Origin of the sequence: Lentzea sp. NPDC092896 (genome assembly GCF_044754905.1) — a bacterium.
Lineage (GTDB): Bacteria > Actinomycetota > Actinomycetes > Mycobacteriales > Pseudonocardiaceae > Lentzea.
Map to the genome: position 1 here is coordinate 453,561 of NZ_JBIVPX010000006.1, position 55,291 is coordinate 508,851.

Annotated in this window: 57 protein-coding genes, 1 tRNA gene and 1 other RNA gene (2 of these 59 only partly in view); 36 read left to right on the top strand and 23 right to left on the bottom strand. The window is 69.9% G+C overall.

Annotated features, from left to right (window positions below; genetic code table 11):
• Positions 1–154: the final stretch of a WXG100 family type VII secretion target gene (locus ACIQF0_RS30030; RefSeq protein WP_401034765.1), read on the top strand. The gene continues 155 nt to the left of window position 1, outside the view; 154 of the gene's 309 nt are visible here — the last part of the coding sequence; its start codon lies beyond the left edge, outside the window; it ends in the stop codon at positions 152–154.
• Positions 155–157: 3 nt separating this feature from the next.
• On the top strand, positions 158–1,321 hold the full coding sequence (locus ACIQF0_RS30035) for a hypothetical protein (protein ID WP_401034768.1): 1,164 nt from the start codon (positions 158–160) through the stop codon (positions 1,319–1,321).
• Here the strand turns inward: ACIQF0_RS30035 and ACIQF0_RS30040 are convergent, their stop codons facing one another.
• Genes ACIQF0_RS30040 through ACIQF0_RS30050 form a run of 3 tightly spaced genes read right to left on the bottom strand, consistent with a single transcriptional unit; the run spans position 1,322 to position 4,904 of the window.
• On the bottom strand, positions 1,322–2,932 hold the full coding sequence (locus ACIQF0_RS30040; protein ID WP_401034771.1) for a hypothetical protein: 1,611 nt from the start codon (positions 2,930–2,932) through the stop codon (positions 1,322–1,324). It abuts the gene before it with no gap.
• Positions 2,933–2,937: 5 nt separating this feature from the next.
• Complete coding sequence (locus ACIQF0_RS30045) at positions 2,938–3,702, bottom strand: NmrA family NAD(P)-binding protein (protein WP_401034774.1); 765 nt, start codon at positions 3,700–3,702, stop codon at positions 2,938–2,940.
• The gene (locus tag ACIQF0_RS30050; RefSeq protein ID WP_401034777.1) at positions 3,699–4,904 is read right to left on the bottom strand and encodes an FAD-dependent monooxygenase; all 1,206 of its coding nucleotides are present in this window, start codon (positions 4,902–4,904) and stop codon (positions 3,699–3,701) included. Before ACIQF0_RS30050 ends, ACIQF0_RS30045 begins: the two co-directional genes overlap by 4 nt.
• A 56-nt stretch (positions 4,905–4,960) precedes the next feature.
• On the opposite strand from ACIQF0_RS30050, the gene ACIQF0_RS30055 reads away from it, so the two are divergent.
• Positions 4,961–5,428 (top strand): MarR family winged helix-turn-helix transcriptional regulator, encoded by a 468-nt coding sequence (locus ACIQF0_RS30055; protein ID WP_401034780.1) that lies wholly within the window; start codon positions 4,961–4,963, stop codon positions 5,426–5,428.
• Here the strand turns inward: ACIQF0_RS30055 and ACIQF0_RS30060 are convergent.
• Entirely contained in the window at positions 5,417–6,427 is a 1,011-nt protein-coding gene (locus ACIQF0_RS30060; RefSeq protein WP_401034922.1) for a DUF2399 domain-containing protein, read from the bottom strand. The genes ACIQF0_RS30055 and ACIQF0_RS30060 overlap by 12 nt on opposite strands.
• 41 nt (positions 6,428–6,468) lie before the next feature.
• On the opposite strand from ACIQF0_RS30060, the gene ACIQF0_RS30065 reads away from it, so the two are divergent.
• Genes ACIQF0_RS30065 through ACIQF0_RS30080 form a run of 4 tightly spaced genes read left to right on the top strand, consistent with a single transcriptional unit; the run spans position 6,469 to position 8,779 of the window.
• Complete coding sequence (locus ACIQF0_RS30065; protein ID WP_401034782.1) at positions 6,469–6,903, top strand: hypothetical protein; 435 nt, start codon at positions 6,469–6,471, stop codon at positions 6,901–6,903.
• The gene (locus ACIQF0_RS30070; protein WP_401034925.1) at positions 6,831–7,379 is read left to right on the top strand and encodes a SitI3 family protein; all 549 of its coding nucleotides are present in this window, start codon (positions 6,831–6,833) and stop codon (positions 7,377–7,379) included. Before ACIQF0_RS30065 ends, ACIQF0_RS30070 begins: the two co-directional genes overlap by 73 nt.
• A gap of 51 nt (positions 7,380–7,430) precedes the next feature.
• Positions 7,431–8,042 carry a TetR/AcrR family transcriptional regulator gene (locus tag ACIQF0_RS30075; protein WP_401034785.1) on the top strand — a complete coding sequence of 204 codons (612 nt, stop codon included), beginning with the start codon at positions 7,431–7,433 and terminating at the stop codon, positions 8,040–8,042.
• Positions 8,039–8,779: a maleylpyruvate isomerase family mycothiol-dependent enzyme gene (locus ACIQF0_RS30080; protein WP_401034788.1), complete on the top strand. Its 741-nt coding sequence runs from the start codon at positions 8,039–8,041 to the stop codon at positions 8,777–8,779. The genes ACIQF0_RS30075 and ACIQF0_RS30080 overlap by 4 nt, the downstream gene beginning before the upstream one ends.
• Here ACIQF0_RS30080 and ACIQF0_RS30085 read toward each other — a convergent pair.
• The 3 genes from ACIQF0_RS30085 to ACIQF0_RS30095 are packed head-to-tail and all read right to left on the bottom strand — an operon-like array spanning position 8,776 to position 15,466.
• Positions 8,776–12,804: a TIGR02680 family protein gene (locus tag ACIQF0_RS30085; protein ID WP_401034790.1), complete on the bottom strand. Its 4,029-nt coding sequence runs from the start codon at positions 12,802–12,804 to the stop codon at positions 8,776–8,778. The two genes, ACIQF0_RS30080 and ACIQF0_RS30085, sit on opposite strands and share 4 nt — an antisense overlap.
• The gene (locus ACIQF0_RS30090) at positions 12,801–13,997 is read right to left on the bottom strand and encodes a TIGR02678 family protein (RefSeq protein WP_401034793.1); all 1,197 of its coding nucleotides are present in this window, start codon (positions 13,995–13,997) and stop codon (positions 12,801–12,803) included. Before ACIQF0_RS30090 ends, ACIQF0_RS30085 begins: the two co-directional genes overlap by 4 nt.
• Positions 13,994–15,466, bottom strand: coding sequence for a DUF2397 domain-containing protein (locus tag ACIQF0_RS30095; protein WP_401034795.1), 1,473 nt, complete (start codon positions 15,464–15,466; stop codon positions 13,994–13,996). Before ACIQF0_RS30095 ends, ACIQF0_RS30090 begins: the two co-directional genes overlap by 4 nt.
• Positions 15,467–15,538: 72 nt before the next feature.
• Here ACIQF0_RS30095 and ACIQF0_RS30100 point away from each other — a divergent pair, with 72 nt between their 5' ends.
• Positions 15,539–16,471: a cobalamin biosynthesis protein gene (locus ACIQF0_RS30100; protein ID WP_401034798.1), complete on the top strand. Its 933-nt coding sequence runs from the start codon at positions 15,539–15,541 to the stop codon at positions 16,469–16,471.
• Here ACIQF0_RS30100 and ACIQF0_RS30105 read toward each other — a convergent pair.
• Genes ACIQF0_RS30105 through ACIQF0_RS30120 form a run of 4 tightly spaced genes read right to left on the bottom strand, consistent with a single transcriptional unit; the run spans position 16,379 to position 18,918 of the window.
• Positions 16,379–17,197: an SURF1 family protein gene (locus ACIQF0_RS30105; RefSeq protein WP_401034801.1), complete on the bottom strand. Its 819-nt coding sequence runs from the start codon at positions 17,195–17,197 to the stop codon at positions 16,379–16,381. The two genes, ACIQF0_RS30100 and ACIQF0_RS30105, sit on opposite strands and share 93 nt — an antisense overlap.
• A gap of 4 nt (positions 17,198–17,201) precedes the next feature.
• Positions 17,202–17,750 carry a DUF1349 domain-containing protein gene (locus tag ACIQF0_RS30110; RefSeq protein WP_401034804.1) on the bottom strand — a complete coding sequence of 183 codons (549 nt, stop codon included), beginning with the start codon at positions 17,748–17,750 and terminating at the stop codon, positions 17,202–17,204.
• A gap of 5 nt (positions 17,751–17,755) precedes the next feature.
• Complete coding sequence (locus ACIQF0_RS30115) at positions 17,756–18,487, bottom strand: fructosamine kinase family protein (protein WP_401034807.1); 732 nt, start codon at positions 18,485–18,487, stop codon at positions 17,756–17,758.
• Positions 18,466–18,918, bottom strand: coding sequence for a low molecular weight protein-tyrosine-phosphatase (locus ACIQF0_RS30120; protein ID WP_401034809.1), 453 nt, complete (start codon positions 18,916–18,918; stop codon positions 18,466–18,468). Before ACIQF0_RS30120 ends, ACIQF0_RS30115 begins: the two co-directional genes overlap by 22 nt.
• 84 nt (positions 18,919–19,002) lie before the next feature.
• Here ACIQF0_RS30120 and ACIQF0_RS30125 point away from each other — a divergent pair, with 84 nt between their 5' ends.
• Genes ACIQF0_RS30125 through ACIQF0_RS30140 form a run of 4 tightly spaced genes read left to right on the top strand, consistent with a single transcriptional unit; the run spans position 19,003 to position 21,800 of the window.
• Positions 19,003–19,209, top strand: a complete 207-nt coding sequence (locus ACIQF0_RS30125; protein ID WP_030472678.1) for a hypothetical protein — start codon at positions 19,003–19,005, stop codon at positions 19,207–19,209.
• Between the two features lie 37 nt (positions 19,210–19,246).
• A complete protein-coding gene (gene cobC, locus ACIQF0_RS30130) occupies positions 19,247–20,242 on the top strand; it encodes an Rv2231c family pyridoxal phosphate-dependent protein CobC (protein ID WP_401034813.1) in 996 nt (331 codons plus the stop codon).
• Positions 20,239–21,066, top strand: a complete 828-nt coding sequence (locus ACIQF0_RS30135; RefSeq protein WP_401034815.1) for a Nif3-like dinuclear metal center hexameric protein — start codon at positions 20,239–20,241, stop codon at positions 21,064–21,066. Before cobC ends, ACIQF0_RS30135 begins: the two co-directional genes overlap by 4 nt.
• Positions 21,063–21,800 carry a C4-type zinc ribbon domain-containing protein gene (locus tag ACIQF0_RS30140; protein WP_360037390.1) on the top strand — a complete coding sequence of 246 codons (738 nt, stop codon included), beginning with the start codon at positions 21,063–21,065 and terminating at the stop codon, positions 21,798–21,800. The genes ACIQF0_RS30135 and ACIQF0_RS30140 overlap by 4 nt, the downstream gene beginning before the upstream one ends.
• 57 nt (positions 21,801–21,857) lie before the next feature.
• Here the strand turns inward: ACIQF0_RS30140 and ACIQF0_RS30145 are convergent, their stop codons facing one another.
• Positions 21,858–22,409, bottom strand: coding sequence for a hypothetical protein (locus ACIQF0_RS30145; protein ID WP_401034818.1), 552 nt, complete (start codon positions 22,407–22,409; stop codon positions 21,858–21,860).
• A gap of 102 nt (positions 22,410–22,511) precedes the next feature.
• On the opposite strand from ACIQF0_RS30145, the gene ACIQF0_RS30150 reads away from it, so the two are divergent.
• Positions 22,512–23,090, top strand: a complete 579-nt coding sequence (locus ACIQF0_RS30150) for a TetR/AcrR family transcriptional regulator (protein WP_401034821.1) — start codon at positions 22,512–22,514, stop codon at positions 23,088–23,090.
• Here the strand turns inward: ACIQF0_RS30150 and ACIQF0_RS30155 are convergent.
• Both ACIQF0_RS30155 and ACIQF0_RS30160 read right to left on the bottom strand, forming a co-directional pair.
• On the bottom strand, positions 23,081–23,917 hold the full coding sequence (locus tag ACIQF0_RS30155) for an aminoglycoside phosphotransferase family protein (protein WP_401034824.1): 837 nt from the start codon (positions 23,915–23,917) through the stop codon (positions 23,081–23,083). The genes ACIQF0_RS30150 and ACIQF0_RS30155 overlap by 10 nt on opposite strands.
• Before the next feature lie 9 nt (positions 23,918–23,926).
• On the bottom strand, positions 23,927–24,451 hold the full coding sequence (locus tag ACIQF0_RS30160; protein ID WP_401034825.1) for a DUF6790 family protein: 525 nt from the start codon (positions 24,449–24,451) through the stop codon (positions 23,927–23,929).
• 56 nt (positions 24,452–24,507) lie between these two features.
• Here ACIQF0_RS30160 and ACIQF0_RS30165 point away from each other — a divergent pair, with 56 nt between their 5' ends.
• A complete protein-coding gene (locus ACIQF0_RS30165) occupies positions 24,508–24,939 on the top strand; it encodes a MarR family winged helix-turn-helix transcriptional regulator (RefSeq protein ID WP_401034828.1) in 432 nt (143 codons plus the stop codon).
• 67 nt (positions 24,940–25,006) lie between these two features.
• Here the strand turns inward: ACIQF0_RS30165 and ACIQF0_RS30170 are convergent.
• A tRNA-Leu gene (locus tag ACIQF0_RS30170) sits at positions 25,007–25,089 on the bottom strand.
• 65 nt (positions 25,090–25,154) lie between these two features.
• On the opposite strand from ACIQF0_RS30170, the gene ACIQF0_RS30175 reads away from it, so the two are divergent.
• Positions 25,155–26,219 (top strand): bifunctional RNase H/acid phosphatase, encoded by a 1,065-nt coding sequence (locus ACIQF0_RS30175; protein ID WP_401034927.1) that lies wholly within the window; start codon positions 25,155–25,157, stop codon positions 26,217–26,219.
• Positions 26,220–26,271: 52 nt separating this feature from the next.
• Here the strand turns inward: ACIQF0_RS30175 and ACIQF0_RS30180 are convergent, their stop codons facing one another.
• On the bottom strand, positions 26,272–26,793 hold the full coding sequence (locus ACIQF0_RS30180; RefSeq protein WP_401034829.1) for an NAD(P)H-dependent oxidoreductase: 522 nt from the start codon (positions 26,791–26,793) through the stop codon (positions 26,272–26,274).
• Between the two features lie 175 nt (positions 26,794–26,968).
• On the opposite strand from ACIQF0_RS30180, the gene rnpB reads away from it, so the two are divergent.
• From rnpB to ACIQF0_RS30195, 3 genes are all read left to right on the top strand, one after another.
• Positions 26,969–27,360: RNase P RNA component class A (rnpB, locus tag ACIQF0_RS30185), an RNA gene on the top strand.
• Between the two features lie 17 nt (positions 27,361–27,377).
• Positions 27,378–28,502, top strand: coding sequence for a threonine synthase (locus tag ACIQF0_RS30190; protein WP_401034831.1), 1,125 nt, complete (start codon positions 27,378–27,380; stop codon positions 28,500–28,502).
• Positions 28,503–28,657: 155 nt separating this feature from the next.
• The gene (locus tag ACIQF0_RS30195; RefSeq protein ID WP_401034832.1) at positions 28,658–30,244 is read left to right on the top strand and encodes a DUF6345 domain-containing protein; all 1,587 of its coding nucleotides are present in this window, start codon (positions 28,658–28,660) and stop codon (positions 30,242–30,244) included.
• Positions 30,245–30,290: 46 nt separating this feature from the next.
• Here the strand turns inward: ACIQF0_RS30195 and ACIQF0_RS30200 are convergent, their stop codons facing one another.
• On the bottom strand, positions 30,291–30,554 hold the full coding sequence (locus ACIQF0_RS30200; protein WP_245822284.1) for a hypothetical protein: 264 nt from the start codon (positions 30,552–30,554) through the stop codon (positions 30,291–30,293).
• A 425-nt stretch (positions 30,555–30,979) separates the two neighbouring features.
• On the opposite strand from ACIQF0_RS30200, the gene ACIQF0_RS30205 reads away from it, so the two are divergent.
• The 12 genes from ACIQF0_RS30205 (at position 30,980) to ACIQF0_RS30260 (ending at position 42,171) form a co-directional block, all read left to right on the top strand.
• Entirely contained in the window at positions 30,980–31,258 is a 279-nt protein-coding gene (locus tag ACIQF0_RS30205) for a hypothetical protein (protein WP_176960163.1), read from the top strand.
• Between the two features lie 3 nt (positions 31,259–31,261).
• Positions 31,262–31,738, top strand: coding sequence for a hypothetical protein (locus ACIQF0_RS30210; protein ID WP_319980082.1), 477 nt, complete (start codon positions 31,262–31,264; stop codon positions 31,736–31,738).
• A gap of 19 nt (positions 31,739–31,757) precedes the next feature.
• A complete protein-coding gene (locus tag ACIQF0_RS30215; RefSeq protein ID WP_401034930.1) occupies positions 31,758–34,574 on the top strand; it encodes an ATP-binding protein in 2,817 nt (938 codons plus the stop codon).
• Positions 34,571–36,442 (top strand): hypothetical protein, encoded by a 1,872-nt coding sequence (locus ACIQF0_RS30220; RefSeq protein WP_401034835.1) that lies wholly within the window; start codon positions 34,571–34,573, stop codon positions 36,440–36,442. The genes ACIQF0_RS30215 and ACIQF0_RS30220 overlap by 4 nt, the downstream gene beginning before the upstream one ends.
• An 11-nt stretch (positions 36,443–36,453) precedes the next feature.
• Positions 36,454–37,056, top strand: coding sequence for a hypothetical protein (locus ACIQF0_RS30225; RefSeq protein WP_360037357.1), 603 nt, complete (start codon positions 36,454–36,456; stop codon positions 37,054–37,056).
• Between the two features lie 3 nt (positions 37,057–37,059).
• Positions 37,060–38,064: a C40 family peptidase gene (locus ACIQF0_RS30230; RefSeq protein WP_401034838.1), complete on the top strand. Its 1,005-nt coding sequence runs from the start codon at positions 37,060–37,062 to the stop codon at positions 38,062–38,064.
• An 18-nt stretch (positions 38,065–38,082) separates the two neighbouring features.
• Entirely contained in the window at positions 38,083–38,556 is a 474-nt protein-coding gene (locus tag ACIQF0_RS30235) for a hypothetical protein (RefSeq protein WP_093602180.1), read from the top strand.
• Positions 38,553–38,747 (top strand): hypothetical protein, encoded by a 195-nt coding sequence (locus tag ACIQF0_RS30240; protein WP_030481005.1) that lies wholly within the window; start codon positions 38,553–38,555, stop codon positions 38,745–38,747. The genes ACIQF0_RS30235 and ACIQF0_RS30240 overlap by 4 nt, the downstream gene beginning before the upstream one ends.
• 70 nt (positions 38,748–38,817) lie before the next feature.
• The gene (locus ACIQF0_RS30245) at positions 38,818–40,212 is read left to right on the top strand and encodes an RNB domain-containing ribonuclease (protein ID WP_401034932.1); all 1,395 of its coding nucleotides are present in this window, start codon (positions 38,818–38,820) and stop codon (positions 40,210–40,212) included.
• 56 nt (positions 40,213–40,268) lie between these two features.
• Positions 40,269–40,934, top strand: coding sequence for an NADPH-dependent F420 reductase (gene npdG, locus ACIQF0_RS30250; protein ID WP_401034842.1), 666 nt, complete (start codon positions 40,269–40,271; stop codon positions 40,932–40,934).
• Positions 40,934–41,695, top strand: a complete 762-nt coding sequence (locus ACIQF0_RS30255) for a helical backbone metal receptor (protein WP_401034845.1) — start codon at positions 40,934–40,936, stop codon at positions 41,693–41,695. The genes npdG and ACIQF0_RS30255 overlap by 1 nt, the downstream gene beginning before the upstream one ends.
• A gap of 50 nt (positions 41,696–41,745) precedes the next feature.
• Positions 41,746–42,171: a ricin-type beta-trefoil lectin domain protein gene (locus tag ACIQF0_RS30260; RefSeq protein WP_360037339.1), complete on the top strand. Its 426-nt coding sequence runs from the start codon at positions 41,746–41,748 to the stop codon at positions 42,169–42,171.
• Here the strand turns inward: ACIQF0_RS30260 and pip are convergent.
• Positions 42,168–43,109: a prolyl aminopeptidase gene (pip, locus tag ACIQF0_RS30265; RefSeq protein ID WP_401034849.1), complete on the bottom strand. Its 942-nt coding sequence runs from the start codon at positions 43,107–43,109 to the stop codon at positions 42,168–42,170. The genes ACIQF0_RS30260 and pip overlap by 4 nt on opposite strands.
• Before the next feature lie 18 nt (positions 43,110–43,127).
• Between pip and ACIQF0_RS30270 the strand changes: the two genes are divergently transcribed.
• Positions 43,128–43,985, top strand: a complete 858-nt coding sequence (locus tag ACIQF0_RS30270) for a glutathione S-transferase family protein (protein WP_401034852.1) — start codon at positions 43,128–43,130, stop codon at positions 43,983–43,985.
• Positions 43,986–43,996: 11 nt separating this feature from the next.
• On the opposite strand, the gene panB is transcribed toward ACIQF0_RS30270, so the two are convergent.
• Complete coding sequence (gene panB / locus ACIQF0_RS30275) at positions 43,997–44,851, bottom strand: 3-methyl-2-oxobutanoate hydroxymethyltransferase (protein ID WP_360037330.1); 855 nt, start codon at positions 44,849–44,851, stop codon at positions 43,997–43,999.
• 125 nt (positions 44,852–44,976) lie between these two features.
• On the opposite strand from panB, the gene ACIQF0_RS30280 reads away from it, so the two are divergent.
• Positions 44,977–45,339: a VOC family protein gene (locus tag ACIQF0_RS30280; protein ID WP_360037327.1), complete on the top strand. Its 363-nt coding sequence runs from the start codon at positions 44,977–44,979 to the stop codon at positions 45,337–45,339.
• On the opposite strand, the gene ACIQF0_RS30285 is transcribed toward ACIQF0_RS30280, so the two are convergent.
• Positions 45,317–46,156, bottom strand: a complete 840-nt coding sequence (locus tag ACIQF0_RS30285; protein ID WP_401034857.1) for an alpha/beta fold hydrolase — start codon at positions 46,154–46,156, stop codon at positions 45,317–45,319. The genes ACIQF0_RS30280 and ACIQF0_RS30285 overlap by 23 nt on opposite strands.
• On the opposite strand from ACIQF0_RS30285, the gene lysX reads away from it, so the two are divergent.
• Both lysX and ACIQF0_RS30295 read left to right on the top strand, forming a co-directional pair.
• The gene (gene lysX / locus ACIQF0_RS30290) at positions 46,118–49,420 is read left to right on the top strand and encodes a bifunctional lysylphosphatidylglycerol synthetase/lysine--tRNA ligase LysX (protein WP_401034860.1); all 3,303 of its coding nucleotides are present in this window, start codon (positions 46,118–46,120) and stop codon (positions 49,418–49,420) included. The two genes, ACIQF0_RS30285 and lysX, sit on opposite strands and share 39 nt — an antisense overlap.
• Before the next feature lie 25 nt (positions 49,421–49,445).
• On the top strand, positions 49,446–49,814 hold the full coding sequence (locus tag ACIQF0_RS30295) for a VOC family protein (RefSeq protein WP_330270815.1): 369 nt from the start codon (positions 49,446–49,448) through the stop codon (positions 49,812–49,814).
• Here the strand turns inward: ACIQF0_RS30295 and ACIQF0_RS30300 are convergent.
• Together ACIQF0_RS30300 and ACIQF0_RS30305 are read right to left on the bottom strand one after the other, a co-directional pair.
• Positions 49,808–50,458: a response regulator transcription factor gene (locus tag ACIQF0_RS30300; protein WP_360037315.1), complete on the bottom strand. Its 651-nt coding sequence runs from the start codon at positions 50,456–50,458 to the stop codon at positions 49,808–49,810. The genes ACIQF0_RS30295 and ACIQF0_RS30300 overlap by 7 nt on opposite strands.
• Positions 50,459–50,460: 2 nt before the next feature.
• Entirely contained in the window at positions 50,461–51,651 is a 1,191-nt protein-coding gene (locus tag ACIQF0_RS30305) for a sensor histidine kinase (protein ID WP_401034865.1), read from the bottom strand.
• Between the two features lie 67 nt (positions 51,652–51,718).
• Between ACIQF0_RS30305 and ACIQF0_RS30310 the strand changes: the two genes are divergently transcribed.
• Entirely contained in the window at positions 51,719–52,288 is a 570-nt protein-coding gene (locus tag ACIQF0_RS30310; protein ID WP_401034868.1) for a hypothetical protein, read from the top strand.
• Here the strand turns inward: ACIQF0_RS30310 and ACIQF0_RS30315 are convergent.
• Entirely contained in the window at positions 52,285–53,997 is a 1,713-nt protein-coding gene (locus ACIQF0_RS30315; RefSeq protein ID WP_401034871.1) for an NAD+ synthase, read from the bottom strand. The two genes, ACIQF0_RS30310 and ACIQF0_RS30315, sit on opposite strands and share 4 nt — an antisense overlap.
• A 29-nt stretch (positions 53,998–54,026) precedes the next feature.
• Between ACIQF0_RS30315 and ACIQF0_RS30320 the strand changes: the two genes are divergently transcribed.
• Positions 54,027–55,291 carry the 5' portion of an alpha/beta hydrolase gene (locus tag ACIQF0_RS30320; RefSeq protein WP_401034873.1) on the top strand. It continues 298 nt past the right edge of the window, so only the first 1,265 of its 1,563 coding nucleotides appear in the window; its start codon is at positions 54,027–54,029; the stop codon falls past the right edge of the window.

A 55,291-nucleotide genomic window follows, 5' to 3' on the forward strand; every position in this document is an offset into this window, starting at 1 on the left:
CGCCAAGTCCTACCTCCCCATCGCCGAGCAGGCCCGCCAGGCGTTCCCGGCGCTCACCGAGGGCATCCACTCGATCCGCGACGGCCTCGACGCCTCCGCCGACACCTGGGAAGCCGTCGAACAGGCCAACCGCAAGTCGCTCGGGGGTAAGTGAGCCATGGGCATCGAGATTCCCGAAGCCGTCCAGTGGCTCACGCCGATCGTGGTCGGCGCGAAGTGGCCCGAGGGTGACGAGGACAAGCTGTGGCTGATGCGGGACGCCTGGACGGCCGCCGCGAAGGCGGTCGAAGAGGTGCTCGGCGACGGCGACAACGCGTCGAAGGCCGCGCTGGGCTGCATGAGCGGGCAGACCGCGGAGAAGTTCGAGGAGTACTGGAAGAAGTACACCGAGGGCGACGCGTACCTGGTCAACCTGCAGCAGATCTGCACCGACCTCGCGGCGGGCTGTGACAAAGCCGCGCTGGGCATCGAGTACACGAAGCTCAGCATCATCGCCGCCCTGATCATCCTGGCGATCCAGATCGCCGCGATGATCGCCTCGGCCGTGGCGACGCTCGGAACCTCGACCGCGGGCATTCCGATCGCGCAGGCCGCGACCCAGATCACCGTCAAGGTGATCTTCCAGGAACTGGTCAAGCAGATCGCCATCAACGTGCTGATCAACGTCGGCGTCGACCTGGCCATCCAGGGCGGCCAGGCCGTCTTCGGCGAGCGGAAGTCGTGGGACGCCGGCAAGACGCTCGACGCCGGCATCGCGGGTGTCGCCGCCGGTATCGCGTCCGGTGCGGTCGGCTCCGTCAGCAAGGGACTCGGCACCACGACCAGCAACTTCGTCGAGGCTGCCGGGCGTGGTGCGGTGGAAGGCGCCATCTCGGGCGCGGCCGGCAACATCCTGACCAACGTCGCGCACGGCAAGGTCAGTCCAGATGACTTCCTCAGCGCGGCGGTGTCCGGAGCTACTTCGGGCGCTGTCGGCGGTGCGGTCGGCGGGATGAAGGGTCGTCACGACGGCCTGGACAACACCTGGGCGACCGGGACGTCGTCGAACCGCGAGGTCACCGCAGGGTCGAACACCCAGGGCCACACCTTCACGACGCCGGACGGGTCGACCGTGCGCGCCGCGGATCCCCGGAACCCGTACACGCCGGGGTGGAGGTCCGATCGGGCGGGCTACTGGACCACGGTCCCCGGCGAGATCGGGCCGAACAACGTCAACGACCCGCACGACAGCGACTACCAGGTCAAGTCCTCGGCGAACCCGCCGCGGATGGTCGGGCACCTCGACCTGCCGGACCCGCCGCCCCCACCGCCGAAGAAGTAGCTACCGCCAGGGTTGCCAGCCGGGGATCGGGGCGTGATCCGCACGGGTCTCGCCCCAGTCCGGGCTGCCCGGCGGCAGCATGTTGTGCTCGGCAAGCCGCATCCGCCCGCGCACCCGCCACCAGTCGCCCAGCAGTCCCGCGGTCAGCAGCCCCGTGATCAGGCTGCCGACCCAGACCACGGAGCCGATGCTGAGGAAGATCCACGCGAAGCTGCCGGTGATGGACGCGATGAACAGCCGCCACCCGATGCCGACGGTCAGGTAGTTTCCCTGACTCGTCCCGGTCGTCCGCCGCACGGCCCACCGATGCAGCTCGCGCCATTCCTCGACCGATGTGCTGCTCGGCCGCACCTCCCGAGATCCCTGCCGTGACCTGATCAGCTCGGCCAGCTCTCCGGCCTGCTCCAGGGGAAGCAGCCACTGCTGAGGACGGGCGACGAGCCGCACCATCGACCCTCCGCCGAGGCGCAGCGGCACCCCTCCGGGCACCCGCCACATCTCGTCCGGTGCTGTGCCCGGTTGCACCAAGGTGACGTCGGCCAGCCACATCGCCTGCGGGTAGACCCCGCCGTCGTGCGCCAGGTCCAGCTTGTGCACCAGGCGATCCCGCTGCACGTACAGCCGGGTGCCGTTGCGCAGCCGTACCTCCACCTCGACGCTGCGACCGAGATTCGCTCCCAGCCGGAACATCCGTGCGCCGAGGTGACCCAGCAGCGGGCACAGCACCAGCAGCACGGGGATCCAGACGAAGCCGCCCCGGCCGATCAACCAGAACACGCTGATCGGCACCGCGAGGAACGCCACCCGCCCCCAGACCCGAGGCACGTTCCGGTTCAGCACCCACACCACGCCCGCGACACCCGCGAACGCCATCGCCGGCCACGTCTCGCCGGGCGTCAGGAACAGCACGACCACCGGCAGCACAACGATTCCGGCCAGCGCGAGCGCCGCACCGGCCAGCCGACGCACCGCGAGCGACGGTCCGATGAGCGCCACGGGAGGTCCCTGCACCGGAGTGGTCCGCAGGCCGGGAACAGGGGGAGCCTCGCCGACCTCGTTGGTCTCGGAGACGACGGTGGCGCTGGAGTGGACCTCTGCCAGGCCCGAAACCTTGGACCGCACCAGGGAGACGAACTTCTGCGGCTCCTCGACCGGCAGCACCTGTTCGCCCCTCGTGGTGCGCACCACCACGACCTCGCCGGGGGGCACGGGCAGGCCGCGGCCGTCGGTCAGCGTGATCCACGGCCGCTCGCCGGGCACCGCGGCTCTGGTGCTGATGCCGAGGAGGTCGTTGAACGCGTAGGACACCTTCGTCGGTCCGGACGAGTCCAGCCGTCCGCCGCCGGACACCGCCTTGATCTCCAGGCCCGCGTCGGTGACCTCGACCGCGTCGGTGTACCAGCTGGGCCGCGGATCGACCCGGAACTCGAACAACACCTTGCCCGGCGCGCGCTTCGACACCAGGTGCGTCAGGTACGTCGCGACGAACGGGACGCCGACGATGATCGGCATGTTGATCAAGGGGTTCTTGCTGCCCATGACGATCACGAACGTGATCGAGGCGACGGCCGACACGCCCAGCGCGACGAATGGCCAGTGGTGCGGCTTCATGGGCCTCATCTTGGCAGCTGAGGTGTCCTCGCGCGGGCGAGCCAGGCCGCGTAGGAGTGCCAGCCGACCTCGGGGAACTCGGCGTGCAGCGCGGGCACGTCCAGGTCGAGGCCGATCTCGGTGAAGTGGCGGAACATCGCGGCGAGGTCGGTGGAGTACTTCTCCGCCCTGGCCATCGGGACCTCGACGAACTCGGTGCCCCGCAGCGCTGCCATCTCCGGGCCCGTGAGGTGGTCGCTCGCGATGTCGATGCGACGGTTGTGGAAGCGGCCCGGTTGTTCGAACGCCAGCGCGGCCATCGCGGCGATGTCCTCCGGTGCGACTACGTGCAGTTTCAGCCAGGCGGGGATCGGCAGGGCGACGGGGCCGTCCGCGCCCATGAACGCGGCCGGGCCCAGGACCGTCCAGTGTGGATGGTGGGCGGCCAGGTGGCGTTCGATCTCCGCTTTCGTGTCGAAGTGCGGGATGCCGGTGCCGCGGTCGGCGTTGGTGGCCGAGGTGAAGACGACGTGCGGAACGTGCTTCGCGGCGTCGGCGGCGGCTTTGCCTTGCGCCACTTCGGCCGGGCCGCTCAACGGGGTCATCAGGAAGACACCGTCGGAGCCCGCGAACGCCGCGTGCAACGAGTCCGGGTCGTCGAAGTCGCCGCGGACGTCGTTGGGGCGGCTGGGTTTGCGGGTCATGCGGCGCACTTCGTGGCCGCGTTCGGTCAGCAGGCGGGCCACCGCGCCGCCCTGGGTGCCGGTGGCTCCGGTGACGGTGATCCTCATCGGGGGCCGATCCAGGAGATGTGGCCGTCCGGGCGGACGGTGGCTTCCAGTCCGTCCAGCACGGTGGTGGTTCCCTTGCCCGCGGACAGGTCCAGGCCCGGGACGAACGTGCCTGCCAGCGGGTGGTCGCAACCGGTCTCGTAGCGGATGCCGGTGCCCTGGACCATCGCGGAGATCCGGGCTTTGACCTCCGGCAGGTCGAGCAGGTCGCTGACGAGCGAGTGGAGTTCGCGCGACCGCGGGTCCGGACGGGTCAGGGCGACCTGGGCCAGGGTGTTGCGCAGGACGCTGTCGGCGACCGGGTGGCGTTCGGCGGTGTAGGTGTCGATCAGGGCCGAGTCGCCGGTGGCGAGTTTCCAGCCCAGGTTGAAGGCGTCCTGCAGGCCCAGGTTGAGGCCCTGCCCCCCGAACGGCGAGTGGACGTGCGCGGCGTCGCCTGCCAGCAGGACGTTGCCGCGGCGGTAGGTCGTGGCCTGGCGGGTGTTGTCGGTCCAGACGGTGGCGGTGTGGACGTGCCTGATCCGGACGTCGTGGCCGCTCACCCGGCGCAGCGCGGCTTCCAGGGTGTCGCGGGTGACCTCGCGGGTCGCCGGTGGGCCGTCGTACTCGATGAGCATGATCCGGCCCTCGAGCGGGCCGGACGCGTACACGCCGGTCGCTGTGCGGTGCCAGCCGTTCGGCAGGTCGCCGTCGAGGTCGACGATCGCTTGGTGGCCGGTCAGGGTCGGGCCGGTGCCGGGGAAGTCGAAGCCGGCGAGCCCGCGGACGGTGCTGCGGCCGCCGTCGCAGCCGATCACGTACTCCGAACCGAGGTCCAGGCCGGTCACCTCGACGCCGCGGTGGATCTGCACGCCCAGGTCGAGGGCCCTGGCTTCGAGGACGCGCTCCAACGCTTGCTGGGACAGCATCACGAGCGGCAGACCGTCCAGTTTGAACAGTCCGGCGAAGTGGCCGGTGGAGCGGCGGACGGGCCACGCGAGACGGGTGGCCTCCTCGGCGCTCGCGGCGTCGATCGCGGGACCGAAGCCGCGCATGGCGAGCATCTCGCAGGTGCGGCCGCTGATCATCCCGGCCTTGATGGTGCCGGACTGAGCGGTCAGGCGTTCCAGCACGGTGGTGCGGACGCCCTGCAGGGCCAGTTCGCACGCCAGCAGGAGGCCGACCGGGCCGGCGCCGACGACGGTGACGTCTGAAGCTTTCATGCTCAACATTTGAGCGTGAAAACGTAACGTCGTCAAACTTGTTTTAGACTGACGTGGTGACAGAGCCGATCTACTCGTGGCTGTACGTGCAGCAGGGCGTGGACGCCGTGAAGGCCGCGATCGGGCGGCGCATGGAGGCCGAGGCCGCGTGTTCGCTGCTGGAGCACGTGGCGCTCTACCAGCTGCACCACAACGGCGGGCGGCTGCAGATGTCCGAGCTTGTCGAGCTGCTGGACGTCAGCCCGTCCGGGGTCACGCGGCTGATCGAACGGCTGGTCAAGCGCGGCTGGGTGGTCAGGGAACAGCCCGCGGACAACCGTCGGCTCGTCATCGCCGTGCTCACGCCCGAAGGCGAGGAGGCCTGCGTGGGAACGACGGCGCGGGTGTACCGGGAGACGCTGGCCGAGGAGTTCACCGAGCTGCTGAGCGAGCGCGACCTCGCCGACCTGCGCCGGATCGGCCGCAAGCTGATGGAAGGCCACGGGCGCTGGGACGTGAAGCGGTTCGCGCCCTCAGAGGAGTGACGGCAGGACGTGCTCCTCGGTGACCATCAGGCCCGTGGTGGCCATGGTCTCGGCGAGGTCGGGGTCCCAGCTCGCGGTCTCCGGCCTGCTGTTCAACGTCGGCAGCTCCACGCCGCGCGCGATCAGCGTGGCGACGGCCTCGCGGTAGTCGGCCGCCGACATCCGCCACGCGGTTCCGCCGGTCCAGGCGAGAACCTCGTTGGCGGCTCGGATGCCGTCGGGCGTGAAGTCGTTGTGGCACCGGACGATCTTGCCGTCGAGGTGGTGCCTGGCCTGCGGGGTCAGGCCGTCCGGGAGCACCATCAACGGGCCGGGCACACCGGATTCGAGCAGCCGCGCGGAGCGCACGACCGTGATCTCCTGCGCTGCCACCGAGTCGTTGAGCGTCAGGTAGCCCTGCGAGGTGAGAACGGGGTTGCTGTAGGCATCAGGGAGAACCCCGGAGCGTTCCCAGTCGGTACCGGCCAGCGCCAGCGCCTTCCGCACGATGCGGGCGAGCGGGCGGCCGTCGTCGAGATCGTTGCCCGCCAAGGCGAACCGAGTCGTCCATTGACGAGGCTCTGGGCGCAGTCGCGCGAGGATCGCCGCGGCCTGGTTCGCGATCATCGGCAACGCGGGCTGCGGGATCTTGCCGTACCTGCGGACGTGCTCGATCCACTCGGCGGCCCAGGAAGCCTGCAGCAACCCGTGCTCCCGCAACGCGAACTTCAGCACCGCGTCCGCGGTCGAGGACTCCTGAGACGTCGACAGGCCGATCGGCTTGCCGTGCACGGATTCCAGCACTTCGGGCAACGAGCTGCCGTGCGCGCGAACGTGCTCGTCCAGGCGTGCCAACGAGATCTGGCGGCGGGCCGGATGTGCGACCGGCTTGCGCAACAGCTCGCCCAGCACAGCCGCGGTGGCGGCGTCCTCCACGCGGAAGCTGAACGCGGAGCGGCCGCCGCCTTCCATCGTCTCGCGGGCGAGGCGCCAGAACTCGGCGAGCTCGGGCTGGTCCATGTTCACGGCACCACCCTAGTTTCCTGATTCGGCGAGCGCCGATGCCGGTTGTCGGTACCGCCGGTGAGGGGATCGCCGGCGCGGTCGAGATGGCGGGAATGCTCGTCGGCGTGGCGTTGACGGTGGTCGGCGCGCCGCTGGTCGCGGCCCAGGCGGTGATGGCGGCCGCGAAGTGGGCGGCCCGCATCGTCCAGATCATCAAGCGGTTGCTGAGGGCGTTCGAGAAGCTCAAGCCGTTGCCCGACTATCGCATCGAGGGCCAGATCTTCGACAACGTCGCTCCGACCACGAACAACCCGCGCAACGTCGCCGACCGGATCCTGCGCAAGGTGGAGGCGGGGCAGACCGAACGGGTCGTGGTCAAACTCGCTGACAGCGGTGTCAGCCCTGACGCGCTGCGCGACTGGCCGATCGAACGGCTGAAGGAAGCCATCGTGATCGACAAGAATGGCAACGTGCTCCACATCTACCCGTAGGCGAGGAAGAACAGACGGCCCTCTCGTACAGCCTCGACATCGCGACCACGCTGCCGCCGGAGCAGGTCGCGCGCCGGCTGCCCGCGTTGCCGGGCGACCCGGAGGTCACGCCGGGGCAGCTGCTGGAGGGCGTGGCGGTCGGCGAGGGCACGTGGGTGCGGGTCGGCCGGACCGAGCCCCGTCCGTGGAACGTCGTGGAGTCCGACCTCGGGTTCGCGCCGACGGTCTGGGTCGCGTTCCGGCTGGACAAGGAGAACGACACCGCCCGGCAGCTCGACGACGTGGTCCGGCGGACGGTCGCGCTGCTCGACGAGGTTCCCGGAGACGCGGTGCTGCACTTCGACTACGAGGTCGTGTGGCTGCTCCGCCGCGACGGCGAGCTGAGTCTGAACGAGCGCGACGACATCTGGACACCGACGCGGCTCGCGGCGGTGGGGAATCGCCCCCACCGCCGCGGCACACCGAAGTTCGCCTAGGGGCGAGGCAAGTCTTGACAGGGGGAGTCCCGAAGCGGACTCTTCCTAACCATGAGCGTTCCGCCTAATCGTGATAGGCAAGCCGAACGGCGTGAGGCAACTCGGCGGGAGATCGTCGACGCCGCGTGGGAGATCGCGCGCCGCGACGGGCTGGCCGCCGTCACGTTGCGGGAGGTGGCGGCCATGATCGGGATGCGGTCACCGTCGCTGTACTCGCACTTCGACTCGAAGAACGCGATCTACGACGCGATGTTCGGGCAGGCCTGGACGCTCTACCTCGCCGAGATGCGCGAGCGCCCGCTGCCCGCGCAGCCGCGGGAGGCGGTGCTCGCGATCGCCGAGCACTTCTTCGCGTTCTCACTCGCCGACCCCGCCCGCTACCAGCTGCTCAACCAGCACGCCATCCCCGGCTTCACGCCGTCGGAGGCCGCCTACGCGCCCTCCGTCGAGGTCATCGGCCTGCTGCAGGACAGCCTGCGCGGGGTCGGCGTCACCGAGTCCGCCGACGCCGACCTGTTCCTGGCCCTGTGCGGCGGCCTGCTCGACCGGCAACTCGCGAACGAGCCCGGTGGCGACCGCTGGCTGAAGCAGCTGCCCCGCGTGATCGACATGTTCGCCGACGAAGTCGGCCTGCCCGGACCGTCCCTGAGGAGCTCACGATGACCGCCGCGCTCACCGCCAGACCCCGCACGTCCGCGCTCGGCCACGACACCGCGATGCGGCTGGCCGCCACCGAGTACGAACGGATCGTCGCCCTGCTGGAAGGGCTCGCGCCGCAGGACTGGGCCAAGCCCACCGACTGCCCCGCCTGGGACGTCCGGGCGATGGCGGCACACCTGCTCGGGATGGCCGAGATGTCCGCGTCGATCCGCGAGAGCATGCGGCAGGTCAAGGCGGCTCAGGCGCGCGGCGGGGTGTTCATCGACGAGCTGACGGACCTGCAGGTGGCCGAACGGGCGGGGATGGCTCCCGCCGCCATCGTCGCCCGCTACGCCGAGGTGGCCCCGAAGGCGGTGAAGGCACGGCGGCGCATGCCGTGGTTCGTGCGCAGGCAGAAGATGCCGGCCGCACAGGTGGTCAACGCCCGCGAGGAGACGTGGACGCTCGGGTTCCTGTCCGACGTGATCATGACCCGTGACCCGTGGATGCACCGGACGGACTTCGCGCGGGCCACGGGCGCGCCCCTGGTGCTGACGGCCGAGCACGACGGCGTGCTGGTCGCCGACGTGGTCAGCGAGTGGTTCGAGAGGCTGGGCCGCCCGGTCGCGCTGCGCCTGACCGGGCCCGCGGGCGGCACCTGGGGGCAGGGCGGTCCGGAACTGGAGTTCGACGCGGTCGAGTTCTGCCGCGCGCTCTCCGGTCGCGGGACCGCCCCGCTGGACACCGAAGTGCCCTTCTAGGGGTCGATCCGGTCCAGCGCCGCGCCGTCCCACGTGGTCTGCGTGCACGCGACGCCCCGGCCGTTCTTGGGCCGCAGCACGTCGAAGATGTGCATGCGCGGGATCTTGTCCGACACGCCCCAGCCGCTCGGCCAGGTGATCACCCAGTCCATGTCGAGGTCGACCAGCAGGCCCAGCATGCGCGCGATGGTCGGGTCGTCGAGGCGTTCGAAGGCCTCGTCCAGCAGGACCAGGCGCAGCGGGTCGAACTCGTCGCTGACGGCGTCGTAGAAGCTCGCCGCGGCCGCGAACAGCGTCACGTACGAGATCAGCCGGGTCTCGCCGGACGAGAGCTGGCGCAGCCGCCGTTCACGCGGGCCGCCGTCCGGGCCCGTGTCCGCGACGGTCACCGTGAACTGGTGCCAGGTGCGGTAGTCGAGGGCGCGCGACAGGATCTCGGCGTAACCGCCGGTGTGTGCGTCCCGCTCGTTCTCGATGCGCTCGGTGAAGACGCGGCGCAGCGTGGCGTCCTGCTCGGGCGTGCGTTCGCCGAACGGCAGCCGCACGAGCGCAAGCGCTTGCCGCGTCGAGTCGTCGAGGGCGCTGGACGACTTCCACGCGAGCTTGACGTGCACGCCCTGGCTGGAACGGGCCTGGCCGAGCACCTCGTTCATGCGCTTGGTGAGGCTCTCGGCGACGGAGATCTGGCCGCGCAGCCACTCGGCCAGGTCGCGGATCAGGTAGTCGGCGAAGACGCTCTGGTACTGCTCGTCCAGGAACCCGCGCTGCTCGGCCAGCTTCGTCGTCACCTGGCGGGCGGCGACGGCGACGGGCTTCGCGCCTTCCTCGCCGGTCACCGTCACGGTCAGCAGGCCCGCGTGCTGCTCGGCGGCGATGTCGTGGCTGCCGGCGAGCGCGGTCTGCAACGCCTGCAGCTTGGCGATCACGGTCGCCTCGGTGCCGCCGCGACGGTCGGGTGTCTCGGCGATGGCCTGGCGCACCTGGGCTTCCTCGGGAGCCTCCGGGAACGCCGCCGCCAGCAGACCGGGGGCGCGGACGGTCGCCTGGAAGTTCGCGGAGGCGCGCTCCAGGGCTTCCGAGGCGTCGGTGACCTGCGTGGAGTTGCTCTCCAGCAACGCTTCCAGCTTCGCGGCCTGCTCACGCGCGGTCGTGATGCTCTCGCGCACGCCCTTGAGGTCCTCGCGCATCTTCTTGCGCGACTTCTCCAGCGACGTGAGCTGCTCGCTGATCTCCTTGGCCTCGCCGCCGACCGCGTCGGTCAGCTCGGCCAGCGTCCCGGCCTGGGTCGCGTAGTCGACGCACCGGCTGTCGGCGTCGGCCTCCGCGGTCTGCCGGTCGGCGACGGACTCGTGGTAGCGGTGCGAGGCGTCGGTGAGGTCGGAGATCGTGCCCTGGCACCGCCTTCGCACGGCGTCGCCGAGCAGGTCGGCGGTGCGCTGGGCCTCTCCGGCGGCCGCCTGGGCCTGCCGGAGCGCCTCGGTGTCGGACGACAGGTCGGCGTCGCCCGCTTGCCGGGTCAGCTCGCCGCGTGCCGCCTCGAGCCGGGAGTTGGCGTTCTCCAGGGCTTCCCGCAGTTCGAACGTGCGCTGCTGGGACCGGGCCGCGGACTCCTCGGCGGCCTGGACGCGGCTGTGCTTCGCGATCAGCTCACCGTCGGCGGGGAACGCCGCGAGGTGCGCCTCCCAGGTGGCGACGTGCTCGTGGGCGCGCGCCAGCTCGTCCTCCGCGGTGCCGAGCTGGGTGCGCAGATCGGCGAGTTCCTCTTCCAGGGCCACGATTCGGCGACCGCGGGCGGCTTCCCGCGCGCCCGCGCCGATGAACTCGGCCTCCGGCTTGGTCCAGCGGCCGGTCAGCACGCCCGTGCGCCAGTCGCCGGTGGTCGTCATGTCGTCCAGCGACACCGCTTTGAGCAGGTCCGTGACGAACGACTCCGGCACCGGCGACCCTTCGACCGCCGGCACGAGGTAGTCGGTCAGGGAACGGCCGTCGGCGGCGGGCCTCGGCACGGCCAGGACGTCGTTCAGCTCGGCGTCGGCCGGGGTCACCCAGGCGTCCAGCAGCCCGCTCGCCTGCAGCGCCGCCTCCAGCCCCGCCCGTTCCTCGTCGGTGAGCGACGGCACGAAGTCGACCAGCCGGTAGAAGGGCGCGCCGACGGCGGAATCGCGGTCCGCCGACGTGTACTGGCCCGGCATCGGCACGCGCTCGTTGCCCGAACGCAGCCCGATGAGCTCCTCGTCCAGAGTGTCGAGGCGAGCCCGCAGGTCGGTGCGCTGCTGGGTGAACGCGTGCGCGGCGTCGCGAGCCGTCTGCACGAGAGGTCCGGCCCATTCGCGCGCGGTGGTGCTCAGCGTCTTCGCGGCGGCGGGGTCGGCGGTCTGGGGCAGCCTCAGGGCCTCGGCCGGGCGTTCGTCGAGCAACGGGCCGCTCGACGTCCACACCTCGACCTGCTCCAGCCAGGCCTGCACGACCTCGGCCAGCTCCTGCATCTCCTGGTTGCGCAACGAGGTCGACTCGGTCGCGCCGAGCTGCGCGTCGCGGGCCTTCTGCCGCAACGACTCCACCTCGCGCTGCTGCGCGTCCAGCGCCAGTGCCTGCTCGTGCAACGCCAGCGCGAGCGCACCCCGTTGGCGGGCAAGGGAAGCGATGCCCGAGGTCTGGTCGACCACCGACGTCAGCGCGGCCAGCACGTCCTCGGTCGCGGCGGCCGGTGGAACCCGGCGTTCGATCGGCAGCGGACCGGCCTCGGGATCCGGCTTGGCGCGCACCGAAGCCGTGGTCACGGTGGCCTCGGCTGCTGGGACCTGCGGCACGTCCGGCGCGAGGCCCGAGTCCATCCCGGCCAGCCGCAGGTTCTCCCGCAACGGGTCGCTCAACGCGTCGGCGGCCTGGAGATCTTCCGCGAGACGCTTCAGCAGCCGCAGCACGTTGTCGACGGACGCGTCCTCCTGAGCGCGCTGGCGGTGCGCCGTTTCGAGGGCGGCGACGGCGGAGGACCGCATCTGCGCCACCAGGTTCTCGCGCGTCTTGAGGTCCTGCAGGTCGCGGAACGCCGGCAGCTCCTTCAACGCCGCGATGGTCTCCTCCGCCTGCTGCTCACCGGTCTCCATGTCGACCAGGGCCTGCTCGGACGCCGTGCGCTCCATCCGCGTGAGGTCCAGCTCCTGCGTGAGCTTCGCCTGCTCGCGCCGCAGCTTGCCCACCGACTTCTCGGCGCCCTCCAGCCGTTCGGACGCGCTGCGCAGCCCGCCGAACGCGTAGTCGCTGTAGGTCTTGAGGAACGTGCCGAGCGCACTGTCCGCAGAGGACAGTCGGACGATGTTCTCGCGGATCGACTCCAGGTCGTCGAACGACGTCGCGAGCTGCTCGACCATCGCCTGGTCCAGCGGCGGCAGCGCGTCGCTCAGGATCTGCTCGAGCTGGCCTTCCAGCACCTTCAGACCGACGTCCGGGTTGCGCAGCGTCCGCTGGAGGTGCAGCAGGTCGCCATAACGCGCCGCCGGAACGCCGTAGACGGTCTCGGCGACCTTCGCGCGGAACGCCGGCTCCTCGAACATGCAGTCCGCGCCGATGAGATCCCGCAGCTGCGCCGGGCCGTGCGGAACGCGTTCCGGGCCGGCGAGCTGCAGTTCCGCGCCGACGCGCATGGGCGTGACGAAGCGCCACGAGTCCGTGATCGCCTGCGAGGTCTTCGACGCCTTCACGCCGAGGCCGCACGTCAGGTACTCGTTGCCCGAGTGGTCGGCGGCCTCGCGGATCAGCTCGACCCACGCGTAGCCGATGCGGTTCGGGCCGCCGTCGTAGTCGTCCAGCATCAGGCGCCGCAGGCTGACCGTGTCGAAGCCCTTGGAGCCGAGCTGCCGCAGGTCGCCGTCCAGGCACAGCGGGAGCAGCAGCTCCAGCGTGCGGGACTTGCCGGAACCGTTGGTGCCCTGGAAGATCGCGCGGCCACCGGAGAAGTCGAACGTCTGCTCGGTGTATTGCCAGATGTTGACCACGCCGCCGCGGTGCAGCCGCCACCTGCTCATGAAACGTTCTCCTCGTCGAACAGGGACCAGCTCGGTACTTCGGACACCACGACGGGTTGTTCCGGTTGTTCTCGTTCCGGGTCGCCGTCCGGGGACGGCAGCCAGCGGTGCGCGGCCGCGCTGACGGCCCACGCGCCGTCTTCCAGTGGTGCCGCCAAACCCATGCGGCGCAACAACTCCGTCACCTCGGCGACGAGCCGGTCGAGATCCTCGGTGAACTGCTTCGACCACGCCGCGGGATAGTCCTCGACCAGCCCGGCGCAGACCTCGCGCAGCCGTTCGACGGTGACGACGTGCCGTGCGGGCGCGTCTTCTTCCTCGCTGTCCAGCAGATCCGGCAACGCGAGCAACGTGATGCGCGCGACCGTCGAGACGCCGGGGAACGACAGGTCGGTCAGGAAGTCCTCGGGGTCGGCGGCGAGCACGCCCTCGACCCTGCACTCGGTGTGCAGGCCGAAAGCCTGCTCCAGCAAAGCCGTCTCCTTGCGCTGGTTGCGGCGCAGCCACTCCGCCTGCTCGTCCGGCAGGTCCGCGTAGAGCACCAGCGGTGTTTCGACCAGCTTGCGCCGCACCGCGTGCTCGATGCCGCGCGGACCCGGACGTGCCGCGAGTTCGATGAGGTGGGCGGGGTTCTGGGCCTCGCCGACCGGACCCGTGACGAGCTGGCCCAGCAGGTCGGTGTCGATCGTGATCAACGCTTCCTGGGGCAGCAGGTCCTGGGCGACCGAACCCTCGGTCTCGTGCATCACACCGAGGGACACGAGGTGGCGCAGGGCCGCGGTGAGGGCACGCCGTTCGGTGACGTCGTCCGGTGCGTCGATGCCCGCTTCGACTGCGGCGGAACGGATGTCGGCCACCAGGCGGGACAGCAGCGTCTGCCGGCCGATGCCGGTGAGGACCGCGAGCGTGAGGGCCAGGTACGCGTAGCCGCGCGGGGACATGCTGAGCACGCCGCGCGTGTCGTCGTTGCCGGGGCCCGACTTGTAGAGCCGCGCGAACCGGCGTTCCACGACCAGCCGGTAGCCGAGCAGGCCAGCGAACAGGTCCTGCAGGGTCGCCCGGTGCCGGTAGACGAGGCTGAGCAGCTCGCCGTCCGGGCCGTCGGAACGCAGCAAAGGCCTGCGCAGCAACGTTCGCGCGCACCGCACCACGTTGGCGGCGTCGATGTCGGAGAGGTTGTCCAAGTGGTTCATTGCTTCAGTGCCACCGTCGCGTCGTGCAGGGTGAGCGTCCCGGCGGCCGACCTGATCTGAGTCGTCGTTCCGTGGGCGATCTCGAGTTTGAGGCCGCGCACGGGGTCGCTGGCCGATCCGCTGTCGTGCGGGGAGTCGCGCTGGGCCATCGCGAGCGTCAGCAGCTCGCAGAAGACCTCCAACGCGCCGTGCGTGAGCGTGGAGTTCTCCAGGTTTCCGGCGGCCTTGGTCAGTTCCGCGACGTGCCGTGCGCGGATCTCGTCGGCCTCCCGGGCCTCCGCCAGCAGCGACTGCTCGGTCATCGGGTCGTCGAGGATCCTGGACGGCCTGCCGCGCCCGCCCCGGTCGCCTCTCGTGCGCACCGACACCGTGACGTCGCAGACCGGGCCGTCGCGCCACGGCGTGCGCTCGTTGTCCGAGTCGTGTTCCGGCGCGGGGGAGAGGTGCCGTGCGCTGTAGAGACCGAACGCGGAGGCGTAGATCTCGTGCGCCTCTTCGCGGGTCGAGTTGTCGAACCAGCTCGCGAGCTTCAGCAGTTCGGCGCGGCGTCCTGGCAGCAGCCCACCGCCGGACGTCGCGCGCTTCACGCTGGCCAGGAGGCTGCCGATCGCGCGGGCCGTGGCCTCGCGCAGCGCCGTGACCTGGCTCGGGCGGCCTGGGCGGTCGACGAACCAGTCCGTCAGCTCCTGCCAGTCCTCCGGCGTGCGGCCGCGGGCGCGTTCGACGTTGAGGCCGAGGTCGGTGCCGAGGAGCCGCAGGAGTTCGGTGCGGGCCTTCGTGAAGCCGGCCAGGGCCTCCGCGATCGGGGGCGTGTACTTCAGGACGTCCTCGACGACCCGCTGGATGTACTCGACCAGCAGGTTCCGGAAGCCGGCGATCTCCTCGGGCGCGAGGTGGTTCCTGGTGACGACCTGGCCGAGGTAGGCGTAGAAGTCGCGGACCGTCGCCGCGAGCTCGGCGTGCTGCAGGAACAGCGTCGTGACGCGTTCGGCCAGCAGCTCCCGGGTCTTGTCGCCCTCGTTGAGCAGGGCGACGGAGAGGCTGCCACCCAGTTCGTTGAGGCCGCGTTCGATGGCGGGCAGCAGCTCGCGGGAGACCTCGCGGGCACCCTCGGGAACCCGCAGCAGCTCGTCGACGTCGCGCTGGACGCGGACGGCGAGCTTGGAGACCTGGTAGCGGACGCTGCCGTGCTGGAACTCGGCGATGCTGGCCGCGACGACCTCGCGCCGGCCCTGGACCAGGTTGCCCCACTCGACCAGCTGCTTGAGGCGGTTGATGACGTTCTCGATGCGGCTCTCGCCCTGCTCGACCCTGCCCTCGCGCTCCTGGCCCGCCAGCGCGCCGGCGACCTCGCCCGCGCTGAGGTCCGCCAGCAGCGTGGAGGTGAACAGCCGCATGATCGCCAGGTACGTGCGCTGGTGATCGCGCGCGTCCAGATAGGCGTACAGCTTCAGCCGCTTGTGCTCCACGACCGGCCACCCTAATGCGCGTGCGGGTGTGCTGCGGCGCTACGGTGCCTTCGACGAGCTGGGGAGGCTGCCGTGGGTGCGGGTCGCGCGTTGGGGTTGTTGCTGGGCGTGGCGGCGGACGCGGTGTTCGGTGATCCTCGCCGATTTCACCCGGTAGCGGCATTCGGGTCGTCGGCCGCGGCCCTCGAGAAGCGGCTCTACGCCGACTCGCAGGCCGCCGGTGTGGCCTACACGGCCGTGCTGGTCGGCGGGACCGTGGCCGCCGGTGTCGCCGTGGAGCGGCTCGCGCGCCGCAACTGGCTGACGCAGGCGTTGGTGACGGGCGCGGCGACCTGGGTGGTGCTGGGCGGCAACTCCCTGGCCACCGAGGGCACGTCGATGGGCCGCGAACTGGCCGACGGCGACCTCGACGCCGCCCGTGACCGGTTGCCGAACCTGTGCGGCCGTGACGCTGCTCGCCTGGACACGTCGGGCCTGGCGCGCGCGACCGTGGAGTCCGTGGCCGAGAACACCTCGGACGCCGTCGTGGCGCCGTTGTTCTGGGGCGCGGTCTACGGGGTCCCCGGCCTGCTGGGCTACCGCGCCGCCAACACGCTGGACGCGATGGTCGGCCACAAGTCGCCGCGCTACCTGAAGTTCGGCTGGGCCTCGGCCCGGCTCGACGACCTGCTGAACCTGCTGCCGTCGCGCCTGGCGGCCTTGCTCACGGTCGGCGGTGCCCCGGTCGTCGGCGGCTCGGCCTCGCAGGCCCTGGAGACCTGGCGCCGGGACGCGTCAGCGCACCCGTCGCCCAACGCGGGCCAGGTCGAGGCGGCGTTCGCCGGTGCTCTGGAGATCCGCCTGGGCGGCCGCACCGTCTACTCGCACGGCGTCGAAGAGCGCCCGGTGCTCGGCCACGGCCGCAACCCGGACTCAGGTCACGTGACGCGTGCCGTGGAGCTGTCCCGCGTCGTCGGCTTCGGCGCCGGCGTCGTCAGCGCCTTCGTCGCTCTCTTCCGCAAGTAGCTCGGCGATCGACTTCTTTTTCTTCTTGCCCTCGTAGAGCACGCCGCCCGGCCGTGCCTCGCGGATCGTGAAGTACAGCCAGCCGCCGACCGCCATGACCCCGAACGCGATCCACTGCAGCGCGTAGGAGAAGAACGGCCCGGACTCGAGCCGGGGCAACGGCAACGTGTCCAGCGCGCCAGGCTGGTTCTCGATCAGCTGGTAGTAGCCGGGCTCGATGCCCGCGCCCACGGCGTTGTTGTTGATCGAGTAGATCTGCCGGCGCCCGTCCTGCTGGAACGCGGGCTGGTCGTTCGACTCGTTGGGCCGCGCGAGCCCGATGAGCGTGACTTCTTCTGCCGGCGGCTTCGCGAAGTCCGGCGGCTTGATGCCGTTGACCGGCCGCACGTACCCGCGGTCGATCAGAATCTTGTGGCCCGTGCTGGTCTCGAACGGCGTGATGACCTCGAACGCCGCCTCACCCTGGACGGTCCGCAGCCGCGCGAGTGCTTCCAGTTCCGGCAGGTAGCGGCCCTTGATCTCGACCTTCTGCCACTCGTCGTGCTGCGCGCCGAACTGGGCGGGATCGCTCTTCAACGACTTGGTGATGGCGGAGTTCTGCTGCTGCCGCTCGTCGTTGCGGCCGAACTGCCACGGCGACAGGAAGTAGACGCAGGCACCCGCGAACACCCAGACGGCCAGGGTCAGCGCCAGCCAGCCCGGCTTGAGGAGGAACTTGAACCGCACGTCCTCACGGTAGATGCGTGAGCTGGACCTCGTGGAACTGGGTCACGAACCCCTCACCCTCGGGACTGGCGGCCATGATCCCGACCTTGGCTTCCTCGTCCGGCGGGAAGTAGGCCTTGCGCAGCAGGTTCACCGGCTCCTGGCCGTCGACCCCGTACCTGACCCACACCGCGTCACCCTTGCGTTCGGCGCTGATGGTGAAGCGCTCGAACGGCTCGATGAGCGCCAGGTTCCAGTCCGAGAAGCCGCGCGTGACCACCGTGCTGGCCTGCCGCTTCCCGTCGAACACCTCGACCCCGGCCTTGATCCAGTTCTCGCCGTCTATCAGCAGCCCGACGCCGGCGTGGTCGTACTGCGCCGCGTACTCGCCGGTGAACGTCGCCGTGATGGTGAAGTCGCCCGTCAGGCTCACGCCGTAGAGGTGGCCGTTGTCGCGGACGATGCCGTTGCCGGTGAGGCGCCAGAAGTCGCTGCTCGGGTCGGCGTGCACGGTCAGGGGGTCGGTCGACCACTTCCGCGGTTCGTTGAGCCAGGTCCAGCCGGTGAGGTCCATGAACCTCATCCTCGCAGGGCGGCGCGGGCCGCGGCCAAGGCTTCCGACCGGTAGCCGCCGCCGAACAGCACGGCGTGCACGAGCAGCGGGAACAGCTGGTGCAACGGCACCCGCGCCTGCCAGCCGTCCGCCAGCGGCGCCACCTCCTGGTAGGCGCCCAGCACGTGGTCGAGGAACGGGCAGCCGAAGAGCCGGAGCATCGCGAGGTCGCTCTCCCGATGCCCGCCGTGGGCCGCGGGGTCGATCAGCCACACCTGGCCGTCGGCGCCCCACAGCACGTTGCCGCTCCACAGGTCGCCGTGCAGCCGTGCGGGAGGTTCCGGCGGACCGGCGATCTCGCTGATCCGCGCGCACACCTCGCTCACGTCGATGCCCGCTTGCCGCGCGTACGGCTCGATGCGTTGTGACGCGAACCACGACGGCCACTCCGGCGCGGGCTCGTTGACCATCGGCGCCATGCCGATCGTGGCCTCGCGCGGACCGCCGGGCGGTGCGGAGCCGAACGCGTCGGCCCCGGCGAGGTGCAGGGCGGCCAGGCGGCGGCCGAAGGTCACGGCCGCCTGAAGATCCGGTTCGCCGGCCGGGATCTCGTCGATCACCAGCGTGCCACCCTCGGCGCTGTGCACGAACGGGATCGGCGGGCCGCCGTCGACGCGCAGCCACCGCAGACCGGCCGCCTCGGCAGCGGTGGCCCGAGGTGACTGCTGCTTCGTCCTCAGAGCCGCTCGCGAACCCACGCGATCAATCCCGGCATCGCCGCCTCGGTCATGACGAGCACCTCGTCGAACCCGGAATCGTCGCCGTAGTACGGATCCGGCACGTCCGCGCCGTCGGCGTCCGGATCGAACGAACGGAGCAGCCGGACGCGATCGGGATCGGCCATCCGGCGCAACGCGCGGGCGTGGCCGGAATCGAGCGCCACCAGCAGATCGGCGTCCAGGTGGCCGGGACCGACCTGTGCGGCGACGTGGTCGGTGGGATATCCGTTGTCCGCCAAGGTCTTCAGTGCGCGGGGGTCGGCGGGGTCGCCGACGTGCCATCCACCGGTTCCGGCACTGGACACCCGGACCTCGGAGGACAATCCTTCCCGGGACAGCCATTCTCGGAAGACGAGCGCTGCCACGGGGGACCGGCAGATGTTGCCGGTGCAGACGAACGAGACGTGCATGGAACGCAGCCTAAGTGGTGCCGCCGCACGGTAACGCTCAACCGCTGTCGCAAGATGTATGGACAAACGACATGGAGGCCGCCCATGCAGACAGGTACCGACGTGCCCCCGCAACGGGAGATCATCGGGTGTACCGACGCCCTCGGGCGCCGTCGTGCGTTCGAGGTGTACCTCAACGAGAAGGGTCGCGTCTGCTTCCGCACCCCGCCCGGTGAGTCCGCGCAGCTCGACGCCTTCCAGCTGGACGAGCTGATCAGCCACCTCACCGAGCTCCGCCGCTACATGCAGTGACGCGGGCACCTGAGCCCGTCGCCTAGAATTTCCGGCGATGACCAGCTCAGATCTGCGCCACCACGGTGACGTCGACGCCGCGCCAGGTCTCGCCGACTTCGCCGTCAACGTGCGGGTGCCGCACCCGCCCGATTGGCTGCGCGAACGGCTGGCCGCGGCGCTCGACGGACTCGGGCGTTACCCCTCGAAACCGGCTGAAGAACGCGCTCGTGAGGCCGTCGCACGCCGCCACGGGCGCTCACCGGACGAGGTTCTGCTGCTCAACGGTGCCGCGGAGGGCTTCGCGCTGCTGCCGAAGCTCGCGCCGCGCCGTGCCGCGATCGTCCACCCCGGGTTCACCGAGCCCGAGGTGGCTTTTCGCGATGCCGGAATTCCGGTCGAACACGTGCTGCTCGACGGCGACTTCCAGCTGCGCGACGTGCGGTCGGACGCCGACCTGACCGTCATCGGCAACCCCACGAACCCGACGTCGGTGCTGCACGAGGCCGTGAAGCTCAAGGCGTTGCCCGGCCGGCTGGTCGTCGACGAGGCGTTCATGGACGCCGTCCCCGGCGAGCCCGAGTCGCTCGCGCACGACCCCGAAGTGCTGGTTCTGCGCAGCCTCACCAAGACCTGGGGCCTCGCCGGCCTGCGCGCCGGCTACTTCCTCGGCGACCCGGAGACCCTCGCGCGGCTGGCGCACGGCCGGCCGCACTGGCCCGTGGGCAGCCTCACGCTGGAGGCGATCACGGCGTGCTGCGAGCCGGAGGCGCTCGAGCAGTCCGCGCGGTTCGCCCAGGAGGCCGAACGCCACGCGGCCTACGCGTTGGAGCAACTCCAAGACCTCGTAGTCGTTGCTCCGAAAGGGCCGTTCCTGCTGATCAGGGCGCCTAGAGGCACGCGACAAGCGTTGCGGGACAAGGGGATCGCGGTACGCCGCTGCGACACGTTCCCCGGACTTGACGACACCTACCTGCGCGTGGCGATCCGGCCGCCGGAGGAGTTCGCCGTGCTCGTGGACGCGTTGCGGGTAGTGATGGAGGAACTGGCTTGAAGCTCGCCGACGTGATCGCGGTCCTGGAGTCCGCGTATCCGCCGAAGACCGCCGAGAAGTGGGACGCGGTCGGCCTGGTCTGCGGTGATCCGCAGGAGGAGGTCGGCAGGGTCCTGGTCTGCGTCGACCCGACGTCGTCCACTGTGGACGAGGCGGTCGAACGCGGCGCGCAGCTCCTGCTAGCGCACCACCCGTTGCTCCTCAAGGGCGTCAACGGGGTTCCGGCCGACGACCCCAAGGGTGCGTTGGTGCACAAGCTGATCCGGAACGGCGCCGCCTTGTATTGCGCGCACACCAACGCCGACTCGGCTCTGCCGGGCGTCTCGGACGCGCTCGCGAAGGCCATCGGGCTCACGGTCACCGGCCCGCTCGACCCCTCGGCGGACGTGCCGGGGACGGGCTCCGGCCGCATCGGCGAGCTCGCGGAACCCGAGCCGCTCAGCGCGTTCGCCCAGCGGGTGGCCGACGCGCTGCCCGTCACCGTGCAGGGCGTGCGCGCGGCGGGAGACCCGGAACGCCTGATCACACGGGTCGCGGTGTGCGGCGGGGCGGGCGACGGCTTCCTGGACGTGGTGAAGCGCGCCGGCGTCGACGCCTATGTCACGGCCGACCTCAGGCACCACCCGGCTTCAGAGCACATCGAGTCCGGCGGCCCCGCGTTGGTCGACGTCGCGCACTGGGCCAGCGAGTGGCCGTGGTGCGAGCAGGCGGCGGAGATCCTGCGGCAGGCCTTCGGCGGTAGGGTCGACGTACTCGTCTCCACTCGCCGGACCGATCCGTGGACCGTCGGTGCGACGAGCACAGCAGCAGGAGGACATGCGTGAAAGCCGATCCCGCAGTGCAGCGCAGGCTGCTCGACCTGGCCGAGGTCGACGCCGAACTGGCGCGTGTCACCCACCGTCGCCGCACGCTGCCCGTGATCGCGGAGATCAACGAGGTCGAGCAGCAGCTGCGGACCAAGCAGGACGCACTGGTGGCCGTGGAGACGACGCTCACCGACCTCGACCGCGACGTGAAGCGCCAGGAGACCGAGATCGAGCAGGTCCGTGCCCGCGGGGAGCGCGACCGCAAGCTGATGCAGTCAGGCTCGGTCGGTGCCAAGCAGCTCACCGAACTGGAACACGAACTGGCCACCATCCAGCGCCGCCAGGGCGTCCTCGAGGACGACCTGCTGGAACTGATGGAACGCCGCGAGGCCGTCGACGCCGACGCGTCCTTCGCGCGCGTGGAACTCGACAAGGCCCGCACCGCCCTGGAAGACGCGAGCCGCCGCCGTGACGAGGCCCTCGCCGACCTGGAGTCGACCGAGACCCGCCGCACCGCCGACCGTTCGGTGATGGCGAAGGGCTTCCCGGACGACCTGCTCAAGGCCTACGACCGCCAGCGCGAACAGCGCGGCATCGGCGCGGCCCTGATCCAGTCCCGCCGTTGCGGCGCGTGCCGGATCGAACTGGACCGCAGCGCGGTGTCGAAGCTCAAGGAAGCCGCGGCCGACGAGGTCGTGCGTTGTGAGGAGTGCGGCGCGATCCTGGTCCGCACCACGGAATCGGGCCTGTAGCCCGCAAGATCCGGAACTGACGAGGGGACTGCCCGGCCGGGCGGTCCCCTTTTCTCGTCACTCGCCCCGCGTGCGACGCAGCCGCAGCGCCGAGACGAGGAAGAACACACCGCCGATCGCCGCGTAGCCGGCGAGGTTGCTCAGCGTCGCGTTCTCCGCGCCCGCCTGCAGGAAGAACGACGTGCCCGCGAGCGTGGAGATGGCACCGCTGATGATCATCGGCCACTGACCGCCGAGGCTCCGGCGAACGAGACCGGCCGCCAGCTGCGCCACGCCGGACACGACAGCCCATACACCCCACACCCGCAGCACGTCCGGAATCCCGGACGTCACGGCGAACGCCAGACCGGCCGCCGCGAGCGTGCTGACGGCGATGTTGGCGTAGAGAGCGGCGGAAGCCCGGCCTGCCCGTGCCGCGCGGCTGTCGACGACGATCGCGGCCACGTCGAAGAGCGGGTAGAGCACCAGCAACGTGCCGCTGACCGGCCCGATCTCGGTCCCGGTGAGGAACAGCAGCACCGCCCACACGATCGCGAAACCGAAACGGACCAGGTAGAGCGTGCGGAGGGCGGGGGCGAGGGTCGCGGATGGGGCTGCGTCGATGCTCACGAGGTGTCCTTGAGGTAGGGAGAACGTTCTTTCTACTTCGAGACTGTCAGCAGCCCGCCGACGCTGTCAAGACCGAACGTTCTCTCTGCTACCGTCGAAGGGGTGACCCGTACCGTCTCCGACGCCCGAAACCGCCTGCTGGGAACGGCCAGCGGCCTGTTCTACGCGGAAGGCCTGCACTCCGTCGGAGTCGACCGCATCCTCGCCGAGGCGAAGGTGACCCGCGCCACCATGTACCGCCACTTCGCGGGCAAGGAGGACCTGGTCCTCGCCTACCTGGCGGAGGCGGACAGGGCGACCCGCCAGAACGTGGAGGCGGGTGTGGCCGCGGCGACGAACGACGCGGACGCCGTGCGCGCCGTCGCGAGGGGAATCGCCGGGCACATCCAGATCGAGGGCTTCCGCGGCTGCGCGTTCCTCAACGCCGTGGCGGAGTACGCCGACCCCACGCATCCCGTGCACATCGCGGTGCAGGCACACCGCAAGTGGTTCCTCGACACCGTCACGGGTCTTCTCGCCCGCGTCGGCGACAGTCCCGCCGAACTCGACGGCCGGCACTTCGTCATGCTGCGCGATGGTGCGATGGCGGCCGGCTGCCTGGCGGATCCGGGCCCGATCGGCGACACGTTCCGCGAGGCGGTCGAGGGCATTCTCCGGGCCCGCACGTCACCTCAGGCCTGACGGGCGTCGGCTTCCAGCCAGGGAACGATCGCGGCGACGAAGCCGTCGGGGCTGGTCATGGGCCGGCCGTTCATGGCGGCGACCAGGTGACCGACGCCGAACAGGGCGTCCCAGGTGCGAGCCCGGCGGTAGGTGACGCCGGAAACGGCGCGACGGACGTTGTCCCAGCCGTGCCAGGCCATCAGCGCGGCGTCGATGGCGGGGTCTCCCGGCATGGCCATGTCCCAGTCGAGGACGCCGAGCAGCTTCCCGTCCGCCGACCAGTGCACGTTGGAACCGCCGAGATCGCCGTGCACCAAGGCATCGGGCACGGGTTCCAACGCCAGGGCGGCGTCCAGGCGCCGTTCTCCCTCGGTCCGCCACCGAACGGGCAGGCGAGGAAGGATCTCCTCGGCGATGACCGCCGACCACGACGGACCCTGTGCCCGATCGTCCAGGGCTGCCAGCAGCGAACCGCCGAGCGGCACTGAACGAACGGCCTCCAGCACCTCGGCCACCTGCGCGGGATCTCCGGCGCCTGCGGGCAGGGCGACGCCGTCGATCCACGACACGGCGACCGCGGCCCGGTCGCCGAACGTCGTCACGGGAGTGAGCGGCTCCGGCACCTGGAACGGCAGCCCGGCGGACGCCAGTTGCCGCAACACCTCCACCCGGCGGGGCATCGACACGGCGCCCAGCGGCCGCCTGCTCACCCGCACGGCGGCGACGCCGGGGATCAGCAGCACGTCGTGGACGTTGCCGTCGGCCGCGGCGAAGGCGCCGTCCAGCCTCACCTCAGGCAGTAGTGCGGAGGCGATCTCCAGCAGTTCCGGGGCGGCCTTGGTCATGTCCGGAACCTACAACGCGAGAGCAGGCTCGTTCGCCCTGGCCAGCCGCTGCGCCCGGTGCGCGAGGACGATCAGCACCGCGGGCACGAGCACGTCGTAGATCAGGATCCCGCCGGTGTTGCCCGGCGCGTGGTTGCCGGCCGCGAACCACTGGTGGACGTGCCCGATCGCCGCGCCCCACAGGAACATCCCGGCACCCAGGCCGACGAGCACGCGTTCCCTGGTGGTGGCCGACGCGGACGCGGCGCGGAAGGCCAGGACCGCGAGAGCGAGGTTGGCGAAGGCGATCTCGAACTCGAACGGGGTGCGGGCGAAGCCGATGGTGGCCGCCATCTCGTCCGGGACGGCGAGGAACGCGATGACGAGCCACAGGCTGCCGCAGCCGAGCGCGGCGCCGGCCCACCACCGCTGCCAGGTCTCGAGCTTCGCCGCGAGGGACGGGCTGTGGCGGGTGCGCACGACCGCGCCGACAACCGCGATCAGCAGCCAGAGCAGGGGAAACGAGGTCTTGGCGAGGTAGGAGTAGGTGTCCATGACCCGAGTGTTGCATGGTTAATATTAACCACGCAACATTGAGGTATGATCGACACGTGGACGACGGACTTGCTGACCTGTTGCACCGGGTCGTGTACCTGCTCGGAGAAGCCGCCCGGCAGCGGGAGGCCGACCAGGACGGGCTCACCTACAGCCAGATCCGGTTGCTGGGCACGCTGGAGGAGATCCAGCCGGCGACGCAGCACCAGCTCGCGCAGGCGTTGTCGGTGTCCGACCCGGCGATCAGCAGGGCCCTGCGGCCACTGGAGGCGGCGGGCCACGTGGAGGTCCGCGTCGACCCCGAGCACGCGCGCCGTCGTCTGGTCAGTCTCACCGAGGCCGGCGCCAAAGCGTTCCACGACAACGGGAAGCCGATGTACGACGAACTGCGCACCGCCCTGCTCGGCGCGGGCTTCCCCTACGAGCGGTACCTGAACGACACCCTCCGCCTGGCCGAGATCCTGGAGGACCCGCCGAGGCGGACCTGAACGGCCCGTCCATAACGCCGAAAGGGCGGATGCTCTTGGTGAGCATCCGCCCTTTCGGCGTTATCAGTGTCCGAGGGGGGACTTGAACCCCCACGCCCTTTCGGGCACTAGCACCTCAAGCTAGCGCGTCTGCCATTCCGCCACCCAGACTGATGTGAACAGAATACAGGGCGTCCGGAGGGGCCTGAACGCGGGGCTACGATCGGCCCGTGAAGGTGATCGTCGAGGCTGACGGCGGCTCGCGGGGCAACCCCGGTCCTGCTGGATACGGCGCGGTTGTGCGGGACAAGCTCACTGGCGAGACGCTGGCCGAGCGCAAGGGGTTCATCGGTGTCGCCACCAACAACGTGGCCGAGTACCAGGGGCTCATCGCGGGGCTCAGGGCGGCCAGGGAGCTGAACGCCGAGACCGTGGACGTGCGGATGGACTCCAAGCTCGTCGTCGAGCAGATGTCCGGGCGCTGGAAGATCAAGCACCCCTCGATGCAGCCGCTCGCTCGGGAGGCGCAGGAGGTCGCGGACGCCTTCGGGAAGGTCACGTACGAGTGGATTCCGCGCGAGCGCAACAAGCAGGCCGATCGGCTCGCGAACGAGGCCATGGACGCCGGGAACGAACCTCAGGCGAAGGCCGAAGGCGCCAAGCAGCCGCACTGGAGTGGCGCGATGGGGGAGCCCACGCGGGTGATCCTGTTGCGGCACGGGCAGACGCGGCTGTCGGTCGACCGGCGGTACTCGGGGCGGGGCGATCACCCGCTGACGGAGCTCGGGCTGGAGCAGGCGGAGAAGGCGGCGGCACGGCTGTCCAAAATGGACGGCATCGCGGCCGTCATCTCCTCGCCACTCCAAAGGGCGCAGCAGACGGCGGCGAAGCTCGCGGACCGGATCGGGCTGGAGGTCGTCACCCATCAGGGGCTCATCGAGACCGACTTCGGCACGTGGGAAGGGCTGACGTTCGCCGAGGCGAGCGCGCAGGACCCCGAGTTGCATCAGCGGTGGCTGGGCGACACGAGCGTGAAGCCGCCGAACGGGGAGAGCTTCGACGAGGTGCACGCGCGGGTGCGCAAGGCGCGCGCGGACATCATCGCGCGGTACGGCGGCAAGACGCTGGTGCTGGTCAGCCACGTCACGCCGATCAAGACCATGCTCCGTCAGGCGCTGGACGCCGGGCCGCAGTTCCTGTTCCGGATGCACCTCGACCTCACCGGCATCTCGATCGCCGAGTTCTACCCGGACGGGCCCGCGTCGGTGAAGCTCGTGAACGACACCTCGCACCTGGGGTGAGGTACTGCAAGGCGCTCGCCGCGGCCCTGCTTCGTCCGCGAGCTGTGAAAGATCAGCTGACCTTGCGCAGCCGGGGCGTCAGCGCCGCGGTGAACCGGTCGGCCGCCGCCTCCAGAGCGGCGGCCGCTCCGGGCGTGCTCACGTTCTGGTCCAGCACGAACTCACCGCGCACCACCTGGTCCGCGCCCTTGGCCGCGAGCAACGGGTGCAGCGCGTAGTCCATCGCCACCAGGAAGCCCTGGCTGCCACCTGTCGCCAGCGGCAGCACGGCACGCCCGCGCAACGCCTTCTTCGGCAGCAGGTCGAGCAACGCCTTCACCAGCCCGCTGTACGCCGCGCGGTACACCGGCGAGGCCACCACCACTCCGTCCGCGGACAGCACGCTGCTCACGGCGTCGGCGATCTCCGGATCGCGCAGGTCCTCGGTGAGCAGCGACAACGTCGGCAACGACCGCACGTCGAGCAACGACACGCGGTGCCCGGCGGCCCGCAGCTGCTCCTCCACGAACGACACGACGACACCGGTCGGCGCGGAGTGGGACGGTGCACCGGAGATGATCAGCAGATCGGACATGACAAGGCACTCCCTGAGGTCGCGGGCACGAAGAACGCACTCAGCGGAGGCAACACAGGCTTGCTGCCACGCGGCCGTAGTCGACGTGGCGACGTCGTGTCATGCCCGAAGTCAACCAACGTCCGCACCGGTGGACAACCACTCCCAGCGGCTGGGATATCCTCACCAGCGCGGATGAGTCGGCAGGGCGGCCGCGGCACGCGAGTGTCGAGGAAAGTCCGGACTCCACAGGGCAGGGTGGTTGTTAACGGCAACCAGGGGTGACCCTCGGGACAGTGCCACAGAGAACAGACCGCCTCGGCGAAAGCCGCGGTAAGGGTGAAACGGTGGTGTAAGAGACCACCAGCGCCCCAGGTGACTGGGGCGGCTAGGTAAACCCCACCCGGAGCAAGGCCAAGAGGGCACCGGATCGCAAGTGATGGTGCTGCGCGAGCGTTCGAGGGCTGCCCGCCCGATGCTCGCGGGTAGGCTGCTAGAGCCTGTCGGCAACGGCAGGCCCAGATGGATGGCCGCCGACTGGGACCTCGGTCCCACGAACAGGATCCGGCTTACATGCCGGCTCATCCGCCTGTATGCATGAAGTCATGCTCTCGCATCTGGAATGCGCCCGTTGCGGCCGCGAACACGACGCCAACGCCGTCCAGAACCTCTGCCACGAGTGCGCGTCGCCACTGCTGGCGCGCTACGACCTGACCGAGGTCGGCAGGCCCACGAACGACAACTCGCTGTGGCGTTATCGCGACGTCCTCCCGGTCCGCGACCCCGACCCGGCGTTCAGCCTCGGCGAGGGCATGACCCCGCTCGTCGCGTTGCCGGCACTGAGCCGGGCACTGGACGCGAACGTCCTCATGAAGGACGAGTCGCTCATCCCGACCGGCTCGTTCAAGGCCCGTGGCGCGGCGGTCGGCGTCGCCAGGGCCAAGGAGCTCGGCATCGAGGGCATCAAGATGCCGACCAACGGCAACGCGGGCGCCGCCTGGGCCCTGTACGCGGCGCGCGCGGGCATCCGCAGCGTGATCGCGATGCCCGAGGACGCCCCGCTGATCACCCGCGAGGAGGTCGAGGCGAGCGGCGCCGAGCTGCGGATCGTGCCGGGCACCATCGCCGACGCCGCCAAGGCCATCGCGGACGTCGACCTGTTCGACGCCTCCACGCTGCGCGAGCCCTACCGCATCGAGGGCAAGAAGACGATGGGCTACGAGATCGCCGAGCAACTCGGCTGGCGCGTTCCCGACGTGATCATCTACCCGACGGGTGGCGGGGTCGGCCTGATCGGGATTCACAAGGCGCTGCACGAGATGCGCGAGCTCGGCTGGATCGACGGCAAGCTGCCGCGCCTGGTCGCCGTGCAGTCCACCGGGTGCGCGCCGATCGTGAAGGCGTTCGACGAGGGCAAGGCGGAATCGACCTTCTGGGACGCCGCCTACACCGACGCGTTCGGCATCAACGTGCCGAAACCGTTGGGGGACTTCATCATCCTCCAGGCCATCAGGGAAACCAATGGCACGGCGGTGGCGGTGACCGACGAGCAGATCGCGGCCGACCGCGCCGAGACCGCCCGCCTCGAAGGCGTGTTCCTGTGCCCGGAAGGGGCCGCGACGATCAGCGCGGTCCGGTCACTGCGCGCGGACGGCTGGCTCAGCGCGGAGGACGAAGTGGTCGTGCTGAACACCGGTGCGGGCATCAAGTACCCAAGTGTCCGCCTCTAAGTCCCTTGTTGCCCCAAGGGTGTTACAGAATTACGGCCGTTCGAGTGGTGCGCCCGCGGTAAAAGTCCACTCTCGGTATCACGGCGAATAACGCCAGATCCTCCTGTCAGACGGTCGGCCCCTGCAGCCGGCCGTCCCCAAGGGAGGGAACAGACATGCAACGCAAGCTGACGGTGGTGCTGGCCCTGTCCAGTCTCGTCACCGCGGGAGTGGTCGGCGTCGCGACCGCCGACGCCACGGAATTGCCCGTCTACGGGGTGAAGAGCTCCGGTCTCGACCAGGAACAGGCGCAGAAGCTGCAACGGGCGTTCGGACTCAAAGACGTCCAGAGATCCGAGGCGGGCGCGGTGTCCTTCGCGGACGAGCAGCGCTACCAGTACTTACCCACTGTCGACAAAGGACAGGGCAGGCCCGACGAGGACGGCAACGCCACCACGCAGACCGCGCTCGACACCGAGGCGATCAAGCGCATCAAGACCATCCCCGCGGAGGACGCGGCCAAACGCGCGCAGGAAGGCCTGAGAGCAGCGGGTGTGCTGCCGGCCAACGCGACGCCCAGCGCGCAGTACACGACGTTCGAACTGTCGGACACCAACGGGCGCAACGCACTCACGGCCAATCTCGACACGAGCGTCTCGTACACGTTCCAGCTCGACGGCCTTCCGCTGGAGGGCGAGGGCGCGAACATCCGCGTCTCGTTCGACGCGCAGGGCGTGACGGCGGTCAACCACGCCGCCCGCACCTACGACAAGGCCGGCACCGTCAAGGTGAACGACCTCGAGTACGGCGCCAAGCTGTGCCAGAAGTACCTGGGCGCCTCGGTGAAGCCCGAGGTGAGCTACGTCTACGTGGCCCCGCCGCTGGAGGAGAAGGTCGACAAGATCGAGCCCTCGTTCCGCTGCGCCGGTCGCAACGACGACGGTGGCGCACCCCAGGCCATCACCCTGCCCGCCGCGGTCGGCGCCGAGCTGCCGCAGCCGGGACCTGGCCAGGAGCCGCGGCCCGAGCAGCAGTTCAAGAGCCAGGCGGTCGGCACCCAGGTCGGCAGCGAGGGCACCGGCAACTGCTCCGGCCTGCCCAACACCGTCGCCAACATCGGCACCTTCAACACCGAGGCGAGCAACCACGGCATCGCCCGCGACTTCAGCTGGCTCAACGCCAACGCGTGGGAGAGCGACTTCAAGGACCCGGCGTTCGCCGGCGGTGACGACACCAACTGGGCCGACGACGTGGACCTCACCTACTGGCAGGGCCACGGCTCCGGCACCGGCTTCTACTTCACCGGCTGCTCCAACCACACCGACAACAAGCTCGCGAACACGGACGCGCGCTGGGGTCAGAACGACGTCGAGTGGATGAGCCTCTTCACCTGCCTGATCCTGGAGGACAGCACCGGCGGCCAGACCTGGGCGCAGCGCTGGGGCCAGGCTTTCCGCGGCCTGCACCAGATCAACAGCTTCACGACCGTCAGCTACAACTCCGCCAATCACGGCGGCAAGTTCGGTCACTACATGTGGCGCTCGCCGTTCCTGTGGTGGAACAACCCGATGAAGGTCCGCGACGCGTGGGCGCAGGCCAGCATCGACACCCAGCCGGCGTCCGTCCGCTGGGCGACCATGGGCCCCGTCACCTCGTCGGGTGGACTCGGCAACTTCAACGACTACTTCTGGGGCAAGGGCACGGGCGTCGGCCCTGACTACGCCTCGACCGGCCTGTTCTGGCGGATCTCCGGCGCCTCCTAGGAGCCGCACGCCCGACGAAGCCCGGTGACCTCGCGGTCGCCGGGCTTCACCGGTTCGCCGGCCGCCCCGAAGGCATCCTCAGCACGGGCCGGAACGGTTCCCCCGAGTTGTAGAGCTCCTCCAACTCGGTCACGTAGGCGAGCACCGCGGGATTCACGATGTCGGCGAGCGAGCGCACCCCCGCCTGGGGCTCGTACGAGGCGAGGTAGGTGGCCGCCGCACGCGCGCGCTCCAGCACCGACCTGTCGAAGTTGATCGTCCTTTGGACCCGGCGCCGGGATTGCGTGCTCTGCCCGGTAGGCTCGTCCACGCCTGGAGCATTAGGGGAGGCTGTGATTCCGTCCACACTTCCGTCCGGCACGAGGTCAGGTTCGAGCATGGGCGAATCTCCTCGGAGTCGTCGCTCCGGATTGCGCCCGCTGTGTCCGTCACAGGGGTCGCGAACCGGCCGATCAGGGCGTTCACATGGATGTACACGTGCGTGTGTTTAGGACGCACGCACTGTGGGTGACCAGGGCGTTCGCAGTCGGGTGAACCTTGCCAGCGACGGAGAGAATCTCGATCCGGGTGTTCCCCACTGACGTCTCCTCAGTGATGATGTGTCGGCCAGATTAGACGTAATTCCTCCCAGGGGGAACGGCCAGATGATCTACACCCCGCAGCAACAGCCCCACACGTCGTGACGAACTCGTGTTCTACTCGTAGCGCAAGCCCCAGCGCACTCTGGAGTAAGAAATGACCGCCATGGACCTGGTGACACTCGCTCAGCAGCAGCCGACGGTGCCGGGCACAGGCAATGTCCGGAACTGGATCCTGGACAACATCGTCCCGCTGCTCCTGCTGACCGTCGCGCTGCTCCTGCTCTGGCTCGGAGGTGGCAAAGGTGACAACGCGGGTGTCATGCGCCGCCTCGGTGGCGTGATCGTCGCACTGGCCATCATCGGCCTTGCCGTGACGACCGACGCTGGCGCGAACATCGGCCAGTGGCTCGCCGGTTTGTTCGTCGGAGGCTGACACGTGCGGGTTCGCACCGACGACGAGGTCTACCGGGTCGACGCCGTCTGGCTCGGCCCGCCCAAAGCGACTTTCCCCTGGCGCGCGCGATACGTCGCGTGGGGCGTCGGGATCGTCGTTTTCCTCGTCGTACTCACGATCGAACGGCAGATGGGCGTCGGGTTCGGGTTCTTCTCGACCGCGTGGGCCCTCGTCGCGACGATCATCCTCACCCGTTTCATCACCCAGCGGATCAGCCATGAACGGCCTCTCACGGCCGTCATGTCGATGTGGGTCCGCGAGCTGACGGCACCTCGAGAGCGCACGGCAAGCACCGGCGGAGCGGCCAGTGCCGCCCGGATCCGGGTCAGTCCGCAGCGGCCTCGTCCCAAGTTGAGCAAGAAACAACAACGACGGGCGAGACAGCAGGCCCAGCCCCGCCGGACGTCAGACAGCCGTAAGAAGGAGGTTCGCGGTGTTCGGACGCCGGCGAGACCGTGACCGTCGCTCCGCCCAGCACATCGCCCAGCACGCCGCGGCCGACCCCCGCGCGCGTGACCAAGCCGCGTATTCGAAGCGTGGACGCCGCCTGCCCGGCGAGCAGTCCGTGCCGAGCTACACCCCGTCGATCGCGGCCCGCAGCATCGACGGTCACCTGCTGCGCACCGGCCAGGAGGTCTACGCCTGGTACCGGCTCGCGCCGCAGCGCTGGTCGTTCCGCAGCGACTCGCAGCGCCAGGACCTGATCGCCGCCATCGCCGGGCAGTACGCCGAGCTGCAGGGGCGCTGGATGCACCTGCGCGTCACCACGCGGCCGTACCCCATCCGCATGTGGGCGGAGGCGCACGTGCACAACGCCGTCAAGCGCCTGCCGGACACCCCCGGCACGCTGTCGTTCGACGACTACATGGTCGGCGAGCAGCAGCAGCTCATGGGCCGCTCGATGGCGGAGAAAGAGGTCTACCTGGGCGTTCAGGTGCAGACCCGCAACATGATGGACCGCGCGGTCGAACGCGCGGCCCCTGTGCTGCGCAAGGTCTTCCCGGACGCCGTCGACGCCGAACTGGTGGCGCTCGACTCCGAGGTCGAACACCTCGACCAGGTCATCGGGTCCGCGGGTCTCGAAGGCCGTCCCGCGACGGCCGAGGAGATGTCCTGGCTGATGCACCGGTCGTGCTCGCTGGGCCTGCCCGCGCCGCGCAACCTGCCCGCCGTGCCCGGTGCCGCGTGGGAGCCGGAGGACCTGGCGTCCTTCACCGACGCAGCGGACTTCCACCAGGAGCCGTACTCACCGACGGTGACCGTGCGTGGCCGCACCGGCTCGAACGCGGGTATCAAACGGCACGTCTGCGTGCTCACGGTCGGGTTGATGCACGGCCTGCAGATCCCCGAGGTCGACGACCCGTGGGTGCAGCGCGCCGACCGGCTGCCCGCCTCCGTCGAGTGGTCCGCGCGCATCTACGTGCGCAAGCCCGAAGAGGTGTCGGGCGAGCTGTCGCGGCAGATGAGCAAGGTCCGCTCGCAGGTCCGGCACTACACCGACGAGCACGAGCTGGAACCGCCGCAGTCGCTGGCCCGCCAGGCCGGCCGCGTGCTGGAGATCGACGACGAGATGACGTCGGGCTTCACCGCGCTCGGCACCCGGGTGCGCTCGTGGTGGCGCCTGGCGGTGTCCGGCCCGACCGAGCGCGAGGCACTGCGGCTCGCGCAGTCGTTGCTCGAGCTCTACAAGCCGAAGGTCTCGATCGACCACCCCGAGGCCCAGTACGCGATCGCCCGCGAGTTCATCCCTGGCGAGCCGCTGTCCAACGGCGCCTACCTGCGTCGTGGCAGCGTGTTGTGGGCCGCGTCCGCTGTGCCGACGGCCACGGCCGAGGTCGGTGACCGCCGCGGCATTCTGCTCGGCGAGACGGTCACGGCCACCCGCCGCCCGGTCGCGTGGGACCCGTGGATGGCGCAGGAACTCCGTGACGCCTCGGGTCTGACGGCGATGGTCGCGGGCCTGGGTGCCGGCAAGTCGTTCCTCGGCGGCGGCATGGTCTACAAGACCCTGCGGGCCGGCGCGCACTGGACGTTGCTCGACCCGTCCGGTCCGCTGTCCGCGCTGTGCGAACTGCCGGAGCTGCGGCCCTACGCACGGCCGATCAACCTGCTCAACGCCCAGCCGGGCATCCTGAACCCGTACCGGGTGGTCGCCGAGCCGATGCTCGACCACTTCCTCGACGAGGAGGACCCGGAACGGGCCTGGCGCCGGGAGAAGGCCCTCGCGGCCGCCACCCGCCGTCGTCTCGTGCTGGACGTGCTCACCGGTCTGCTGCCCTACGAGGTCGCCCGCCTGCCCCAGACGCGCATCACGCTGCTGCGCGCGGTCCGCACGGTCGGTGGCCGCTTCGACGCCCACCCCGGTCTCGTCTTCGAGGCGCTGCGCCGGGACGCGTCCGAGCACCACGAGCACGCCGTCGTCGTCGCGGACTTCCTCGACGAGATGCGCGAGCGCATGTCGTTGCTGATCCCCGAGGAGAACCACGACCCGTACAACGAGGTGCGCGACGACCGCCTCACCGTCCTCACGATGGCGGGCCTGAACCTGCCGAAGGACGGCGTCGGCCGCGAGCACTGGACGGACGCGGAGTCGCTCGGCGTCGAGATGCTGAACCTCGCCGCCTGGCTCACCCAGCGCTCGATCTACGAGAAGCCGAAGGACCAGCGCAAGGGCGTCTGGATCGACGAGGCGTTCTTCCTCTCGGAGGTCCCGACCGGCCGCGTGCTGATGAACCGCTTCGCGCGTGACTCGCGAAAGTGGAACGTCCGCGTGCTGCTGTCGTCGCAGATCCCCGCCGACTTCCTGAAGATCCAGGGCTTCGTCACGCTGCTCGACTCGGTCTTCGTCGGCCGGCTCGACGACGACTCGGCGCAGGCGGACGCGCTGCGGCTGCTCAAGGTGCCGATCGGCGCCGGGTACGAGCAGGTCATCGCGTCGCTCGGGCGCCGCCCCGGTGGCGAGCGCAACGCGACCGAACGCGACCGCGCGCCACGCCAGTTCATCTTCGGCGACGGTGCCGGTGGTGTGGAGCGGATCCGCATCGACTTCAGCGGCCCGCACCTGGAGCACCTGCGCAACGCCCTCGACACGACCCCCGACGCCAAGCGCGACAACGGCAAGGGCGAGATCGTGCCGGTGGACGACCCCGACGCGGCCCCGCAGCCGCCCGCCTACGTGCCCGACGAGATCGACGACGAACTGGCGGCGGACATGGAACTAGGACTGACGGAGGAAGAGGCCCAGCTGGTGGCCCACGGTGACGGCACCAACCGCCACCGGGACGGCGGCGCATGACGGCGCTGACGATCGTGCTCGCGATCGCCGCCTTGCTCTGGGCAAGGCGGCGCTTCGCGCTGCGCGCGTCAGCACGCACCAGGTCGATCGGCCTCGTCGCGGCCATCCTGGCGTTGCAGGTGGTCATGGGTGCCCCGATGGCGCACGCCCAATCCTGTGGCGAGGCACCGAATCCGGAACGGCCCGGCGCGGGCATGGTCGGCGCGCTCGACCCGCCCGTCGGCAACGGCCTGCCCGGCTCGCCGTACCTCGAGTACGGCTACGCGGGCATGGTCTGGCACAACTACAACGCCAAGTGCAACGTCCTGCCCGACGCCAACGCCACGCTCGACACGTGGGCGGGCAACGAGCTGTTCAGCATCGGCAAGAACATCGTCGGTGCCACGAACGCGTTGCACTACACCGTGATGGGCCGCGGTCTGCTGGTCCCGCTGGACGACGCCGTGAAGAACGGTGTGCAGAAGGTCTACGACAACGTCTACCTGCGCTGGTTCGGCCTGGTGGCGTTGCTCCTCGCGATCCTGATGTTCCGGCAGATCTGGACCGGCGACTTCGCCGCGATCTCCAAACGCGGGCTCTGGGCGCTGGCGGCCATGTGGCTGGCGACGTCCACCTTGGCCCTGCCGCAGTTCTACAACCTCCTCGACAACACGCTGGTCTCGAAGACGTCGGAGATCCAAGCGGGGTTCATCGAGGCGCCTGAAGAACAAGGCACGCTCCACGTCCTGCCGACGAAACTGCACGACGCCGTCGTCTACCAGAGCTGGCTGCGCGGCGCGTTCGGCACGCCGGAGGCACCGCAGGCCGCCGAGTTCGGCCCGCGCGTTCTCAAGGCGCAGGCGTGGACCACCGCCGAGATCGCCGAGGGCAAGGACGGCGACCAGGCCGCCCTGGACGCCAAGAAGGCCGAGTGGAAGGCCCTGGAAGCCCAGCTCGGCACCTCCAAGGGCTACTTCGACGGCACCGACGGCAGCCGCACCGGCGCGGGTTTCCTGGCACTGCTGCAGTCCGTCGCGTTCTCGCTGTTCCAGCTGTTCGCGAAGGCCGCTGTCCTGCTGGCCCAGCTGCTGCTGCGCATCCTGACGCTCGCCGGGCCGCTCATCGGCCTGGTCGCGTTGCTGCACCACGACCTGCTGCGCAAGGTCGCCCGCGCGGCCGCCGTGACGGTGTTCAACGTGCTGGTGCTCGCGGTCCTCGCGGGTGTCCACGCGTTGCTGCTGCAGGCGATCTTCAACGCGACCGGGTTGTCGCTGCTGACGCGCACGTTGCTCGGCCTGATGCTGACACTCGTGTGCTTCGTGATCGGCAAACCGTTGCGCCGCATGTGGCAGATGGTCGAGATGTCGGTCGGTTCGGCCAGCAACGTCCTGCCGATGAGCGGTGGCGTCTGGTCGAAGATGATGGGCCGCAAGAAGCAGACCGGCCCGACGCCGCAGGACGAGTTCTGGGAGTCCGTGCGGGACAGCGACGCCGAGGGCGACGCGGCACCGCAGCGCGGACGCGGCCGGGTGCGCCCGGAGGCCTCGAGCCCGGTCATGGCGACGGCGCAGCGGCTCGACCGCGACTCGCAGCCGGGTCAGATCATCAGCGGCCCCAACGGTTCCGGCGTGCGGGCCGGGGCACTGCCCTCGGGATCGGGTCCGGCGGCGTTGCCGGTCGCCCGGTCGCGCGTGGTGGACAGCCCCACGGTCACCGACCGGCAGTGGGACCGGGTCGACGACGCGGTGCTCGTGCCGTCGCGGTCCGGCGGCGGCTACTCCGCGCCGGCGCAGGAACCTCGAAGGGCCGAGACAGAAGTCGTGGCGGGGCGTCCGGTGCACGTGATCTACCGGCCGTCGCGCGGCTTCGAAGTCCGAGACAACAGCTGAGGGGAGCGTAGATGCCGATCCGTACCAACCGCGGCCGTGCCGCGGTCTATCGCAGGCTGTGGGGCTGGCCGCTGCGTTCCCCGCGGCACCTGGCCGCCTCGATCATCATCTTCGTGGTGCTGGTCGTCGGGCTCGGCGTGGTGATCCCCAGGGTGCTCGACCGCAAGGCCGCCGACCCGTCCGCCGCCGGTCAGACCTCGACGTCCTCGTCGGGCACCCAGGTCGGCCAGCTGCCGGGCAGCAGCGGCGCCTCGCTGCCGACCAAGCAGCCGCCGCCCACCAACGCCGCGTCGGCCGCTCCTCCCGCGGCGGACGCGCAGCTGATCGCCGAGCTGTGGGCGGAGAACTGGATCAAGCCGCCGCCGGACAACGACGTCACCAAGTGGCTCGCGCAACTTCGTCCGTACACGACGGAGGAGTTCCTCGCGCAGATGGCGACGATCGACCCGAAGAACGTGCCGGACAAGATCACCCAGAAGGTCGCGGCCAAGCGGTCGACCGTGTCGTCGGCGGACTTCGAGGTGGGAACGGACACCGGCAAGGTCGTCATCACGTTGATCAAGCTCTCGCCCAGCAACGAGTGGCGGGTCAACGGCTACACGAAGGCGAGTTGACCCATGCGCGTGATGCTGCTGATCGGGGCGCTCGCCGCGATCGTCGTGATCGCCGTGGCGACGTCGGGCGTGTCGCAGGTGGTCAGCAACTCCACGAACCCCGCGGCCGGCGGCAACATCCTGAAGATGAGCTGCAACGCGGCCATCGGGCCGTGGGACGCGGGTGGCGGTGCGGCCAAGGGGCAGGCCGACGCCGCGCGCCTCAACGACGAGCAGCGCAACATCGTCGCGCAGATCATCTCCATCGGCCAGGAGCGCAAGCTGCCGCCGCTCGCGTGGCAGGTCGCGATCCAGGCCGGCATGACCGAGTCCGGCCTGCGCCCGTTGAACTACGGCGACCGCGACTCGCTCGGCATCTTCCAGATGCGCCCGTCGATGGGCTGGGGCACCCCCGCCCAGGTGACCGACCCGACGTACGCGATCAACAAGTTCTACGACGTGCTGCTGAAGGTGCCGGACTGGGAGAACAAGCGGCCCGGTGACTCGGCGCAGGCGGTGGAGCGCTCGGCGTTCCCCGACCGGTACCACAACTGGGAGTCGATGGGGGCGTTCCTGCTCAGCGAGCTGGGCTCGATCACCGACCCGGCCGGCTGCGGCTCGGGCGCGGGGGAGTTCCTGCTGGCCTCGAACGCGGCGGGCATCGCGATCCAGTTCACCAAGGAACAGCTGGGCGAGCCGTACCTGTGGGGTGGCAACGGCCCGGACGCGTGGGACTGCTCCGGCATCCTGGTGAAGGCCTTCGGCGCGGCCGGTGTGAGCATCCCGCGCGTCGCGAACGACCAGTACGAGAAGGGCGGCGCCCACCTCCCGGTGCGCGAGGCCCAAGCCGGTGACTTGATCTTCTGGGCGTACAACACCGCGGACCCGCGCTCGGTGCACCACGTCGGCATGTACCTCGGCAACGACGAGTACATCCATGCCCCCCAGACGGGTGACGTCGTGAAGATCAGCAAGATCAACTGGAATTATCAAGAGTTGATGCCGCTGGCCGTCCGGCCGGGCGTGTAGATCGCGGGGAGGCGCTGCATGTTCAACCACGACCCCATCCCGAGGCCTTCCGGACCACCCGCGTCGAGCACACCAGTGCGTGACTACGTGGCGGCCGGTGCTCCGGGAGTCTCTGCCGACTACGTGGTGATCCCGCGTGCGCTGGCCGAGGCGATGCCGTTGCCGTGGCAGCAGCACCTGGTGCACCTGCTGGCGGACTTCCACCGGACGTACGGCCACCTCAAGTGGCCGGTCTACCGCGTGGTGCCGTCGCGCTACGAGAAGCTCGCCGATCTCGACGAGGAACAGCTGGCCGAGGTCGGGGCGATCATGGAGATCGACTCCGACGGATCGCTCGTCTACCGGGACCGTTCCGGACGTAAGATCGAGAACGCCGAGGACCGCACGGTGCTGGTCTCGTGTTTGGACCCGATCCCGTCGGAGTACGCCAACGCCAACCAGTCGACGCCGCCGCGGGGATTCCCGGCGCCTTTGGGAGGCGAACGCAGATGAGTGACAGCAGTGGGTGGTACTTCTGCCTGACCCACCAGACCGTGGAGCAGGGCAAGGGCTGCAAGGGCCCTGACCGCATGGGTCCCTACCCGGACGAGGCCACCGCGGCCCGCGCCCTGGAGATCGCCAGGGAACGGACCAAGGCAGCCGACGAGTCCGACAAGAAGTGGCGCGGCGACGACGAGGACTGAGTCGGTCCGAGTGGCGTGCCCCGGCAACGTTCCAGGTCACGCCACCTAGTCTGTGCGGGTGGCTTCTCAGGTGATCCGCACGGGCCGTGCGGACGTGTCCTTCGACGGCATCCGCACCGAGTTCAGCTTGCCGTCCTCTTTTGACGCGGCTGTGCTCGCCGAGGCAGAGGCGGCGGTCTCCCGTTCCGCGGGAGACCGCCCCGACCTCACCTCGCTGCCGCTGGTGACGATCGACCCGCCCGGCGCCAAGGACCTGGACCAGGCGCTGTGCGTGCTGAAGTCCGGCGACGGCTTCGTGGTGCACTACGCGATCGCCGACCTGGGGCTGTTCGTGGAGCCCGGAGGCCCGCTGGATCTCGAGGTCCGGCGTCGCGGCCAGACCATCTACCTGCCTGACGGCAACGTGCCGTTGCATCCCACCGTGCTCTCCGAGGGCGCGGCCTCTCTCTTGCCGGGCGTCGTGCGTCCCGCCGTGCTGTGGACGTTCACCTGTGGGGCTGACGGCGTTCCAACGGCGGTCGAGGTGCGACGGGCGCTGGTGCGGTCCACGGCCCAGTTCGACTACGAGTCGGTGCAGAAGTCGTTCGACGCGGGCGATCCGCACCCGTCGGTGGCGGCGCTGGCCGAGTTCGGGCCGCTGCGACGGGAGCTGGCCCGTCAGCGCGGCGCGATCGAGTTGCAGCTGCCCGAGCAGGAGATCGAGTCCGACGGGGACGGCTGGAAGCTGGTCACCCGGCCGCGAGCCGCGGTCGACTCGTGGAACGCCGAGATCTCGCTGATGACCGGCATGGCGGCCGCGTCGATCATGCTGGAGGCGAAGGTCGGCATCCTGCGGACGCTGCCCGACCCTGACCCCGAGGCCGTGGCGTCGCTGCGGAAGGACGCGGCGGCCCTCAAGGTGGCGTGGCCCGCGGACCTGTCGCCGGGTGCGTTCCTGGCCGGTCTGGACGCCTCGACGCCCGAAGCGTTGGCGCTGTTCACGGACGCCACCCGGCTGCTGCGCGGCGCGGGCTACTCGGCGTTCAACGGCTCCGTGCCCGAGGTCGTCACGCACGCGGGCGTCGCCGCCCCGTACACGCACGTCACCGCACCGCTGCGCCGCCTGGTCGACCGCTTCGCCACCGAGGTGTGCCTGGCGGTCACGGCGGGGCAGGAGCTGCCGTCCTGGCTGGCCGAGGCGCTGCCGCTGCTGCCGGCGCTGATGGGGTCGTCCGACTCGCTGGCGTCGAAGGTGGAACGGGCGTCGCTGGACCAGGTCGAGGCGTGGGTGCTGGCCGGACAGGTCGGGCAGGAGTTCGACGCCGTGGTGCTGCGGTCCGGCGACAACGACGCCGAGGTGTTCGTGTCCGCGCCGCCGATCCTCGCCAAGTGCACAGGGAAGCGCCTGCCGGAGGGCGAGCGGATTCGCGTCCGGCTGGACGAGGCCGACCCCGCTGAGCGGCGCGTTCGGTTCGAGGCGGTCTGAGAGCCCAAGGTCACGTTGGGCAGCCCGCTTCCGGCGGGTCGTGTGAAGATGCAGGGGTGACTGACATTCGTGACCTCACCGTCGGCGTCCTGGGCGGCACCGGAGCCCAGGGCAAGGGCCTCGCCATCCGCTGGGCCAAGGCGGGTCTCAAGGTGATCATCGGTTCCCGCAGCGCCGACCGGGCGGAGCTGGCGGCCAAGGAGATCGTCGAGATCGCCGGCGGCGACGTCCGGGGCGCGGACAACTCCGACACCGCTGCCGACTCCGACATCGTGCTGGTCGCGGTGCCGTGGGACGGTCACGGTGACCTGCTGGCGTCCCTGCGCGACCAGCTGGCCGGGAAGATCGTCATCGACTGCGTGAACCCGCTCGGGTTCGACAAGCAGGGGCCGTTCGCGCTGCCGGTCACCGAGGGCAGCGCGGCCCAGCAGGCCGAGCTCCTGCTGCCGGAGTCCAAGGTCACCGCCGCGTTCCACCACGTGTCCGCCGTGCTGCTGGCCGACCTCGCGGTGTCCGAAGTGGACATGGACGTGCTCGTGCTGGGCGACGACCGCGAGGCCACCGACACCGTGCGGGAACTGGCCGAGCTGGTGCCGGGCTTCCGCGGCGTCTACGGCGGGCGGCTGCGCAACGCCCACCAGGTCGAGGCGTTCACCGCGAACCTCATCGCGATCAACCGCCGGTACAAGACCCACGCCGGCCTGAAGATCACGGGAGTCTGATGCTTCCCGTCGACGACCTCGGTGAGCCGGTCCCGCTCGACCAGCCACGACGCGTGGTCAGTCTGGTGCCGTCGATCACCGAGGCCGTCGCCGTCAGCGTGCCCGGAGCCCTCGTCGGGGCCACGGACTACTGCACCCATCCGTCCGATTTGGACGTTGCGCGGGTCGGCGGTTCGAAGTACCCGGACGTGGACGCGGTCCTGGGCCTGAAGCCGGACCTCGTGATCGCCAACTCCGAGGAGAACCGCGCCGAGGACGTGGACCGGTTGCGCGCCAACGGCACCAACGTGTGGGTGACCGAGGCGCCGAAGACGGTCCCGATGGCCCTGGCGTCGCTCAGGAGGCTCTTCGGTCTCGGCTGGGACCTCGAACCCGAGTGGCTCACGAAGGCAGAAGACCTCTGGCGCGAGACGGCACCGGCGAGGCTCACCGCGCTGATCCCGGTCTGGCGCCGCCCGTGGGTGGTCGTCGGCCGCGATACCTTCGCCACCGATGTGTTGCGCCGCTTGGGAATCGAGAACGTCTACGCCTCCGACGAGGAGCGCTACCCGCGGCCGAGCCTCGAGCAGCTCAACGACAGGTGCCCCGACCTGGTGATCCTGCCGGACGAGCCGTACCTGTTCACGCACGAGGACGGCCCGGAGAGCTTCCCGGGGCTGCCGTACGTGTTGGTCAACGGCAGACATCTGACCTGGTACGGGCCTTCGCTCGTGGAAGCAAAACTCAGCCTCACGAAGGCCCTCGACTACGGCCAGGGTTGACAACCACGGGTGGATTCGCGGAACCCCCAGCGCTGCCAGGATTCTCGCCCATGGGGAAACTAGCCGCGATCATCGCGACAGCCGCCGCCACCGTCACGCTCATGGCCGTCCCGGCCAGCGCCGAACCCGTTGTCGTCTACCAGCTCGCCGGCAGCACCCGCTGCCTCGCCGACACCGGCGGCAACGTCGTTCTGAGGCCGTGCAACGAACTGGCCGACGAGCAGCGCTGGATCGTCCCGATAAGCGGTGGCGTCGACTGGCCGAACAACATCGCGACCGACAAGTGTCTGGGCGCCACCGCGGCCGGTGACGTGCTCGGCCAGGCCTGCACGACGAGCGCCAACCAGCGTTGGCGCCGCAGCACGTCGGGTACCTCTTTCCAGTTCCGCAACGTCGGCACCAACAAGTGCCTCAACGCGCAGGTGGCGGTCGAGACCTGCACGACGTCCAGCGCGAAGTGGATCGGCCTCCGCTAGTCCCGGAACCGATCCGTGGCCTCCAGCAGCGCGGACAGGATGCCGGGTTCGTCGTACGCGTGCCCGGCATCCGGCACCAGCACCAGTTCCGACTCCGGCCAGGCCTGGTGCAGGTCCCACGCCGAGACCGCGGGCGTCGCGACGTCGTAGCGCCCCTGCACGATCACGCCGGGGATGTCCTTGAGCCGCACGGCGTCCCGGATCAGCTGCCCCTCCTCGAACCACCCGCGGTTCACGAAGTAGTGGTTCTCGATCCGGGCGAACGCCAGCGCGTACTCCGGCACGGCGAACTCCGCCACCAGCTCCGGCCGCGGCAGCAACGTCACCGTCGCACCCTCCCACGTGCTCCACGCGACCGCCGCCGGCCCGTGCACCTCGGGATCGTCCGAGGCCAGCAGCTTCGCGTACAGCTCGACGGGATCGCCCGACAGACCGGCGAGCGGTGCCATGAACTTCTCCCACAGGTCGGGGAAGAGGTTCGCCGCCCCGCCGCGGTAGTACCAGTCCACTTCGGACGAACGCAGCGTGAAGATCCCGCGCAGCACCAGCTCCGACACGTGCGACGGGTGCTTCTCGGCGTACGCCAGCGCCAGCGTCGAACCCCAGGAGCCGCCGAACACCTGCCACCGGTCGATCCCCAGCGACGTCCGCAGCAGTTCCACGTCGGCCACGAGGTGCCAGGTCGTGTTCAGCGACAGGTCACCGGACATCGACGCGTGCGGCAGCGAACGCCCGCAACCGCGCTGGTCGAACAGGACGATCCGGTAGGCGGACGGGTCGAACAACCTGCGATGCGACGGCGAGCAGCCGCCACCGGGACCGCCGTGCAGGAAGACCACGGGCTTGCCGTCGGGGTTGCCGCACTCCTCCCAGAACACGAGGTTGCCGTCACCGGTGTCCAGGTGGCCTGACGCGTGGGGCTCGATCTCCGGGTACATGGGCCTATCGTCGGACACATGGCGCAGTTCTCGCAGGAGACCTCCACCACGGGGGCGTTCGTCCGTCAGCCGAACCGCTTCACCGCGCGGCCGGAACCCGAACCGGGCCGCTACCGGCTCGTCGTCAGCCTCGCCTGCCCGTGGGCGCACCGCGCGGTCATCGTCCGCAAGCTCCTCGGCCTCGAAGACGCGATCTCACTGGCCGTCGTCGACCCGATCCGCGACGAGAAGGGCTGGCGTTTCCAGGGCACCGACCCGGTCCTGGGCATCGACTACCTCAAAGAGGCCTACGACAGGGCCGACGGGACCTACGAGGGCCGAGTCACCGTCCCGGCACTGGTCGACACCACCACGGGCGAGGTCGTCACCAACGACTACCCGCAGATCACCCTGGACTTCAGCCTGAAGTGGCGCCCGGAGAGCACTCTCTACCCGGAGCACCTGCGCCAGGAGATCGACGCCTGGATCGAGCCGATCTTCCACCACGTCAACAACGGCGTCTACAAGGCCGGTTTCGCCACGTCACAGGAGGCCTACGAGCAGGCGTACACCGCTCTGTTCGCCGGACTGGACCGCATCGAGGAGCACCTGGCCGACCACACGTACCTGGTCGGAGAACAGCTCACCGAGGCCGACATCAGGCTCTGGACCACGCTCGTCCGGTTCGACGCGGTCTACCACGGTCACTTCAAGTGCAACCGGAACAAACTCACCGAGATGCCGAACCTGTGGGCTTACGCGAAACGCCTCTACGGGCAATTCGGCGACACGGTCGACTGGGACCACATCAAGCGCCACTACTACGTGACGCACCACGGCATCAATCCGACCGGAATCGTGCCGGCGGGCCCAGACCCGGAGGTCTGGACCCGCTGAGCGACAAGACGTCAGTGGAAGGTGTGCTCGGGACCGGGGAACTGGTGCCCGCGCACCTCGTTGGCGAACTCCGAGGCCGCGCCGAGCATGATGTTGCCGATGTCCGCGTAGCGCTTGACGAACCTGGGCGCCTTGCCGCGGTTCAGGCCCATCATGTCCTGCCACACCAGCACCTGGGCGTCGGTGTCCGGACCGGCGCCGATGCCCACGGTCGGGATGACGAGGTCGTGCGTGATCTGCTTCGCGACCTCGGCGGTCACCATCTCCAGCACGACGGCGAACGCGCCCGCCTCCTGCACGGCCACCGCGTCCTGCACCACGACGTCGTGGTTGTCGTGACGGCCCTGCACGCGGTAGCCGCCCAGCTGGTGCTCTGACTGCGGGGTGAAGCCGATGTGCGCCATGACCGGGATGCCGGCGGCGGTGATCGCCCGGATGTGCGGCGCGAAGTACGCGCCACCCTCCAGCTTGACCGCGTGCGCCTGGCCTTCCTTCATGAAGCGGACGGCCGTCGCGACGGCCTGCTCGACCGACACCTGGTAGGAGCCGAACGGCAGGTCAGCGACAACGAGAGAACGCTTGACCGAACGCGTCACCGCGCGTACCAGCGGTACGAGTTCGTCGACCGTGACCGGCAGCGAGGTCTCGTTCCCGTAGACGGTGTTCGACGCCGAGTCGCCCACCAGCAGGACGGGGATGCCGGCTTCGTCGAAGATCGAGGCGGTGAACGTGTCGTACGAGGTGAGCATGGGCCACGCCTCGCCACGTTCCTTCATCTCACGCAGGTGGTGAACGCGAACCCGCTTGGCCGGGGGCTTCTGGCCCGCTCCGGAGCCGTAGGGCGCGGAAACATCGGCAGTGGTCATCGTCGACCGGTCCTTTCCTCGAGGCCCGCATCGGCGGGTCCCCGGGCGCTTGGTGCACGGTTGCCGAACTCCAGAGTGGCACCGTTGGCCGGAAACGGAATGCAGATGCGGTTACCGTCACACGCGTGGCCGCACGAATCACCGAACTGGTACTCGACTGCACCGATCCCGAACGTCTTGCCACCTTCTGGGGAGAAGTTCTGGGCTACGAGATCCTCGACCGCGACGACGTCTCGGTGGAGATCGGACCGAAGGACCAGCGCACGACGCTGCTGTTCCTGCGCAACCCCGACCGCAAGCTGCAGAAGCTCCGCCTGCACATCGACGTGCGGGCGACCGACCGCGAGCAGGACGAGGAGCTGGAGCGCCTCCTCGCGCTCGGCGCCACGCGTGCCGACATCGGTCAGGGCGAGAACGTGAGCTGGTACACGCTGCACGACCCGGAGGGCAACGAGTTCTGCCTGCTCAGTGGTCGGGTAGACCCCTGAGCACCTCCCGGACGGCCATGACCACGGCGTCCGGGCGGTCCATCTGAATCATGTGCCGACTGCCGGGCACCGGCACGTTGCGCCCCCACGACACGAGGGCGGCCAACGACTGGTGCTCCGGCCACACCTTCCGTCCGGCCGTGAGCACCAGGAACGGCACACGCGGCAACGGCCGGCGTGCTCGCAACCGTTCGAGCGTCGCCACCTGGCCGGGGTACGACGCGAGCTCCCACAGCACCGCCCGCCCGACACCGGGCCGCCGGTAGACGAGTTCGACCAGGTCGGAGGGCGCCGGATCGGTCACGCCGAGCGTCGAGACAGCGGTCAGCAGGTTGCGGAACGAGTGCCCGAACCGCCGCGTGAACCGGGCACCGAGCCAGCGGCTGCCGAACGCCCGCATGCCCTGCGCGACCACCGCGGACAGGTCGAACGGGGCTCCCGCGCCTGGTGCCTCGGCGTCCGGATCGAGCAGGACCACCCCGTCGACCCGATGCGGCCGCAGCCGCGCGTAGGCCTCGACGTGCATCGACGCCATCGAGTGCCCGACCAGGATCGCCCGCGGCACCCCGCGCAGCACCGCGTCGAGCACCGCCACCTCCCGTGCCAGCGACGGCCCGCGCCGGGCAGGGCCGCTCAGCCCGAGGCCCGGCCGGTCGAACACGATCACCCGTGCGAGTGGTTCGAGCAGACGGACGGTCCGGTCCCAGTCGAACCACGCCCCGCCCAGGCCTGAGCTGAGCACCACGACCGGCCCCTCGACACGCCCGGAGGACGCGACATGCACTCGTCCGGCCGAAGACGGAATCATGGCGTTCATCGGCTGACCTCGGGAGATGCAGTGGCACCGGCGTGGAAGTGGAAGACCGCGGGCACGATCGCGACGATCGTGCAACTCGCCGGGGCGTTGTCGCTGCTCAGAGTGATCCTGCCGGAGGACAGCTGGTTCACCGACGTCGCGGACGGCATCGGGTACTTCTTCGGCCTGCCGATCGACGGCAACCTGTTCATCGCCATGGTGTTCTTCGTGCTCGGCGCCGCCCTGCGCAGGCACAAGCGAGCGGCGCTGTGGACGCTGCTGCTGTTCCAGGTCATGGGCCTGCTGCTGGTCGGCTTCATCATGGTCATCCTGGCCCTGGCGCCTGAAGAAATCCTGGATGAGGGCGAGAAGCCGCACTGGGTGTTTCTCGGTGCCGGGTTCACGACCTCGCTGGTGTTCGTGGTGCTGCTGTTCGTGGTGCGCGAGGCGTTCCCGGCCCGTGTGGCGCGCGGTGCGTGGCGGCGGGCGCTGGCGTCGTTCGTGCTGGGCATGATCGCGCTGGTCCTGGTCGGCTGGGGCCTCACCGAGATCTTCCCCGGCAAGCTGGTCGAGCAGCTCGACAAGATCGCGTGGGCGGCGAACCAGGCGACGGGTGAGGTCGTCCGGCTGGGCCGGCTCGACATCCCGGAGGGTCCGCAGTGGCTGAGCGTGCTCCTCGGTCTGGGCGGCACGCTCGTCGCGGCCCGCGGGATGTACATCTTCTTCCGCGGGGTCCGGTCGCAGAGCATGATCACCGGCGAGCAGGAGCTGGACGTGCGCCGGCTGCTCGCCGCGGAGGGCGAGCCCGACTCGCTGGGCTACTTCGCGACCCGCCGCGACAAGAGCGTCGTGTTCGCGGCTTCGGGACGGGCGGCGTTGACGTACCGGGTGATCGGTGGCGTCACGCTGGCGTCGGCCGACCCGATCGGCGACGAGGAGCACTGGCCGGAGGCCGTGCTGGCGTGGCTGTCCGAGGCGCGCACCTACGGCTGGATGCCCGGCGTCCTGGGCGCGTCCGAACGAGGAGCGCAGGTCTACTCCGACGCCGGCCTGAAGGCGTTGGAGATCGGCGACGAGGCGATCCTGGACGTCCGCGAGTTCAACCTGGCCGGTCCGGAACGGCGCGGGCTGCGCCAGGCGGTGTCGCGCGTCGAACGGGCCGGGTACACCACGCGGGTCCGCCGCCACAGCGAGATCGCGCCGGACGGGATGGCGTCCATTCTGGACCTGGCGGAGGCCTGGCGCGGTGCCGAGACCGAGCGCGGGTTCTCGATGGCGTTGGGGCGCCTGGGAGATCCGAGCGACGGCCGGTGCGTGATGGTCGAGGCCTACGACGAATCCGGTGCCCTGCGCGGTCTGCTGTCGTTCGTGCCTTGGGGCCGCCGAGGAGTCTCCCTGGACCTGATGCGCCGCGACCGGGCGGCGGAGAACGGCCTGAACGAGTACATGGTCGCCCAGCTCGCGGCCGCCGCCGGACATCTTGGCGTGCAACGGATCTCGTTGAACTTCGCGATGTTCCGCGCGGTGTTCGAGGAGGGCGAGAAGATCGGCGCCGGCCCGGTGCTGCGGGCGTGGCGGCGGGTGCTGTCGCTCGCCTCGCGGTTCTTCCAGCTGGAGTCGCTGTACCGGTCGAACGCCAAGTACCTGCCGGAGTGGGAGCCGCGTTTCCTCTGCTACCAGCGTTCCCGGTCGTTGCCGCGGGTCAGCATCGCCGCCGGTGTCGCCGAGGGTTTCGTGCCGTCGCTGCGGTCGTTGCGCAAGCGGGCGTTGCAGAAGACCGACGTGAGCTCCGAGTTCGCGGCTCGTGTCGCCGAGATCGACGCGATCCGGATCGAACCGAAGGCGGTGCGCAGGCCGGAGCAGGTCCGGGTGCGGATCGCGAAGGTCGAACGGCTCCAGTCCCAGGGCGTCGACCCGTATCCGGTCGGGTTCTCCCGCACGGATCTTCTCGCCGGGGCACGGGAACGCTTCGGCGAGGACGTGTCGGTGACCGGGCGCGTGGTGGCGTTGCGGGAGATGGGCAAGCTCTGCTTCGCGCGGATCCGGGACTTCAGCGGCGAGATCCAGCTGATGCTGACCGTCGACGCGCTGGGGGAGGCGTTGGCGTCGTGGAAGTCGGACGTCGACCTCGGCGACCACGTCGGCGTGACCGGACGGGTGATCAAGTCCGACCACGGCGAGATCTCGGTGCTGGCGACCTCGTGGACGATGACCGCGAAGTGCCTGCATCCGTTGCCGGACAAGCGGAAGGGCTTCACCGACCCGGAGGCCCGCGTCCGCCAGCGCTACCTCGACCTGGTGGTGAACCAGGACTCGGCGCACCTGCTGAAGCTGCGCAGCGACGTCATCCGCAGCGTGCGGGAGTTCCTGCACGCGCAGGAGTACCTCGAAGTCGAGACGCCGATGCTGCAGGCGGTGCACGGCGGCGCGAACGCACGGCCGTTCGTCACCCACATCAATGCCTACGACATGCGGATGTACCTGCGGATCGCGCCGGAGCTGTACCTGAAACGGCTGTGCGTCGCGGGCGTGGACCGGGTGTTCGAGCTGAACCGCAACTTCCGCAACGAGGGCGCGGACGCCACCCACAACCCCGAGTTCACGATGCTGGAGGCCTACCAGTCCTATGCGGACTACCGGGTCATGCTCGACCTGGTCCGCACGCTGATCCAGCACGCGGCGCGCGAGGCGTTCGGCTCCGAGGTCGCGCACCGGCCGGACGGCACGTTCGACCTGTCAGGACAGTGGCCGGTGATTCCGGTCTACACCGCGGTTTCCGAGGCCTTGGACGCGGTGATCACCCCGGACACGTCGGTCACGGAGCTGCGGTCACTGCTGTCCGCTCGGGACGTCGAGATCAACGACGACTGGGACCACGGCCAGCTGGTGCAGGAGGCGTACGACTCGTTCGTGGAGGCCTCCACCGTCGGCCCGACCTTCTACATCGACTTCCCGACGTCGGTGTCGCCGCTGACCCGTCAGCACCGCGTCGACCCGCGCCTGGCCGAGCGGTGGGACCTCGTGGCGTTCGGCGCGGAGATCGGCACGGCCTACTCGGAGCTGACCGACCCGTTGGAGCAGCGGCGCCGGTTGGAGGCGCAGTCGTTGAAGGCCGCGTCCGGTGACGTCGAGGCGATGGAGCTGGACGAGGACTTCCTGCGGGCGCTGGAGCACGGCATGCCGCCGACCGGCGGGCTCGGCATGGGCGTCGACCGGTTGCTGATGATGCTGACCGGCACGTCGATCCGGCAGACCGTGCTCTTCCCGTTCGTCCGGCCGACCTGACGTGGCGGTGCCATCATCGGACGCCATGATCGGACGACGGCACCACGTGGTTCTCGACTGTCCCGACCCCGCTGCTCTCGCCGCGTTCTACTCGGCGCTGCTCGGACAGCCCATCACCTACCGCGGCGACGACTGGGTGGTGGTGGCGGACGACGACACGACCTCTGGCCTCGCGTTCCAGCGGGCCCCCGGTCACCGGCCGCCCACCTGGCCGGATCCGGCCGTGCCGCAGCAGTTCCACCTCGACGTCATGGTCGAGGACCCGGCGGACGCCGGGCCTCGCGTGGTGGCGCTGGGCGCGACCGGTCTCGGCGGTGACGTCTACGCCGACCCGGCAGGGCACCCGTTCTGCCTCGTGCGCCGTCCGGCCTGGGCGCCACCCCTGCCTCAGTGATCCAGGTAGGCCAGCACCGCCTGCACCCGTCGGTCGCCGGTGCCGTCCTCGCTGTTGAGGCCGAGCTTCAGGAAGACGTTGCCGATGTGCTTGTGCACGGCTCCCGCGCTGAGAACGAGCTTCTCGCCGATGGCGGCGTTCGACAGCCCTTCCGCCATCAGACCGAGGACCTCGCGCTCCCGCGGTGACAGCACGCTGAGCGCGTCGTCCGCCTTGCGCCGCACCAGGAGCTGCGACACGACCTCGGGGTCGAGCGCCGTGCCGCCGTTCGCGACGCGGTGCAGCGAGTCGAGGAAGTCCGCGACCTTGCCGACGCGTTCCTTGAGCAGGTAGCCGACGCCACCGCCTCCCGCACCGGCGAGCAGTTCGTGCGCGTAGCTCTGCTCGACCCACGCGGACAGGACGAGCACGGCGAGCTTCGGGTGCCGGCGCCGTGCCTCCACCGCGGCCCGCAGGCCTTCGTCGGTGAACGTCGGCGGCATCCGCACGTCGACCACGGCGATGTCCGGCTCGTGCTCGGCCACGGCCTTCAGGAAGTCGTCCGGGTTGTCCGCGGCCGCGGCCACGTCCAGCCCTTCGTTGCGCAACAACAACGTCAGCCCCTCGCGGAGCAACGCGTCGTCTTCGGCGATCACGATGCGCATGGTCACCTCCCCACCGGCAGCACGACGGTGAGCACGGTGGGCCCACCCTCGGGACTGCTCACGTCCGCGCTGCCGTCCAGCGCCCCGACCCTGCCACGAATGCCGTCCAACCCGGTCCCCTGCTTCTCGTCCGCGCCACCCTTGCCGTCGTCGTGCACGAGAACGGTGAGCTGATCATCCTTCACCCCGAGACTGACCCAGGCATGCCTCGCGCCACTGTGCTTGGCCACGTTCGTGAGCGCCTCGGCGACCGCGAAGTACGCCGCCGCCTCCACCGCCGCGGGCAACCGCCCGAGATGCTCGGCCGTGAGCACGCACGGCACCGGGCACCGCGCCGCCAGCGCCTGGATCGCCCCGTCCAGTCCCAGATCCTCCAGCACCGGCGGATGAATGCTGCGCACGACGTTCCGAAGCTCCTCCAACGCGTCGCCCGCCGCGTCCTGCGCCCTGAGCAGCGCCTGAGCCGCGTTGTCCGGGTTCTGCTTGAGCGTCCGCTCCGCGATCCCGAGCATCATGACCACGCCGACCAGCTTGTTCTGCGTCCCGTCGTGCAGGTTCCGCTCGATCCGCCGCAGCTCCGCCCCGTGCGCCTGCAACGCCGCCGCCCGCGTGGCCACGACCTCGGCCAACCGCTTCTCCAGCGACGCCTTGGGCGGTGCCAGCAACTTCCCGGCCCACCTCGCGTCCAGCAGGGCCAGCCGCGGCAACTGGGCCACGATCAGCGCGAGCACGATCGCGATCGGCACGCTCAGCAGCGCCATGCCCCACGAGTCGACGTGCACCCCGAACGAGCTCTCCATCCCGCCGGGAACGGTCCACCAGAACAGCAGGGCCACCGGCTGCTGCACCAGCGCTCCGGGAATCCCGATCGCGACCGCTCCGAACAGCGTCCCGAACAGGGCGTGGCTGATCAGCCAGATCCCGTCACGACGGCTGTCCGGCTCGGCCAGCACGCGTTGCGCGCGATGCAGCCACGGCCCGTCCAGCGGCGGCGGCGACTGCATCTCGACCCCGGTGAACCTCGCCAGCCGCCGCCGGTCGAAGTCCACGATCCGCCGGATCCAGGGCGCGGTGATCGGCAGCAACGGCAGCACGACCACGGACAGCAGCAGGACGCCGATGGCGAGCCACGACGCGATGGCCGTCAACAGGCCGCTCGCGAGGTAGACCAGCGCCGCCCAAATCCGTTTCATGTCGAGAAACGTATCCGTACAGACCCAGAGCGCGCGGTGGAGCAGGCTCCACTTCTGCTGTGGCCGCGTGACTCTCACCCGCAGAGCCGAGATCTTCCTCGACGTGCACGGCCATCGCCAGTACCCGCTCGGCGAGGACGTGCGGGAGACCGAGGCCGATCGGCGCGGGGAGTACCAACGACGCTGGGGAGGTCTCGTCCTGCCGCCCGCGCTGGAGTACGACGGTGGCCCGCGTCGCCTTGAGGCCGGCCTCTCGCAGGAAGGGCCCGGCGGCCAGTGGTTCGAAGCGGGACCTGTCCGGACGGCGTTGCCCTACACGTTCCTGATCGGGCCGGAGGGCGAGTTCGGCATCGAGGACGACGCGCTGGTGGTGTTGCACGAGTCAGTCGAAGGCTGGGTGGAGGCATTGGCGCTAGCGGACCACGCCGTCCCGCTGGCGACCCGGATCACCAAGGTCGTCGGCGAGGACGTCGACCTCGACGGCTACGAGCCGCTTCCCGAGGTTCGCGGGGCAGCCGACACCTGGTGGCGACGAGGAGACACCCTCGTCGCCATGCACACCGGCGAAGCCCGCCTTTTCGACGCACCGCGCCTGCGGGTGACTCGGATCTTCGAAGGGATCAGCTGGGGGATCTAGCCCTCGCGCCATCCGTTCGTGATCGGCAGCCGGCGGTCCCGCCCGAACGCCTTGTTCGAGATCTTCGTGCCCGGCGGGTACTGCCGGCGCTTGTACTCGGCCTTGTCGACCATCCGCAGCACCCGGTCGACGAGTTCCGGCGAGTGCCCGGCGGCCAGCAGGTCGTCGTACCCGCGGTCGCCGTGGACGTAGTCGTCCAGCAGGGCGTCGAGGATCTCGTAGTCCGGCAGCGAGTCGGTGTCGACCTGGCCGGGGCGCAGTTCGGCCGACGGCGGCTTGGAGATCGAGTTCTCCGGGATGGGCGGGGTCTCGCCGCGCTTCTCGGCCTCGGCGTTGCGCCACTTGGCGAGGTCCCAGACCAGGGTCTTCAGCACGTCCTTGATCGGGGCGTAGCCGCCGACCGCGTCGCCGTAGATGGTCGAGTAGCCGACGGCGAGCTCGGACTTGTTGCCGGTCGCGAGGACCAGGTGGCCGTTCTGGTTCGACAACGCCATCAGCAGCATGCCGCGGCACCGGGCCTGGATGTTCTCCTCGGCCAGGCCGGTCAGCTTCAGCTGTGAGACGTACGTCGACACCATCTCGCCGATCGGCTCGGTGGTGAAGTGCAGGCCCGTGCGCGCGGCCATGTCGGAGGCGTCCGAACGTGAGTGCTCGGACGAGTAGGACGACGGCATCGAGACGCCGTAGACCGAGTCGGCGCCGAGCGCGTCCACGGCCAGCGAGGCCACCACGGCGGAGTCGATGCCACCGGACAGACCGAGCACCACGGACCGGAAGCCGTTCTTGTGCACGTAGTCGCGCAGGCCGGTGACCAGCGCGTGCCACACCTCTGCCTCATCGGACAGAGGCTCGAACACGCGCGGCGCGGGCAACGGCTCGTAGGCCGGAACCGCGTCCGACAGGAACACGCGGCGCACGGAGAAGTCGCCGACCTGACCGTCCTGGTAGTCGCGGCCGCCCGGCAGGTCGAAGTCCGCGAACATCAGGTGCTCGACGAACTGCGGCGCCCGGCCGATCAGCTGGCCGTCGGCCGCCACGACGAGCGAGTCGCCGTCGAACACCAGCTCGTCCTGGCCGCCGACCAGGTTGCAGTAGGCGAGGGGCGCGCCGGCCTCGGCTGCCCGGCGCGCGACCAACGGCAGCCGCTGGTCGTCCTTGTTGCGCTCGTACGGGGAGGCGTTGGGCGAGACCACCAGGTCGACCCCGGCGTTGCCGAGGGCGGTGATCGGGCCGCCGTCCTGCCACAGGTCCTCGCAGATCACCATGCCGACCTCGACACCGTTGATCCGCACGACGTCCAGCGACGAACCCGGCTTGAAGTACCGGCGCTCGTCGAACACCCCGTAGTTCGGCAGGTGGTGCTTGTTCTGCCGCGCGACGACCCGGCCGCCGTGCAGCACGGCGACGGCGTTGCGCGGGCCGACGGAGTCGTGCTCCAGGTACCCGACGACGGCGGCGATGTCGCCCAGGCCCGAGGCTTCCAGCGACCCCGCCAGCGTCTGCAGGGCCTCGCCGGAAGCGCGGGCGAACGACGTGCGGATCGCCAGGTCCTCGACCGGGTAGCCGGTCAGCACCATCTCGGGGAACACGACGAGGTGAGCGCCGCCCTCACGGGACTTGCGCGTCCACTCCACGACCAACGACGAATTGCCGGCAAGGTCACCAACAGTGGCGTTGACCTGGGCGAGCGCGATCCGAAGCTGCGGCATGCCCTCATCATCTCCCATACGATCGGGCTGTGGCCCGTCTCTTGAGCGTGTTGCTCGTCATTCCGCTGCTCGCGTCGTGCACGTCGATCGTCGAAGGGACGTCCAAGCCCGGCGTCATCTTCGAGAAGACGGGTCCGGCCGGCACCGTGCCCGCCGGTCTGGAGGAGTTCTACGGCCAAAAGCTCGGCTGGGAGGACTGCGCTCCCTATGCCACCACCGGGTCCAGCAGGGACGCGTACGGCACCAAGCGCGACGTCGAGTGCACGCATCTGAGGGTTCCCCTCGACTACGGCAAGCCGACCGGCGACACGATCACGATCGGGGTGCTCCGGTACAAGGCCACCGGGCAGAAGATCGGCTCGCTGCTGACCAACCCCGGCGGCCCCGGCGCGTCCGGCATGGCGTCGGCCGCGGGCATGATCACCGAGTACCGCAAGACCGACCTCGCGGCGAAGTTCGATCTCGTCGGATTCGACCCGAGGGGCATCGGCGCGAGCGAGCCGGCGGTCAAATGTCTGACCGGACCGGAGCGCGACGCGGAGCGTTTGGACCTCGATGTGGACACGAGCCCGGCCGGAATCGCCCAAACGGAGCAAGAGAACCGGTCATATGCCGAGAAGTGTGCCGCCGAGACAAAATTCGGTGCGTCAATGCTCGCCAACTTGGGCACGCGGGACGTAGTTAAGGACATGGATGTCCTCCGCTCTGCGCTCGGCGACGCGAAGCTGAGCTACGTCGGGTACTCGTACGGCACCCGGATAGGCACTGAGTACGCCGAGACCTTCCCCCAGAACGTGCGCGCACTGATCCTCGACGGCGCAGTCGACCCCACCCAGGACCAGCTCGCGTCGCTGGTCGCCCAGGCAGCCGGCTTCCAGAAGGCCTTCGACGAGTTCGTGAAGTGGTGCAGAGGGAAGAAGGACTGCCCTCTCGGCGACGACGCGAACGCGAGCTTCCGCCAGCTGACCACCCCGTTGATCCAGAAGCCGGTCGGCGTGGGTGATCGCAAGCTGTCCTACAACGACGCCATCACCGCCGCGATCCAGGCGATGTACTCGGAACAGCTCTGGCCGATCCTGCTGGACGGCCTCCAGGAGCTGAAGAACGGCAAGGGCAGCAGGCTGCTGGCCCTCGCCGACGCGTACTACGACCGTGACGAGCAGGGCAACTACTCGACCATCACCGACGCGTTCAACGCAGTGCACTGCGTGGACGACGCACGGCTGACGGACAAGAACGCCCTGCTCGAGACCGCGAAGCAGTACAAGGCGGCGGCGCCGTTCCTCGACGACGG

Coding starts and splice junctions, on each gene's coding strand:
- ACIQF0_RS30035 (WP_401034768.1), top strand. CDS start 158: ATGGGCATCGAGATTCCCGAAGCCGTCCAGTGGCTCACGCCGATCGTG.
- ACIQF0_RS30040 (WP_401034771.1), bottom strand. CDS start 2,932: ATGAAGCCGCACCACTGGCCATTCGTCGCGCTGGGCGTGTCGGCCGTC.
- ACIQF0_RS30045 (WP_401034774.1), bottom strand. CDS start 3,702: ATGAGGATCACCGTCACCGGAGCCACCGGCACCCAGGGCGGCGCGGTG.
- ACIQF0_RS30050 (WP_401034777.1), bottom strand. CDS start 4,904: ATGAAAGCTTCAGACGTCACCGTCGTCGGCGCCGGCCCGGTCGGCCTC.
- ACIQF0_RS30060 (WP_401034922.1), bottom strand. CDS start 6,427: ATGGACCAGCCCGAGCTCGCCGAGTTCTGGCGCCTCGCCCGCGAGACG.
- ACIQF0_RS30065 (WP_401034782.1), top strand. CDS start 6,469: ATGCCGGTTGTCGGTACCGCCGGTGAGGGGATCGCCGGCGCGGTCGAG.
- ACIQF0_RS30075 (WP_401034785.1), top strand. CDS start 7,431: ATGAGCGTTCCGCCTAATCGTGATAGGCAAGCCGAACGGCGTGAGGCA.
- ACIQF0_RS30080 (WP_401034788.1), top strand. CDS start 8,039: ATGACCGCCGCGCTCACCGCCAGACCCCGCACGTCCGCGCTCGGCCAC.
- ACIQF0_RS30085 (WP_401034790.1), bottom strand. CDS start 12,804: ATGAGCAGGTGGCGGCTGCACCGCGGCGGCGTGGTCAACATCTGGCAA.
- ACIQF0_RS30090 (WP_401034793.1), bottom strand. CDS start 13,997: ATGAACCACTTGGACAACCTCTCCGACATCGACGCCGCCAACGTGGTG.
- ACIQF0_RS30110 (WP_401034804.1), bottom strand. CDS start 17,750: ATGGACCTCACCGGCTGGACCTGGCTCAACGAACCGCGGAAGTGGTCG.
- ACIQF0_RS30120 (WP_401034809.1), bottom strand. CDS start 18,918: ATGCACGTCTCGTTCGTCTGCACCGGCAACATCTGCCGGTCCCCCGTG.
- ACIQF0_RS30125 (WP_030472678.1), top strand. CDS start 19,003: ATGCAGACAGGTACCGACGTGCCCCCGCAACGGGAGATCATCGGGTGT.
- cobC (WP_401034813.1), top strand. CDS start 19,247: ATGACCAGCTCAGATCTGCGCCACCACGGTGACGTCGACGCCGCGCCA.
- ACIQF0_RS30155 (WP_401034824.1), bottom strand. CDS start 23,917: ATGACCAAGGCCGCCCCGGAACTGCTGGAGATCGCCTCCGCACTACTG.
- ACIQF0_RS30160 (WP_401034825.1), bottom strand. CDS start 24,451: ATGGACACCTACTCCTACCTCGCCAAGACCTCGTTTCCCCTGCTCTGG.
- ACIQF0_RS30180 (WP_401034829.1), bottom strand. CDS start 26,793: ATGTCCGATCTGCTGATCATCTCCGGTGCACCGTCCCACTCCGCGCCG.
- ACIQF0_RS30190 (WP_401034831.1), top strand. CDS start 27,378: ATGCTCTCGCATCTGGAATGCGCCCGTTGCGGCCGCGAACACGACGCC.
- ACIQF0_RS30195 (WP_401034832.1), top strand. CDS start 28,658: ATGCAACGCAAGCTGACGGTGGTGCTGGCCCTGTCCAGTCTCGTCACC.
- ACIQF0_RS30205 (WP_176960163.1), top strand. CDS start 30,980: ATGACCGCCATGGACCTGGTGACACTCGCTCAGCAGCAGCCGACGGTG.
- ACIQF0_RS30220 (WP_401034835.1), top strand. CDS start 34,571: ATGACGGCGCTGACGATCGTGCTCGCGATCGCCGCCTTGCTCTGGGCA.
- ACIQF0_RS30225 (WP_360037357.1), top strand. CDS start 36,454: ATGCCGATCCGTACCAACCGCGGCCGTGCCGCGGTCTATCGCAGGCTG.
- ACIQF0_RS30230 (WP_401034838.1), top strand. CDS start 37,060: ATGCGCGTGATGCTGCTGATCGGGGCGCTCGCCGCGATCGTCGTGATC.
- ACIQF0_RS30235 (WP_093602180.1), top strand. CDS start 38,083: ATGTTCAACCACGACCCCATCCCGAGGCCTTCCGGACCACCCGCGTCG.
- ACIQF0_RS30240 (WP_030481005.1), top strand. CDS start 38,553: ATGAGTGACAGCAGTGGGTGGTACTTCTGCCTGACCCACCAGACCGTG.
- ACIQF0_RS30255 (WP_401034845.1), top strand. CDS start 40,934: ATGCTTCCCGTCGACGACCTCGGTGAGCCGGTCCCGCTCGACCAGCCA.
- ACIQF0_RS30260 (WP_360037339.1), top strand. CDS start 41,746: ATGGGGAAACTAGCCGCGATCATCGCGACAGCCGCCGCCACCGTCACG.
- pip (WP_401034849.1), bottom strand. CDS start 43,109: ATGTACCCGGAGATCGAGCCCCACGCGTCAGGCCACCTGGACACCGGT.
- ACIQF0_RS30270 (WP_401034852.1), top strand. CDS start 43,128: ATGGCGCAGTTCTCGCAGGAGACCTCCACCACGGGGGCGTTCGTCCGT.
- panB (WP_360037330.1), bottom strand. CDS start 44,851: ATGACCACTGCCGATGTTTCCGCGCCCTACGGCTCCGGAGCGGGCCAG.
- lysX (WP_401034860.1), top strand. CDS start 46,118: ATGCACTCGTCCGGCCGAAGACGGAATCATGGCGTTCATCGGCTGACC.
- ACIQF0_RS30285 (WP_401034857.1), bottom strand. CDS start 46,156: ATGAACGCCATGATTCCGTCTTCGGCCGGACGAGTGCATGTCGCGTCC.
- ACIQF0_RS30295 (WP_330270815.1), top strand. CDS start 49,446: ATGATCGGACGACGGCACCACGTGGTTCTCGACTGTCCCGACCCCGCT.
- ACIQF0_RS30300 (WP_360037315.1), bottom strand. CDS start 50,458: ATGCGCATCGTGATCGCCGAAGACGACGCGTTGCTCCGCGAGGGGCTG.
- ACIQF0_RS30305 (WP_401034865.1), bottom strand. CDS start 51,651: ATGAAACGGATTTGGGCGGCGCTGGTCTACCTCGCGAGCGGCCTGTTG.
- ACIQF0_RS30315 (WP_401034871.1), bottom strand. CDS start 53,997: ATGCCGCAGCTTCGGATCGCGCTCGCCCAGGTCAACGCCACTGTTGGT.